Raw genomic sequence first — 53,255 nt, 5'->3', positions numbered from 1 at the left:
CGTGGATTCGCTAATAAGGCTGCACTTGAAAAATACAAACCAAGTATTGAAGGCAGTCTTGCACAGGATATGGAAACCAAGAAGGTTTGGTTATGGGATGGTGCTAAGTGGAATGATACAGGGGCAAGTGATAAGGATTTAGCTATTGCTCATTCTGATGCTGAGATTGCTAAAACGAATACTGCATTAGCAAATGTCAAAGATGAGGTCTCACAAAAAGCAGATGTTTTATTTGATTTCCACACCAAGTCTATTCTGAATGAAAAAACGGTATGGAGTGGTATTGATGAAGTTGGAAACGTATTAGTCGCAATTGATAAGTACGGAAATGTTGTTCCAAACTTTTTATATGATTTTCATACTGAAATAGAAAAACCTAGCTACATACTCGTTGATTTTGACTTCAATATTTTGCAAAAGACAGGGAATGAAAAGGACGAAAATGAAGTCTATATCGATTTCTATACTGTGAAAGATGACTCAATTTTTTTAACAGTAGATCTGAATTTCAATATTTTAAACAGTAATTCAGTTCCTAAAAAAGACGATGAAAGTACAAATCAGATTGATTTTTCTAAACTACAACTCAGCCAAGTTTATCCCAATGATATAACACACGGAGATGTATATCGTAATTTTGACAGTGTCAAAGTTCAAAATAATTATGCTGATGCAATATATCACGCATCCGTTTGGTCACTATTACCCGATCATCAAAGTGTATATAGACTATATGATGGGTTAGTTGCTAAATCATCATCAAAATTAAAATCAGAAGTTTTAGGTGTAGATAGTGATGGAAACGAAATACGAGCATATATCTATACACCTAAAGCACTTCAGTATGGTTCCGACACTCCAGAGGTAAGTTGGGGTAAAGAACTGACCTCACCGCCTAAAATTTTGATTACAACTGGCGTACATGGCAATGAAAAGGATGCAATTCTTCAATTTTATTTGATCATGAAACGAGTTATAGAGACTACATTTGAAGATGAAGACATTGCACTTATTGCACAAACGCAATTAATTATTGTGCCTGTCGTGAACCCTTCAGGTGTAAATTTAAATACACGATATAATGCTAGAAAAATAGATTTAAATCGAAACTCTCCTACAGATTGGTCAAAAAGCGATACCGCTGCTGGCCCTAGACCTTTAAGTGAACCAGAGTCAGTCATCGTTTCGGCACTCCCAGAGCGATTTCCCGATTGTGATTACTATATTGATTTTCATAACTTCAATATTGCAGGTAGTCGTCTTGCATGGTTTGCAACAGCAAAAGAAGAGACATTACCGCTGATTAGAAAAGTGAGCTTGCATATCAATACGGTTATGCGAAGAGACTATATTTTTCCTGCAAGTTGGCCTGTACGTTTATCGATTAATGCAGGAGGAACTTTCGCAAGGCATTGGCAACTTGGCTTAGATAAGCAAGGATTTTTACTTGAAACACCAAGAGAGGAAGTGGGGTCGAATCCTTTCTCTATTTATAAAGTTAGACAACACGGTATCAACGTTATTAAACACGCATTACATGAAATCATTAATTTCAAAATGCTGAATCCAACAATTTAAATTTAATTGGGACAAACACATGAAAATTATCAATCGCTTAACAAGTGCTAATGTTGGTCAGACATCATTAGGCCGTTACAATAGAACTGAAGTAGGTGCTGCAATTGCTCATATTCCACGCTTTGAGGCTTATTATGATGCGGAATATTACATTGCTGGTGCCAAAGAAATATTAAATATGGCTAAAGGTACAATGACAGTATTACCTAACGCCTTTACATCTGTGACAAATGAGCAAGGGCAAAAAGCTGTTGAACGTATATATGTTAATTTAAACAATTCGGTTACGCATTTAGGCGATTTCGATATAGACGTGAATGGATTTTCATTCTTTGTTGTATTGGATCACTACAATGATCAAGATTTAAATACAATACGAGATTTTAGATTAGTACGTAAAGTTTTACAGGATGATTTACCATCATTCCATGCATTATTGAGTAATGTGGGGGCTACAGCTAGATTGAGAAGAACTTCAGATCGAGAAGCTAATTCAGTTTTGACAGCGGCCGTTGACCCTGTTAATAAACCTTCTATCATAGTATTTTCGTACTCGAATGGAGTGGGTTCCATCAATGTTAATGGAAAAGTTACGAGAGGAGCATTCCCTCAGCCAACAAGTGGCTTAAAAGCTGAAGAGTGGGATTGGTTTAGAAATATGAACGGTAAGGCTTATGCATGGGGTGGTTTAAATATAGATTTAGCTCTACCAGAAAACAGTGGTTATTTAGAACAACTGATAACTTTTTATAAAAATAAATACAGCATCGCATAACGTTCAACAACCTCACACCCCGACATTGTTCGGGGTTTTTTATTATGCAGTAACAGATAATGTTGTAATATAAAAATATATTTAAGTGATAAATGCGCTCATTAACTCGAATCGCAGATAAGAAATAGACTTGAAAAATATGAAGATTAGAGCCATCAGTTGAGTTGCTACACATGACTCTACTCTTATTGAAACAGAATGGAATTGAGGGATAAATGATTTATGAAAAAGGTCTATCGTAGTTGTATTGAGAGAGAACTCTAGTTTTTTATTATAAAAATAAACTAAAATTAAACTCTAAAAAATTAAAAATAAGTTATTATTGGTCATTAAAATTTTGTATTTTATTAATTTAATTTTACCATCATAGTATATTCTTAGGATGAATAATGAAAATTTTTTCAGATAGCTTTTGTAATGAGTATTTATTTTTACAGGCATTAAATAATTTTAGGTTTGAAATGCCATATCAAAATTTAGATGAAATTTTTTCTACTAAAAATAATATAAAAATTGAAAAATTTGATGAAAACACATGGAAGATAGAGAATTCAGTATTATATAGAAATAATATTTCAGGACTAATGTATTCTAGTTCATATGTAAAAGACAGAGGAACTATATCTAATCTATTAAATACTAATAGAAAAATATATAATTTAAGTCAGAAAGTTGATGCTATTTGTTATGCTGAGGAATTGCTTAAAAAAGGTAATATAACAGTTAGTCCAGATGACATTACATCAATTTTTTCATTTAAGAATATTTCAGATATAAGTCAGTTTGAAAAAGCATGGAATAAATTAAGCAAATTTAATAAAATATCTGTTGAGGAAACAGCTTCTGAAGATATTCTAAAACTATTTATTATTAAAGGTAAACTTGCGGCTATCTATGGTGTACTACCAGCTTTTATAATTGGTGATGGATTATTATCAATAAATGAGTTAATTGAAAAACAAAATAAAGAAAGAATGAAAAATATTCTATATAAAAATTATAAAATTAAAAATACTAATAATAAAATATCACAGAATCATATTCCAGAAAAAGGTGAAATTATAAAATTAAAAGAAACTACTAAAATATCAAATGGTGCCATTTTGGTTGATTTAACTAATTTTCTGAAAAAAAACTTTAGTGGATTAACTGATACATTTGATAATTATCTAAAAGACATAGATTTTTTAATGCTAACTTGTGTAAGCGATGATTTTAATCAAGGATGGAATTATAAGGGCTTTAAGGTTCGAGAAATTTATCAAAATAAAGCTGATTTTTCAGAATATTTAGCATGTGCTACGGATTTGGTGCAAATAAAGAATCAATTATCTTTTTTTAAGGATAATGAAAATAAAAAAAATAAAAAAAATATTCTAAGTAAAAGTAATATTTTTAATAATTCTAATTTAAGATCTGCTTTGCAAACAGATATTATTAAAGAAGCAGCATACCGAAAAGGTTTAAGAATTTCGCACATTGAGCCTACGGTAATTTCATTAGAACATGAAGAATCAAATACCCAAGTTGTTTTTAATTCAGGTATGACAAGCAAAACTAAAACGTTCATTAGAGAATTCACAAATGATAAATTTAAGTCAAAATCTTTATTAGAAAATTATAATATTAATACACCAAAGGGATTTAAAATATCAATTGATTTTATGGAAGAAGCATGGGAAAAAGCAAAAACGTTTAATTCACCAGTTGTGGTAAAACCATTAGATGGATCAGGAGGGGCTGGTGTCTCAACATATATCTCAACTTTAGATGATTTTAAAGTTGCCTGGAATATTTGTCGAGAAGAGAAAGCAAAAATTGTGCTAGTTGAAGAGTGTGTATCTGGAAATGATTATCGAATAGTTGTGGTAGATAATAAAGTATGTGCTGTTACACAGAGAATTGCAGCCTATATTGTAGGTGATGGAGTTAATAGCATCAGTCAATTAATAGAGTTAAAAGCTGAACACCGAAAGCAAAATCCATTTTTTTCACGTAAAATCTTTAGACCAAATGCGATAATGATTCATTATTTATTACAAAGAGGATTGCATTTAGATTCAATACCTAAGGTTAATGAAAAAATTCAACTGCTAGATGCTGTTAATATTGGGTCGGGTGGTGAAAGTATTGATCAGACTGATAATATTCATCCTGATTGGATTAATATTGCGGTAAATGCTAGAAAAGCTGTGCTTGGACCATATCATGTTGGTTTGGACTTAATGGCCGAGGATATTAGTAAATCACCTCATAAACAAAAATGGTCAATTATTGAAGTAAACACTAATCCTGATTTAGGATTGCAAATTTTTCCAGAAAAGGGATTTCCAAGAGATATAGGAATGTCTTTACTTGATAATATATTTGGCAGTATTAATCCTAATATTAAGACTTACAGCTATAGTGTTTATGGAAAAGTCCAAGGAGTTGGATATAGAAAATGGTTGAAAAAAATTTGTGATTTACGTTCAGTGACTGGTAATGTGCAGAACTCAATAAATAATGTTCATAGAGTGGATATTATAATAAAAGGTCCAGAAGAAACATTAAAAAATGTTATTGAGCAGTGTTATAAAGGTTCACAAAATGCCATTGTAAAAAAAATATGCTTTAGTCAAGAGAATATGAATACAGAATTTAAGGAATTTACGATTCTTAATTAGCTTTAGTATTTAAAAAACTACTGTTTATGTGATTAAATAAACTAGCACACCCCGACATTGTTCGGGGTTTTTTATTGCCTAAAACCAGGAGGAAACATGGATAACCATGAGAAAACGATTCTTACATTAATCATTATCGGAGGGCTGATCGGTATGAGTAAGCTTCTCGTTTCATCTGAAAAAATAACATTTCGAGTTTTAATTGGTCGAACTATTCTAGGATCAGCATCTTCATTAATCGCTGGTCTGGTATTACTTCAAATCCCTGATATTTCACCTCTTGCCTTAATTGGCATCGCCAGTGCATTAGGGATTTTAGGTTCAACCTTTATCGAAGAGTATTTAAAGAAAAATGCTAAAAAGTGGGGTGGGTAACTATGCAAAAAATATTTGATTATCTTCGTAAAATATCAGGTGGCAAGCTCACTCAACAACAAGTGAATGCCACAGATAAACTTATTTCATTCGATCAAAACGCTGTAAATGACATGCTCGGTATCAAAGATCAAATGACTGTTGGTGATTTCGGTATCAATTTGATTTGTGGCTTTGAAGGTAAAAGACTAACCGCCTATGACGATGGTGTGGGAGTCTGGACGATTGGCTTTGGTACCACGGTTTACCCGAATGGCCAGAAAGTTAGAAAAGGGGATAGCTGTACAGAAGATCAAGCCAAACAGTACATGCAGAATGATTTAAAGAAATTTGAACGCACTGTAAATGAAGTGGTCACTGTATCACTCAATCAAAACCAATTCGATGCGCTTGTTTCACTGACTTATAACATTGGATCGGGAGCTTTTGAGAAATCGACCTTACTTAAAAAACTGAATACTGGTGACTATCAAGGTGCAGCGAATCAATTTGATGTGTGGGTCAATGCAGGAGGCAAGCGATTACAAGGCTTAGTGAATCGTCGCGCTAAAGAGAAGGAGTTATTTTTAAAATGAAAATAGCTCTTCAGCAATTTATAGATAAGTTTTACCAAATCATCATTTTAGTTTTGTTAGCCATAATTTTAATTCTTTCAATTTTCAGTGGTACACAGACTTGGCGAGTACAAAGTCTAAAGACGAATTACTCATTACTGAATGCTCAATACAAAACCGAAGTTGCTGAAGCTAAAGCCTTAACCGAACAAGCTAAAGCTGAAGCAAGAACTAAAGAAAAGCAATGGTCAGATAAACTTTTAGAAGCAGAGAGAAATCATAATGCGAAAATGCAAGAAATCATTATTGATGTTAATCGTGCTAAGTCCGCTATTAATGGCATGTCAAAGCAAATCGATAAAGCCACAAGTCGTATGTCCACAGCCTCCAAAGAAACCATTATTGAGTACGCCACTACCAACAGTGACATACTCAAAGAGTGTATCGAACAATATCAATACATGGCAGAACAAGCTGATAAACACGCAGCTGATGCACGGCGATTGAGTGATGCATGGCCTGAATAATTCTAATAAAACCTTAATTTATGTTATAATCTGAATAGCTCAATAAAAGTTACGCCTTAATTTATTGAGCTATTTTTTACGCCATATTTACGCCTAGAATTAATTTGTTTTTATTAATGTTTTGAATAATAACAATTTTTAAAAATAATTAAACCAATCTTGCAACGGTTGAGTAAAGGGCACAGTATTTTCTTGTGCACGCTTTACAAACTGTTCTCCCATTACTTCAGTTCTAACTTTTAATCCATTTTCATAATCTTGTTGTGACATTGTATTTCTCTAAATAAAGTAGTGATTCTTAACCTAAAGAATAAAATGTTGAAATCTATAGATCAATAGTCGTAAAAAAGCCTTCTTATAAGAAGGCTTTTTTATTGGTATAAGAATGATTATGCTTCAATGGTTTGAACAGTAATTTTCTTTGCAGGATCTGCTTTACGACGAACTTGCGGTACTGGTTCACCATAATATTGACGATCTGCAAAATAACTTGAACGCACCATAGGAGCAGACCAAATATTTCGGAAACCAAGCTGACGACCATGTTCAGCATAACGTTCAAATTCTTCTGGTGTTACAAAACGATCAATAGGTGCATGCTGCTTAGATGGCTGCAAATATTGACCAATGGTAACATAATCAACATCATGCGCTCTTAGATCATTCAATAATGAAATGACTTCTTCTTCAGTTTCACCAATGCCGACCATGAGACCACATTTAGTTGGAACATCTGGACAATATTCTTTAAACATTTTGAGAAGATTTAAAGAGTGTTGATAATCTGAGCCTGGACGCATAGCTTTATATAGGCGAGGTACAGTTTCAATATTATGGTTGAATACATCAGGTGGGCATTCAGTCATAATACGAAGAGCGATATCCATACGTCCACGGAAATCTGGTACTAAAATCTCTAATAGCGTTTTCGGGCTAAGTTCACGTGCTTCTTTGATGCAATCTACAAAGTGCTGAGCACCACCATCTGCCAAATCATCACGGTCAACTGAGGTAATGACTGCATATTTCAAACCTAAATTTGAAATTGTTTCTGCCATATGGCGCGGTTCATCAGGATCTAGAGCATTCGGTCGACCATGTGCAACATCACAGAAAGGACAACGGCGTGTACAGATGTCACCCATAATCATAAATGTTGCAGTACCACCACCAAAGCACTCTGGTAAATTTGGACAAGCAGCTTCTTCGCAAACGGTGTGAAGTTTTTGCGCGCGTAGAGTTGTTTTAATACGTTGTACTTCTTCCGGCGCAGACATCTTCACGCGAATCCAGTCTGGTTTGCGTGGTGTTTCAACCGTAGGAATAACTTTTACAGGAATACGTGCAACTTTTTCAGCGCCACGAAGTTTAATGCCCTGTTCAGGTTTACGGTTTTCTAACATATTTAATAATTCCACTGTTTTGGAGGGGAGTTCATTCGTGCATTATTAGATATTATAACTGAGAACAAGAAAAATTGTGAAAATAACGGTATTCATATAAAAAATGTGATTATCACAGAATATATACTAGGTAAATACAGCAAACCCAGATAAATTCAGTCATAATATGCTGAAAATAAGTTGAAAAGATAGGTTAAGGAGCGTTGAATGCCACGTAAAAAAGAGGTCCTTGGAGGAGCTTTCGTAAAGTATGATGCGGTTGTTCTAGGTTCAGGCCCAGCGGGTGAAGGCGCAGCAATGAAACTTGCTAAATCTGGTAAGCGAGTTGCAATTGTAGATATACGTGAACAGCTTGGTGGAAATTGTACGCATGTCGGAACAATTCCAAGTAAAGCATTACGTCAGACGGTCTCTAGCGTTATTCGTTATCAACGTGATCCAATGTTTCAAAAAGTAGGTGAGTGGAAACATTTCACGATGAAACAAGTATTACGTAATGCACATAAAGTGATTCAACAGCAGGTTGAAACACATTCACGTTTTTATGATCGTAATAAAATTGATATTTACCATGGGCGTGCTTATATTCAAGATAAAAATACAATTCTTGTATTTAGTCCTGAAGGGATAAAAGAAACGCTTATTTTTACACAATTAGTGATTGCAACGGGGTCACGTCCATACCGTCCGACAGGACTTGATTTTAATCATCCTCGTGTATTTGATTCAGATAAAATTTTAGATTTAGATTTCTCTATCCGTAAAATTATTATTTATGGTGCAGGAGTTATTGGTTGTGAATATGCATCGATCTTTATTGGTTTAGACCATAAAGTTGATTTAATTAATACTCAACCGAAGTTATTAAGTTATTTAGATGATGAAATTTCAGATGCTTTGTCGTATCACTTACGTGAGCAAGGGGTTTTAATTCGTCATAATGAACAAATTGATCATTTAGAGACTTTTGATGATCATGTTGTTTTATATTTACAAAGTGGCAAGAAAATTAAAGCAGATGCTATTTTGTGGTGTAATGGCCGTTCAGGGAATACCGATGGCTTGGGTCTTGAGAATGTTGGATTAAAGCCGAATAATCGTGGACAATTGGCAGTCAATGATCAATATCAAACTGACGTTGAAAATATTTATGCGGCAGGTGATGTTATTGGTTGGCCATCGCTGGCATCTGCTGCGTATGACCAAGGGCGCTGTGCAGGTGCGAATATGAGTGGCGAAGAAAATGTTGCGCCAGTCACTGATATCCCAACAGGTATTTATACCATTCCAGAAATTTCTTCGATTGGCAAAACTGAACAACAGTTAACTGAAGAAAAAATTCCATATGAAGTTGGACAGTCATCTTTTCGTTATTTGGCAAGAGCACAAATTACGGGTGATACTGTGGGTGAATTAAAAATATTATTTCATAGAGAAACACTTGAGATTTTAGGTGTTCATTGTTTTGGTAATAATGCATCTGAAATTATTCATATTGGTCAAGCTGTTATGAATAGTCCAAATAATACGATCAAGTATTTTGTTGAGACCACCTTTAATTATCCAACAATGGCTGAAGCATACCGTGTTGCAACTTTAAATGGGATGAATCGTTTGTTCTAACGGGTTCATAGCCATGATAAAAAGCTGAGTTATTTAACTCAGCTTTTTATTTTTTAAGAATAATTTTTTACCAATTAAAAAATTAATAAAATAATCATTACTTTTAAGCATGAAATAAATATAAAAATGGTAATTTATATTGGAAAAAATATATGGATTTTTAATAAACTGTATCTTTATTAAATGGTGGTGTTAATTTTTTGTTAATTAGTTGGGATGTGTTTATTATTATTTTATTGATTTGAATTGTTTTTTTATTATTAGGTTAAAACAAGAGTTAACATTTATTTCATATGTTTAGAATTATATTGAATTGCTGGTTTTTTATATTTTATTTAATAGATAGTATTCATTATTTTTTATAATACTATTAATTATACTCTATTCAACATAAAGATAGAGAATTTTTATGTTGAATATTTTTTAATTTAATTTTAAACGGTTTATTGATATGAAAATAATATACAGAATCATCATGATTCCATTATTTACCATATTATTTTTAGTCGGTTGTAAAAATGATGACACACGCGACTTAAAGGCTGCGCCACCAAAAAATCAACCGCTGCAAAAAGATATGGTCTTAAATAGTATTAGCATGAGGAAACATTTAGAAAACATCCAAACAATTGCGATGAGTAATCAGAATAATCGTGCAGTTGGAACAAAAGGTGCACAAGAAACTGCAGAATATATTTTACAGCTTGCGAATAAAGCAGGTTTTAAAACAACAACAATGACATTTAATAATGAAGAACTTCAGGAAGGTAAAAACATTCTTGTTGATATTCCTGGAAAATTAAATAACGCTGTTATTTTAGTCGGTGCTCATTATGATTCAGTACCAGATGGCCCTGGTATTAATGACAATGCAAGTGGCGTTTCTGTTTTACTGGAATTTATGAATCAACTGAGTTTATTAAAAGAACCTCCAAAATATACCATACGATTAGCATTTTGGGATTCTGAAGAGACAGGTGCGGTGGGTTCTAAAAATTATGTATCTAAGCTTAATACAGCACAATTACAAGAAATCAAAACATATATTAATTTAGATATGGTTGGAACAGGATCACCGACTGCAACAGTAATTGATGCAGATAAAACGTCGCAAACAGCATTAGCCACCAAACTTAGAAATGAAAAGAAGTCAGAGGAGGAAATAGCAGAGGAAATTCAAAAAGTTCTGGCAATTCCATCTTTACCTGAAGATTTGCAATATGAAGTTGTGATGAAGACATTTTATCAATCTAAAAAACAACCTTTTTATGAAGATTTGACCCTTATACCCTCGACAGATACAAGAGCATTTGCAGGAAAAGTACCTGTGGCAGCCATTGAAATGCTGAATGAAAATAATGGAACTGATCGATTTGCACCTTGTTACCATCGGATTTGCGACACAATTGATTTAATTGATTCGCGAACTTTAGAACTATCTGGACAAGCACTTATACATTTAATTCAGACCATTGAAAAAAAATAAAGTGATGAGATTGGTAAGTAATAAAAGTGCATTTATTTAGTAAATAAGTTGTCTTTTAAATTTGATTTAAGAACGGTTTCAGTGAGATTTTTATGAAAAAACTATATCGCATGATACTCATTCCAACCATTGTTATATTCATTCTCACTGGTTGTAAAGATAAAAAGTTATTACCTTCTCCCAATATCCCCCATAACTAAAATAGAGCCCAAATCAGCTTTAGCTTTTAATCGACAAAGAGAGCTGAATATGATGAATCATTTAAAAGAAATTCCTACGCATATTGGAGATGCCGCACTGAAATCAAGTTTAAAAGCATTTTTTTCAAAGAGAAAAATCTAAATGGTGGATACATTGCCATGATTAAAAATACTGATAGCGGAGCGTTTATCAGTGATGTCTCTGTTGTTGGGTTTAGGTTGGTTAATAATACGTTGAATCTTGCAGGTCAAAGTGAGTTAGCAATCTGTTATCAAAGATCCTGCGACGCAATAGAGTTGATCGATCCTCGTTCATTAACATTTGCTGGTCATGCGATTGTACATCTAATCAAACATATAGAATTTCAATAAACATTTAAAAGTAAATTTAGTTTTTGTTAGGTGGGTGAATTTGGAGATTAAATGAATTCACTTTCTATTTTATTGATGAAATATCAAACGGTTCATTAAGGATAAATATGAAACTTATATATCAATATACTGCAATTTCATTCATCATTGCATTCGCTTTAGTCGGTTGTAATGATGAAAACAAAAATGAGAAGAAAGGATCAGTTCCACAACCCCAAGTACAGCTACAGCAGAAAGAAATCATTATTAATGAGCATAATATGGTACAGCATTTAAGCGAGTTTCAATCGATTGCAATGCAAAATGGTGGAAATCGTGCTGTAGGAAGTGCAGGTGGTCAAGCGAGTGCCAAATATATTATTGACCAAGCCAATAAAGTTGGTTTTCGTTATCAGGCAACTGAATTCAAAACTGAAGAAAATCAAACTGGAAAAAATATTGTGGTGGAAATTCCAGGTAAATTGAATGGTTCAGTCGTGCTGATTGGAGCACATTATGACTCTGTGAAGAAAGGACCAGGCATCAATGATAATGCTAGCGGTGTTTCCGTTCTTTTAGAATTAATGACACAATTTAGTCAGAAAAAAATACAGCCAAATCATACTATTCGATTGGCATTTTGGGATGCTGAAGAAACTGGACTAGAAGGTGCGAAGGCATATGTGAGTAAGTTGAGCGAAGCTCAACTTAAACAAATTAATACTTATATTAATGTGGATATGATCGGTGCAAGAAATCCAATTGCGATGCTTCCAAAAGTTGATAAAGCAGCAATGTTAAAAGAAGAAGAGGAAAAATTACGTAATTCCGCACGTCAGGGTAATCAGATGACTGAGGATGAAATTCAGGCTTTTCTTGATAAAATACGAGAAATTCCAATACATCCAAATGATCTTGCTATAAATAAAAGTCTGGAAGCGTTTTTGAAAAGCCAAAAACTGATGGTGGAAAAAACTCTTGTGGTCAATACCAGAACAGATATGGCCGCATTTGCAGGAAAAGTACCAGTAACTGGATTTGTTTTCCGTAGTAGTACTCCTGGAGAAGAGGAATTTATACCTTGCTACCATAAACTATGTGATACAAGAGAGTTGATTGATCCTAAATCGTTGGGCATTTCAGGCAAAGCAGTTGTTCATCTGTTAAAGAATCTTAAAACATTATCATAATATTGAGGGATTCCTGAGAAGAATGTATTTCTTTTAAAATTATTTATTAAAGTACTTATGATGGTTGAGTTCTTCATAAGTCTTTAATTTTTTATCATAAAAAAGCAGTTTTAAAAGAATTTTTTATTGGGTTTATAAGGATAAATCTGTTTTTCCATCTAGCCGATTTTTTTAATTCACAGTAGAATACGCACTCTCTTCAAAGTCACATTGTGGCATGGTTTTAAGACCATCCCGTGGAGCCAAAATCAGCATGTTTATCGTGGCCGGTGCACCTGCACATTCTTCTTTTAAGAAAACTCAACTATTAACACGCTTATCGTCCATTAGTTCAGTTCAATCTATAGAAAGCCAATGGGTCTATCTGTTTAATCAAGCGCTTAACGAGCAGCAGCAACAATCTGCTTTACAGCTTTTAAATGATGGACAGTCTTACGAGCTGCGCCAAGCTGCAAGTGATGAAGTTCAGATTTTAGTCACCCCCCGAATAGGAACAATATCACCGTGGTCATCGAAAGCCACAGATATTTTTGCTAACTGTAATACACCGGTTCAACATCTAGAACGCGGTGTTTTGTTCACTTTAAAGGGTGTAAAAAATATCTCTCATGAAGTGAAGCTTGCACTTCACGATCGGATGACAGAAAGTGTTTTCAATCATTTTGATGAAGCATCTGTTTTATTTACTGAAACCGATCCAAAACCTTTAAATAGCATTGATATCTTAGGTCAAGGTAAAGATGCGTTAGTGAAGGCAAACTCTGAGTTTGGTTTTGCATTGTCTGAACAAGAAATTGATTATTTGACTGAAGCATTTATTAAGCTTGGTCGTAATCCTCACGATATTGAGTTGATGATGTTTGCACAGGCAAACTCTGAACACTGTCGTCATAAGATTTTTGGTTCTGAATGGACGATTGATGGGGAAGTTCAACCTTTATCATTGTTCCAAATGATTAAAAATACCTATAAAGAATCTCCTACAGATGTGTTATCAGCATATAAAGATAATGCTTCAGTGATTGTCGGTTTTGATACACAGCGTTTTTATCCAAAGAAAGATGCAGAAACTGGGCATTATATTTATAAATATAAGAGTCAAGCTGCTCATATCTTGATGAAAGTAGAAACGCATAACCATCCAACAGCAATTGCACCATTTGCAGGTGCAGCAACAGGTTCTGGTGGTGAAATTCGTGATGAAGGCGCGACAGGTCGTGGTGGTAAACCAAAAGCAGGTTTAACAGGCTTTACCGTGTCTAACTTAAATATTCCAGGGTTTGAACAGCCTTGGGAAGAAAATTATGGTAAACCATCTCGTATGGCTTCACCACTTCAAATTATGATTGAAGGGCCATTGGGTGGGGCAGCATTTAACAACGAATTTGGTCGTCCTGCATTAAATGGTTATTTCCGTACATTTGAACAAAATGTTAATGGTGATGTTAAAGGTTTTCATAAGCCGATTATGATTGCGGGCGGTTATGGAAATATTCGTCCAGATCATGTTGAAAAAGATGCGATTCAACCAGGGGATCTACTCATCGTTCTGGGTGGACCTGCCATGCTCATCGGTTTAGGTGGTGGCGCTGCTTCATCTGTTGATAGTGGTACGATGGGGGAAAATCTTGATTTTGCTTCTGTACAGCGTGAAAATCCAGAAATGGAACGTCGTTGCCAAGAAGTTATTGATACTTGCTGGCGCATGGAAGATTATAACCCGATTGTCTCTGTGCATGATGTTGGTGCAGGTGGTGTTTCTAATGCGATGCCTGAACTTGTAAATGATCATGAACTTGGTGCAATCCTTGATCTTCGTAAAATTCCATCTTTAGAGCCTGGCATGTCTCCAATGGAGATTTGGTCAAACGAAGCACAAGAACGCTATGTTTTAGCGATTCGTCCAAGTTCATTAGAATTATTTGAATCGATTTGTGCACGTGAACGTTGTCCATTTGCAGTACTCGGTGAAGCAACAGAAGCACGTCATTTAACGGTTGAAGACCCATTATTTGAGAACAAAGCTGTAGATATGCCAATGCAGGTGATGCTTGGCGGTACACCACGCATGAGCCGTTCATATGAAAGTATTGAGCGTCAAGGTGATGATTTTACAGCTGAAAAAGTAACTGATTTAACGGATGCAATTTATCGTGTACTTAAAAATCCAACAGTTGCTTCTAAATCATTCTTAATTACTATTGGTGACCGTTCAATTACGGGGATGGTTGCACGTGATCAGTTTGTAGGCCCTTGGCAAGTTCCTGTGGCTGACGCTGCTGTAACAACAACAAGTTTACAAGGCTTTACTGGTGAAGCAATGGCAATGGGGGAACGTCCACCCGTTGCATTGTTAAATCCTGCGGCGTCTGCTCGCTTATCTGTTGCAGAATCTATTTCAAATATTATGTCTGCCAAAATTGACCAAATCAGTGACATTAAATTGTCTGCAAACTGGATGGCAGCGGCAGGTCAAAAAGGGGAAGATCAAGCCCTATTTGAAGGTGTAAAAGCCATTGGAATGGAAATGTGTCCTGCACTAGGTATTGCAATACCTGTAGGTAAGGATTCATTGTCTATGCGCACTACATGGAATGATGAAGGCGTCGATAAATCGGTAACGTCTCCTATGTCGGGTGTAATTACCGCATTTGCACCAGTAACTGATGTGCGTAAAACGTTAACACCTGAATTGAAAAATGAAGAATCAGTACTTGTACGGATTGATTTATCTAAAGGTCAGTTCCGTTTAGGTGGTTCAATCTTAGCGCAAGTTTATAAAGCCATTGGTTCTGTAACACCTGATGTTGATAGTTTTGATGACTTTAAAGCATTCTTTGCATTGGTTCAAAACTGGAATGAACGTGGTTTGATTCAAGCTTATCATGACATTGGGGATGGTGGTTTGTTGGCAACCGTTGCCGAAATGATGTTTGCTTCGCGTTTAGGTGTTGCTTTAGAAGATCAATCTGTGGCGGCATTATTTGCTGAAGAAATTGGTGCAGTCTTGCAAATTAGTCAAGTGGACTGGGCGATACTTGAAACTGAAGTTGCTGCATCTTGCTTAAAAGATACAATTTCTGTTGTTGGAACTGTAAATGATACAGATCAACTTACCATCAATGGTTTAGTGTTTGAGCGTGCAGATTTACAAGTTGCTTGGACTGAAGTTTCACATCAAATCCAACGTTTACGAGATAATGTAGAAACAGCTGATCAAGAGTTTTCATTAATTACGAATCAAACACATACTGGATTAATTGCTCAGCCAACTTTTGATTTGAATGAGCCAATTGAAGCACCGTATATTAATGAGCGTCGTCCAAATATGGTTATTTTACGTGAGCAAGGCGTAAATGGTCATGTTGAAATGGCAGCAGCATTTGATAAAGTCGGTTTCAATACTGTTGATGTTCACATGAGTGATTTATTGGCAGGTCGTGTGATTTTAGATGACTTTGAAGGTTTAGTTGCATGCGGTGGCTTCTCTTATGGAGATGTTCTTGGAGCAGGTGGTGGCTGGGCAAAGTCAGTGTTGTTTAACCCAAAATTACGTGATCAGTTTGAGAAATTCTTTAATCGTCAAGAAACATTCTCTTTAGGGATTTGTAATGGTTGCCAAATGTTGTCGCAATTAGCACCATTAATTCCTGGTGCAGAACATTGGCCACGTTTCCATCGTAATACATCTGAAGTATTTGAAGCGCGTAGTGTCAATGTACGTGTTGAAAAAACCAACTCAGTTTTATTAGAGGCAATGGAAGGATCAATTCTTCCTATTGCTGTAGCACATGGGGAAGGACGTGTTGTTGCAAGCACAGAGAGTCTTTCGGCTTTAAATGCAGAACATCAAGTAATAATGCGTTATGTGGATAGCTTAGGTCATCCAACACAGCACTATCCATTAAATCCGAATGGTTCACCAGAAGCGATTTCAGGTGTAACATCGAAAGATGGTCGTGCAACCATTATGATGCCGCATCCTGAACGTAATTTCCGTGCTGTTCAGCATTCTTGGAAACCTGAAGATTGGACGGAAGATGGGGCATGGTTACGTATGTTCCGTAATGCACGTAAGTTTATCGGTTAATTACTCTTGAATCTAAAAAGCCCTTTAAAAGGGCTTTTTTATTGCCTTGTTCTTTGGTTTGATTTCACCTTTAACAAAGTTAAAATAATGAGTTAATTTAGAAGATTGAAGTACATTATCGCTTGATCCATACATTTGAATTTTCAATAATGCCATTCAATGCAACCAGCTAAACATATTAAATTCATTCTTATATAGGAATGGGTGAAATTCTTGAAATATTGATCTGTGGTGAAAGTAGGATAAATATTTATTTTTAGATAATATATTTTAGTGTTTCACAATAAAATAGACGTGTTTATACGATTTTGCTCTTTAAAATAATGAAAGAAGAGTCGGACTATTGATATACGTTAATATTGTGAGCAAATAATTAAAAAGAAGTGAGTAGGACAATGTTAAAGCTGATTTATTATGTTCCAGAGTCTCATCTTGAAATCACCAAAAGTGCGATTTTTGCAGCTGGTGCTGGAGGAATGGGTCATTATGAAAATTGTGCATGGCAAGTTTTAGGGCTTGGACAATTTAAACCTGTCAAAGATGCCAATCCATTTCTAGGTGAATTAAATGTTTTAGCGCAGATTTCTGAATGGAGAGTTGAGACGATTGTTGCAGAACATCATGTCAAAAGCGTGATTCAAGCGCTCAAAAGTAGCCATCCTTATGAGGAGCCTGCATTTGAGCTCTTCCAGATGATTGAAATCAATTAATGCATTTACTTCTTTCGATGTTCAATTTGATGAATTTGAACCTTAAACTTCTTACTTATCATTTTATATAAGGGACCAATACTACTCATCACACCAATCATTCTGACCACATGAAAAGCAGTAACGAGAGGAACACCGAGTTGTAAGACTTTTGCTGTTAGTGTCATTTCTGCGACTCCACCAGGAGATAATCCTAAAAGAAGCGTTGGAAGCGGAATTTGTGTAAAGAAAACTAAAACATAGGCGGTTAGTAATGCTAAGCCAATGGTCAATAAATTACTTAACGCGACCACTGTTAAAAATTGTGGTGCTGATTTAAAGAAGTAAGCATTAAATTTGTTGCCTAATGACCAGCCCAGTAAAATTTGACCTAAATGTAAGATTGAAGGTGGGATTGCTGAAAGGTGAATACTATTTGCTGTTAACAAAACTGCAACCAGTAGAGGCCCAAAAACCCACGGATTTGGGAGTTTTAGTTTCTTAAAAATAAAACAACCAAGAAAACAAAGGAGTATTAATCCAGTAAAATTAAGCCAATTAATTTCTACAGCTTTTGTAATGATGGAGGTATCTAGACCATGCCATCCCATAAATTTATACAAAAATGGAATAAGAATCACCACAAGGAGTACACGAAGTGTATGTGCAGATGCTACTTTATCTAACTGTGCTGAATAATGTTCGGCTAAATGAGTCATTTCACTTGCACCACCAATGGCAGATGCAAACCATGCTGTTTTAAAATCAACCTGTCCCCATTTAAGCAAAATAGAGGCAGAAAGTGCACCAGCAAGTAAAGAAAAAACGAAGCCTAATAATAAAATTTGCCAATGCTCAAAAACTAGACTAATCATCGGTGGACTAAAATAAAGACCAAGAGATAAGCCAATAATGAGTAAGCCTAATTGGCGTGCGGATTGGTGACATTCAATTGGGGCGCGATTGATTTTTAAAATTGCAGTAATTAAGAGAGGGCCTAATAACCACGGTAATGGGAGTTGTAATTTTTGTGCTAAAAGAGCACCACACAAAGCAAAGCAGAAGCTATAGAAATATTTAAAATATATCACTGTATTATTTAAATCTCTAAAGGATGCTCTCTATAGCATTTAGATTGTATAGAGAGCATATCTATTATGTAGGGGTTGATGTTTGACGATTACGGAAATAACGAAATAGTGGGAGCACAATCATTAAACCTGCTAAAAGCCACAGCACTTTGGTAATCGGACCATCAAATAATATCGCAATGTTACCATGAGAAATAGACAATGCGCGTCTTAGACTTGATTCCATTAACTCTCCAAGTACATAACCTAAAATTAATGCAGATAACGGAAAGTTCAATTTTCTTAAAATATAGCCAAATATACCCAGAACGACCATGAGTACTAAGTCAAAAACAGTGCTATGAATTGCATATACACCCACAAAGCTAACCGCAGCAATGGCAGGAATAAGAATAAAGTTAGGGATGGTTAAGAGTTTTGCAAAAAAACCAACCAATGGAATGTTCATGAAGAGTAAGACTACATTCCCAATAAATAAAGAGGCAATAAGTCCCCAAACAATATCAGGTTGTTCAGTAAATAATTGAGGACCTGGGGTAATGTTATATAGGGTTAATGCACCTAACATGACGGCCGTCGTTCCTGAGCCAGGAACACCTAAAGTCAACATCGGAACAAATGAACCGCAGGCTGATGCATTATTAGCTGCTTCAGGTGCTGCAATACCACGTAAATCGCCCTCACCAAATTGACCATTTTTTCCTGCAAGTTTTCGTTCACTGGTATAGGCCATTGCACTGGCAATGGTTGCACCTGCACCAGGAAGAATGCCAACGATAAAACCCAGTAAAGAGGAGCGTAAAGTTGAACCTAAGGTAAACATGTATTCTTTAAAATTAAATAAACTCCGTTTTCCTTGTTCGAGTGCCTTTTGTCCCGCTGTAGTTTGTTCCAGCATAATCAATATTTCGCTAATGCTAAAGAAACCAATGACAATGGTGGTAAATTGTATTCCATCACTTAAATTGACAGATCCAAAAGTAAACCGATATACGCCTGTAACAGCATCTACACCAATGGTAGCAATAAATAAACCAATTAAAGCAGAAACACCAGTTTTGACAGGTTGGTCACTGATCAGTCCACTTAGACATGTAAGCGCAAATACCATCAACACAAAATATTCTGCTGGGCCAAATACAATTGCCCACTTTGCCAGTAAAGGAGCAAAAAATACAATTCCAAGTGTTGCAATTAAGCTGCCTGTAAAAGAACTGACAGCAGATAATGAAAGGGCAATCCCCGCTTTACCTTGTTTTGCGAGTGGGTAACCATCGAGTGTTGACATAATGGCAGCAGCATCACCAGGTACATTAATTAAAATGGCGGAGATTCGACCACCATATTCACATCCCAGATAAACCGCGGCGAGTAAAATAAGCGCACTTTCAGGTGGCAATCCCATAGCAAAGGCAAAGGGTAAAAGTAATGCAACACCATTAATTGGACCTAAACCAGGCAACAGACCAACAATGGTACCAATAAATGCACCAATGACAGCCAGTAAAAGATTTTCTGGTAATAAGGCAATTTGAAAACCGTGTAAAAGATATCCATATATATCCATTATTATTATCCTTTATTGATTTAATAATCCAAGAGGAAGGGGTACATCTAAAAGATAATCAAATAAGAAATAGCAAAGTATGCCCAGCAATATGCCGCTGATGGTTGAGGCTTTAACACTGCCACCAAATAATATTCCAACAAAACATGCCATCAGGGCAGTGGCAATAGGAAATCCTAAATATTCAAAACCAATGGCGTAAAGGAAGAAAAATAGCAGTGTAAGTCCTACTTTTTTTAAAATTAAAGGGCTAAACCCTAAATGAATTTTTTCGGCAAGAAATTGAGGGCGAAGTACTAAATATAAACAGGAAGCAGCGATGAGACTTAGTAATAAAATTGGATATGGGCGAGGTCCTAAAGGATCATAAGCAATCGGAGCAACCAATGACCATGCAATGTATAAGAGAAAAAGACTGGCAATCACGAGACAACCAGAAAAAATCCGTTCAATTAACATAAAATTTCCTTATTTAAGTGTTACTTATGATACTTTTTTTAGAATGTAATTATTTTGAGACCAAATCATATTCTTTAGATAATTCTCTGAATTGATTGGTTTGTTTATACACATATTGGGTCAGTTCTTCACCTGTCATGGATAATGGGAGTAAGTCATATTGCTTACGAATTGCTTCGAACTTTTGATCTTTTGCCATAGTATCAAATGCAGACTTCCACCAACTAAATGCTTCATCGCTGACTTTAGGTCCCATGTAATAACCACGAACGACGGGCCAATCAATGTCATAACCTTGTTCTTTAGCCGTTGGAATTTTAGCTAAATCTCCTGGGAGTCTTTCTTTAGAAAATACCGCTAAGACTCTCAGTTTTCCTGCTTTGACATGCGGTACAATCTCTGCAATCCCGCCACTGACTACTTGAATATGATTGCCTAAAACAGCGGTAACTGCTTCACCACCACCTTCGAGAGCAATATAAGTCATTTTTTTAGGATCAACACCGACAGTCTTTGCTAACATGGCTGTTTGTAGCCAATCTTGTCCGCCAACGCTGCCTCCAGCACCAAAGCTAACTGCTTGAGGATCTTTTTTTAAGGCAGCGACTAAGTCACTTAAGTTTTGGTAAGGGGAATCCTCTTTTACAGCAACCATGCCATAATCAGTGCCAATAACAGAAAGCCAACGGACATCTTTTTCATTGTATTGTCCAAACTTTCCTTGAGCGATATTGAGTAAAGAACCTGTTGAAAAAGCAATAATTGCATCATTATTAGCAGGATCATTGGCAACAATTTTATTATAAGCAACCGCACCGACACCACCAGGCATATAGGTAACTCGCATCGGGGCTTTTAATATATTGGTGGACTTTAAACCATTTTGAGCAAGTTTACAGGTTAAATCAAACCCACCACCAGGTTTTGCAGGGGCAATACATTCAGGTCTTTTCGGTTCTCCATTTGCTAAGTTATTTTTATTACAAGCAGTTAATCCAATACTTAAAGTAAGAATAGAACTCGAAATTATGAATGATTTTAACATTAGAATGTTTCTCCATTAACTATTATAATTTTGTATAACTATTATGATCCATTTTAATATTTAATATTATTTAAACCCATGATAGTTTTTAAATACTAGCATCATTATTTATAATGAATATTTGGAGATTTGTTTTAATTGTTGTTATTTTATTTGGCGAATTTATATATTTGTTATTAATTTTTTTGTGATTTTATTTTAATTTTTATTAAAATAAAAGATAATATATTTTATAAAATATTGGATTTATATTTTTTTATTTTAGGGTTTTATAATATTGTAGGGAATTATTGAAATAATAAAAGAAACTAAGATTCAAGATTTTATTTAAATAGTGATTTTGTAATTTAAATATTTAATGGATAATAATTCATTGAAAAATTACCCATTAGATGGAAAGTTACTTAAACTTTTTTAATAAAAAAATCACGATTAAATCGATATTGAGGAAAGAAAACGCCATCTTTCGCTCGCTCACCTGCAGCAATGACCATAATAGGATGCTCTTGATGATTCAGACGAAGTAATTTTCGAACTAAAGGCTCATCAAAGCCTTCCATCATGCAGCTATCAAAACCATATGCACGTAAAGCTAAAACAAGATTTTCACAGGCTAAAGCAGTAGATTTAGTTGCCCATAATTTTGTATCAGCAGGATTGAATGTGCTAACAGGGAGTTGTTTGTCAAGTGTACGGACAACGGTAAAGGCCACTTTTTTGAAGTGACCTAATGCATTGAAATAACCTGTTTTGTAATTATATGGAATGATTTGATAGTATTTTTTTACCATCTTAGGTGCAGTTTCGAAAGGAAATTCTGAGATATTCAGTTTTGCCATTGTATCAATGCGATCTGTTCGTGCAACGCAGACAATAAGTTCAGATGCGGTTCTTGCAGCAAGTTGCCCTAAACAAGCTTTAATTAATTGCTTCTTTTTAGCAGGATTTTGAACGACATAAAATGTCCAAGGTTGTAAGTTTGACGAGTTTGGAGCCAATAAAGCAAGATCTAAACATGCATCTAGAACATCATTTGGAATGGTTTTATCTGTGAATTTTCTCACAGAGCGACGGCTTTCAATCACCTTGCGAAAATTATCAATATCAATGTGTTCTGGTGCAGGTTCGAGATAGCGTTTTTTTTCTGATGGATCTGTATTTGATTGTGACATACGTAATAATCATCGTAAATGTACCTAGAGTATTCCTCTAGGTACGGGTTAATTTAATTAAATTGTGAAAAATCGGGTTTACGTTTTTGCATAAAGGCAGCAACAGCTTCCATCATTTCAGGAGAACCAACACGTTGCATAAAAATTTCAGCTTCATGATCAATCCATTTCACAATATCTTGAACATTGTGTTTCATTAAAGCTTTGGATTGTTTTAGTGAGGCTAAAGGAAGTGCTGAAAGTTGTATTGCTTTGTGCTGTGCATAGGCATAAACATCATCTTCAATACGATTGATAATATTTGCTGCAAATGCAGTTTCTGCATTAAATTTATCTGCTGTTAATAATAATTCAGCAGCTTTATGATAGCCAGCCTGTTCAACTAAGAGTTTACTTGCTGCACCTTCGGGAGAAAGTCCTAAGCTTACAAATGGAATTTGGAAAAGAGCAGTGCGATCACAATAGGCAAGATCACAATGTAATAATAAAGTCACGCCAATTCCAATTGCTACTCCACGAACAGCGGCAATTAGTGGTTTTGAAAATCGAGCAGCAGCTTTAAGTAAGATAAATGGAGGACCTTGTGTTGCAGGAGTTTGTTCTTTTTGAGCAGCATACTTCATGAAGTCTTGCATATCATTGCCAGCAGTAAAGTCAGTATCTGTACCTCGTAAAATAACAACTCTGACATTTGAATCTAAATCTGCTTCATCTAAGGCTTGTGCAATTTTTAAGTAAAGTTCACCATAGATTGCATTCTTGGCTTGCGGGCGATTTATGGCTAATGTCAAAACGCCGTGTTCTAAATTTACATTTAAATGTTCATGTGGATGTTGAATACAACTCAGGCTCATCGTACTATCCTTGCTTTAAAATTTAGTTTAATTTTATAACTCATTATGTCTTAAATCACATCCTGTGACACAACTCATGAGTTCATAAAAAATTTGAATATGCTATGAAATATACATTTGATTATCTGGTTTTTATTGGTCGTTTTCAGCCTTTTCATTTGGCACATATGCAAACCATTAAAATCGCCTTGGAACAAAGCCATTATGTCATCCTCGCTTTGGGGTCAGCGCAAAATGAACGGAATATCAAAAATCCGTTTTTAGCTGTTGAACGCCAAGACATGATTTTATCTAATTTCACACCAGAAGAGCAAAAGCGTATTAAGTTTGTCCACGTAATTGATGTGTATGATGATAAAAAATGGCAGAAGCTGGTTAAATCTTTAGTCAATGAAATTGTTCAACCTGAAAAAAGGGTGGGTTTAATTGGGCATTTTAAAGATGATTCATCCTATTATTTAAAGTTCTTTCCTGAATGGGAAATGGTTGAATTAGAAAGTTTACAAGGGGCAATGTCTGCAACGCCAGTTCGTGAAGCATATTATCGTGGGGATATTCAAGAAGCAGCTTTCCCGCAAGGTACTATTAATTTTTTAACACAATTTCAAAAAACAAAAATTTATCAACAACTGCAAAACAAGTACATTTTAGAGGATAAAACAAATCTCAATTGAGGTTGATTGGATGAAGTGTCATATGACAGTAAAAATTGAGTTAAACCCCTATCTGGATAAAATTTGAACTTTATAAGAGCATCATCAATAGCGTTATACTGTGTTTAAAACAGTTTGTGCATTTTGAATAATGGTATTGGTCAAACATTGTAGGGGGATGGGTTGTTGTTTCCAATGATGCCAATAAAGCTGAACATCTGTTTGAGCACTTGGAATTAACTCTATAAGTGTTCCTTGGATTAATTGCTTCTGTACTTGTATAACAGGAGCCATACCAAACCCTAAGCCGAGCTCTATCGCTTCTATAAAGGCAGTGGATGAGGGAATAAAATGATAGGGATATTGCTGCATATTTAAACCAAATAAAGACAAGGTTGTATCTTCGTGTAATTGATCTTTGGGATTAAATATAATTGCGGGTGCTTGTCGTAAAGCATCTCTAGAAATGCCATGTGAAAACCATTGTTTTTTGAATGCAGGTGTGGCGACCATTTTATAAGTCATTGCACCTAAGGGATGGGCTATACATCCTTTAATGGTTTTTTCTTCGGCAGAAATACACGCATTGACCAAGCCATTTTCTAATAACTGATGCGTTTGAGATTGATCATCGATCATGACATTTAACGTTATTTTTTCTTTAATTAAAGTTTGCTGAATGATGGGTAATAGCCATGTTGCTAAAGAGTCAGCATTGCTGGCAATGCTGAATTGATGAAAGATAAAAGCAGAATTTTGACCTTGTAATTGTTGGAGTAAATTATGTTCCATCAAGCGCTGATGTTGTAAATATTCAAGTAAGATTTTCCCAGCTTGAGTCACCTTACATGGACGTTCTCTTAATATTAAAATTTGACCAAGGCTTTTTTCTAATGCTTGAACTCTGAGTGTAACTGCTGAAGCTGTAATATTTAACTTTGAAGCTGCTTGTTCAAAGCTGCCATATTTTGCAACTGCAAGAAAAGCCTCAGATGATTTATGTATTAACATCTATAACCTTAAAAAAAATTAGCTATATTGATATTTTTTTAATCATACTTAATTTAACTTAAATTGCTAGATAATATTTTTATCTCAAATATGTAGTCTTCATAATGTGGTATAGCTTAGGTCAAGGTTTTTTGGTGGGATTAAGCCTTATTCTTGCAATTGGTGCGCAAAATGCATTTGTATTAAAACAAGGTTTGAAAAGGCAACATGTATTTTGGATTTGCTTGATTTGTGCAATTTCTGATTCTATTTTAATTGCTGCTGGGATATATGGGTTTTCACAATTGGTTCTAACCCATATGCATTGGGTAAATTGGGCAAAGTATTTAGGTGCACTTTTCTTATTTTTTTATGGTGCACAACATTTTTACCAAGCATTTAAAGCGAAAAATAGTTTGTTAAGCAGTAACATTGAAGAAACGAAGTTATTCAAAATGCTCAGTATTTGCTTGATGTTGACATGGTTAAATCCACATGTATATTTAGATACAGTGGTGCTGATGGGTGCTATCTCAACAAATTTTAATGATTTAAAATTTTATTTCGCACTCGGTGCGATCATTGCTTCTTGGATATTCTTTTTTAGTTTAGGTTACGGTGCTCGTTTCTTCGAACCACTTTTTAAAGATTATCGCGCATGGAAAATTTTAGATTTTATTATTGGTCTCATTATGTGGGGTATTGCATTTAGTTTAGTGGCATAGTGCGTCTTTATTGAACTTTCTTTACATGGCGTAGAAAGAAAGTATGCCATGTAAAGAAAGTGGATATTAAACTCAGCACCTGAGTTGGAATTTAAAAGACTAAAACAAATATTCACATTCTATAAAGAATAATATATTGATTTTAAATGTAATAAGCTCTTTTTAAGCTTGCAGTGCTTTTAAATCTTCTAGCACTTGCTCCGCATGACCCGCCGCTTTAACTTTACGATATTCTTTGATGAGTTTACCGTGATGAAAAATAAAGGTAGAGCGTTCAATGCCCATTACTTTTTTTCCATACATATTCTTTTCTTTAATAACATCAAAAAGTTGACAAAGAACTTCTTCTTTATCACTAATTAAATTAATAGTTAAACTCTGTTTTTCAGTAAAATTTTGATGTGCTTTTACAGAATCTCGTGATACACCTAAAATTGTGGTATTGAGTGCATCAAACTGATCTTTTAAGCAAGAAAAGCTAACGGCTTGAGTTGTACAACCTGGAGTAGAGTCTTTAGGGTAGAAATAGATAATTAACCATGGAGTAGAAACTTCGGTTAAATTAATTTCACCTGTTGTAGTTGCAAAGTTTTGATGCGGCAACGTAATTTGAGAAGGCATAGTTATACAATCCTTTTGAAATATTACTTGAAGCGTAATTTTGAAAATCAAAATTATGAAAGAGTATATCGAGATGTAGAAAGTTAGGGATAAAAAAAGCCACATTCAAGTGGCTTTTTTTATAAAAAATTATTTTGCTTGTAAGCTCAGTAATTTTTTCTGTAGGTCGGCACCTAGGCATGCTTTGATTTTCGGTTCTTCGGATTTTTGTAAACGAGTTAAAATTTCATTTACTTTATTTTGATTTTTAGCATTGGTTGCACTTTGCAGTTCCCATTTTTGACTTTCAGTCATACGACCGCGAGAGTCAACATTACAAGAACATAATTTAGTGACTTCAGCTTTAGTGAGTTTATTTAAAGCACCAGCTTTTGTGTAGTCATCTACACAAACATTCACTAATCCTTGTTTGATATTTGTACTTTGAAAAGCAGCATCAAGTTTTTTAGCTTGATCATCTGTTGCAGCAAAGCTCGTTACAGAAGTAAAAGATGCAAAGGCAATGATTGCAGAAAGTAAAATTTTAGATTTCATAAAGCTTTTGTGTCCTATTTATTAGGAATATAGCGAGTTGGGTCCGCAACACCTGCCTCAACAAAACCTTGTTTGCGTAAACGGCAGCTATCACATTTACCACATGCTCGTCCTTCTTGGTCAGCTTGGTAGCATGACACAGTTTGACTATAGTCTACGTTATGTTCTATGCCTAAGCGAATAATATTTGCTTTGGATAAATGTAACAGAGGTGTTTCAAACTTAAGTGGTTTTCCTTCCACACCGACTTTGGTTGCCAAACGAGCCATATTGGCAAAGGCTTCAATAAATTCTGGACGACAATCTGGATAACCCGAATAATCGACAGCATTGATACCAATCACAATTGCTTCTGCACCAAATACTTCAGCAGCTGCTAAAGCATAAGATAGAAAAATAGTATTACGTGCAGGAACATAGGTAATAGGAATACCTTCTTGTTCATGGTCTGGAATATCAATATTGTGATCAGTTAAAGCAGAGCCGCCTAAATTACCCAAATCAATATTGATGATACGATGTTCAACACCTGAGCGTTCTGCTAAAGCTTTTGCAGCATCTAATTCTGTAGATGAGCGTTGACCATACTTAAAACTTATTGCAATACAATCATATTTCGCTTGAGCCCATGCCAAGCAAGTAGTTGAGTCTAAACCACCAGATAATAAAACTACGGCACGAGCACGCATCTTTAATTCTCCAAAAATATTATCATTAACGACCAGTTTCATCGTTCCATAACAACTTATGCAATTGTAATTGGAAACGAACAGGGAGATGGTCTTCTAAAATCCATTGTGCTAAGTCACGAGCGAGTTGTGGTAACCGAACAGCACCTTTTTCAACAGCAAAAGCAGGTGAAAACCATACTGTACTGACTTTTTGATCAAGCTGAAATTGTGCAACTTGCTGTTTTGACCATTCGTAATCTTCTCGATTACAAATGACGAATTTAATTTGATCATGTGAGGTTAAATGATCTAAATTGCTGAGTAGATTTCGGTGGGCTTCACCTGAAGTTGGTGTCTTTAAGTCTAAAACTTTTGATATTCGGCAATCTACTTTTGAAACATCTAATGCACCGCTGGTTTCCAATGATACTTCACAGCCAAGATCAGCCAAGTGTTTCATTAAAGGTAATGCATTGGGCTGTGCTAAAGGTTCACCACCTGTAACGCAAACATAAGGTGTATTAAAAGCGAGCGTTGTTTGGATAATTTTTTCTAGCGATTGACGCTCACCACCTTCAAAGGAATAAGTCGTATCGCAATAAGTACAGCGTAATGGACAGCCTGTTAAGCGAATAAATACAGTCGGTAAGCCAGCTGCATTTGCTTCACCTTGTAGTGAATAGAATATCTCCGTGATGCGTAACCCCGCAGATGGATCTGAAACTGGAATAGCAGAAGAACGAAGGGAAGTCATAACACGATGTACCACAGAATAAAATACAACAAATTGAAAAGTAAAAATCTCTACGATCATGGTTGATCGTAGAGATTTAGTGAATATTTAAAGATTAGTCTTCGCGTAATAAATCATTCAAGCTAGTTTTTGCACGTGTTTTTGCATCAACTTTTTTAACAATGATTGCAGCATAAAGACTATATGTCCCACATTTAGACGGTAAACTACCAGAAACTACAACTGAACCCGCTGGAACACGGCCATAATGAATTTCACCAGTTTCACGGTCAAAAATTTTGGTTGATTGACCAATGAATACGCCCATTGAAATGACAGAACCTTCTTCAACAATGACACCTTCAACGATTTCTGAACGTGCACCAATGAAGCAGTTGTCTTCAATAATGGTAGGATTCGCTTGAAGTGGTTCTAATACACCACCAATTCCAACGCCACCTGATAAGTGAACATTTTTACCAATTTGTGCACATGAGCCTACAGTTGCCCATGTATCAACCATTGTTCCCTCATCAACATAAGCACCGATATTGACATAAGAAGGCATTAAAACAACATTTTTAGCTTGGAATGAACCTTTACGTGCCACAGCAGGAGGGACAACTCGAACACCAGCGTCTTTAAACTGAGCATCTGTCCAATCTTTAAATTTAGTATCTACTTTATCATAGAAACGAAGATCGCCAGATTCAATTGCTTTGTTATCATTTAACTTAAATGATAACAATACAGCTTTTTTAAGCCATTGATGAACAACCCATTCACCATTAATTTTCTCTGCTACACGTAGAGTTCCATTATCTAGTCCAGCAATAACTTGTTCAACTGCTTGGCGAATTTCGACAGAACATGTTTCTGCGGTAAAATTTGCGCGATCTTCAAATGCTTGCTCAATAAGAGTAGAAAGCTGAGTCATGATCTTCCTTCCTAAAAAATTTTGAAGATTTTACACTATATGACACAAAAATAGCTGAAAAAAGGTAGGAGTATTGGATTAATTTGTTAATACTTCTTAAATAGGTAAAAGCATGATTATTTAAGCATTAATTATAATAAATTATGAATATATTCTAAATGGTATTTATTCTAAATTAAGATTAATTTATAATTAAAAATGTGATATATATTATGTGGATATACATACTTGTAACTAAAAGCTACAAAAAGTATCACTTCTCTTCATAGATATCTTTTATATTAAATATATATAGAACAACATCGATTTATAAATTTTGAGGAAATTTGAATGAAAGCAATAAAAGTAATGCTCGTAACTTCTGCACTTGCTGCAATGGCATCAACAGCAATGGCTGGTGTAATTAATGATGGCTCTTCAGAAGCTTCTTTTATTCCGACAGGTGTACGAGCTGAAGTAGGCACTACAGGTTACGGTGGTGCAATTCAATGGACTGCTAATCCATATGTTGGAATTGCTTTAGGTTATAATGGCGGGAAAATTTCATGGTCAGACGATCTGAAAATTGATGGTTCAACTTACGATTTAGAAACTCGAAGTAAAACAACTTATTTAAATGCTGAAATACATCCTTGGGGTGCTAGCGATAATAAATGGGCACAAGCGGCGTATATTGCAGCTGGTGTGGCTTACTTAGATAATAAATATGATATTGATCGTGAAGTACATTCAGGTCGTGATTTCTCTGTTAATAACAAAAGTTTTAAAGCTGATGGTAAAGTCACAATTGATGGTAAGTTAAATTACAATAATTCATTTGCACCATATGTGGGTATAGGTTATGCACCTAAATTCAATAAAAATTGGGGTATATTTGGAGAAATTGGTGCTTATTATACGCGTAATCCAAGTGTGACATTAACAGCGACAGGTACTGTTGTTGGCGGTACAGTGGTTAATGAGGAATTTCATCAAGCAGTACGTAATGAAGCATATAACATTGCAAATAAAACAAAATATGAGTGGTTACCAGTAGGTAAGGTTGGTGTAAATCTTTACTGGTAAGCAAGTCATCTAGTGATTAAAAGACCATCTTTAGATGGTCTTTTTTTATATGGTTACTATATTTTTTGAAATTAGCAAGTGTTGTTCATAGATCATTCAATAGAGCCTGTAGTGTTTATTTATACTTATCATAAACGATTCAAATTTTATCAAACGTATAAGGTTTAGTAATACATTTTATTCAATAGCGTTGTATCGACTATATTTTATAACTAAAAAATTATTAAGAAAATCTAAATAATATCTTGATTGTTCCACTTTAGTTGGTATTATTCTTAAAACTTGTGATTTATATTAATCTTTATAAGATAAATGATAATTATATTATTGTATGGGTTGAGATAAAAGATACTTTTGATTTTTGGAGAAAAGAATGAAAACCATGAAGTCACTTCTAGCTGCTACAGTTTTAACATCACTAGCAACTGGTGCAATCGCTGCGACAGACGATAATGGAACTTCAGATGATGTTATTCCTACAGGCATAAGGGTTGAGGGGGGGATCACTGGCTATGGTGGTGCGATTCAATGGAAAGTAAATCCATATGTAGGAGTATCTTTAGGATATAACGGTGGAAATATTTCAGGTAGTGATGACCTTAATGTAAAAGGTTCTCGTTATGATCAAGATGTGAAAAATGAAGTTATTTATTTAAACACAGAAATTCATCCATGGGGTGGAAGTAAAAATAATTGGTCTGAAGCATTTTATATTGCTGCTGGTGTTGCATCTATTGATAGTAAACGTGAGCTTGAGCGTAGTGTTGAGGCAGGACAAAGCTTTTCAGTAGACCGTATAAGTTTTACGGCTATTAGTGGTGTAAAAGTGGAGGGTAAATTAGATTATAAAAAGACCCTTGCCCCTTATGTTGGTCTAGGTTACTCGCCAAAACTTGGTAAAAATTGGGGCGTATTTGCAGAGGGTGGTGCTTATTATTCGAGAAATCCAACAGTTCGGCTAAAGGCATCTGGTCAAGTGGCTGATGGTCGTCAAGCAGAATTTCAACAAGCAGTTCGTAATGAAGCTCAATATCTTGCAGGGAAAAAGAAGTATGCATGGACTCCAGTGGCTAAAGTTGGTATAACCATTTTTTGGTAATATATAATTCAGATACGCGTTTAGATATAAAAAAGGCTATCAATTTGATAGCCTTTTTAATTAATCTTCAGGGTACGCCATTTTCTTTAAGGCTTTGATATCTGTCTTTGGTGAGCATAATGAAATAAACTCATACCCATAACCACGAAGCAAATGACCTTTTCTTACAGCAATCCATGTTGTGTTTATGCCAAAAATATCCGTTTGAATTTGTTTTAGACGATAATCACGTTCTGGATCATAAGCAACATTGTTGACGATACCAACCCCCATACCTAATTCAACATAAGTTTTAATGACATCGGCATCAAGTGCTGACATCACAATATCAACATCAAAACCTGCATCTTCAAATGCGGTATCTATTTTAGAACGACCTGTGAAACCACCATGATAGGTAATGATAGGGTGCTCTGCTAAATCTGCAATACCAATACTTGATTTTGAAGCAAGTGGGTGATTTTGTGGCGTAATAATACTATGTTGCCAATTATAATAAGGAACACTGGCAAGATTATCTTCAGTGGTTAGAGATTCAGTGGCAATACCAATGTCAGCTTCGCCTTGTAAAAGCATTTCTGAAATTTCAACTGGACTTGCTTGTTGTAAGATTAAATGTACCTTAGGAAACTCTTTTTTAAATAAATTGACAATAGGAGGCAATACATAACGTGCTTGTGTATGTGTTGTAGCTACGGTCAGAGTACCTTCATCGACACGGTTAAAATCATCGGCTAGTCGTTTGATATTGTCAGCATCTACCAACATTCGTTCTACGATTCCAAGTAATGATAGACCTGGTTCGGTTAAACCCAGTAAACGTTTACCTTTACGAATAAATAGCTGAACACCTAACTCATCTTCTAAATCTTTGATATGTTTACTCACACCAGATTGAGACGTGTAAAGTGCAGCTGAAGCTTCGGTAAGATTAAAGTTCTGTCTAACTGTTTCTCGAATAATTCGTAGTTGTTGGAAATTCATACCTGTGTTCCTTAAAGGATGGAGCTTTCGCTCCATTTAAAAGCCTTATGCGACTTGATTTTTGAATAAATGCAAGTTTATTGCACTTAACCAAACTGTTTGGTTGGGACGGAATTGATGCAATTTAGATTCTTCGGGAGTTAAAGAAACTTCAATTAAATTACCTTGACGATCATTTAATTCAGCAATGACTTTTCCTGCAATCCAAAGTTCACGTAAAAATGTAGCTTGGATTGTATTCTGCTGTGGCTGAGAAAGGATGCGTAATTCATTTGGTCGAACAAATGCAATGACGTCACCTTGCGGCATATTTTGTGTATTTGTTAATTGAATATTATCTTCACCTATTTGAATAATACCATTTTTATTGATACCTTCAAAACGATTTGCTTGACCTAAAAAGTCAAAGACAAATGGTGTGGCTGGCTTTTCATATACTTCACGTGGAGAGCCAATTTGTTCTACATCTCCTTTATTCATGACAATAATTTGATCTGCAACTTCTAATGCTTCCTCTTGATCGTGTGTCACAAAAATAGAGGTAATATGTAGCTCGTCATGTAATGCTCTAAGCCAGCGTCTGAGCTCTTTACGAACTTTTGCATCTAATGCACCAAAAGGTTCATCAAGAAGCAAAACTCGTGGTTCTACTGCTAAGGCGCGTGCAAGAGCAATACGTTGTCGTTGACCACCAGAAAGTTGTGCAGGGTAACGATCTGCTAAAAAGCCGAGTTGTACCAAGTCAAGTAGACGAGTGACTCGTTTTTTAATTTCGGCTTCTGAAGGTCGTGTTGAACGTGGGCGAACTCGTAAACCAAAAGCGATATTGTCATATACGGTCATATGACGAAATAAAGCATAGTGTTGGAAGACAAAACCAACTTCTCGTTCACGTACATGAACATTGGTAGAATCTTGTCCTTCAAGAATGATCTGTCCACTATCTGCAGATTCTAAACCTGCGATAATGCGTAAAAGTGTTGTTTTACCACAGCCAGAAGGGCCAAGTAAGGCAACCAATTGACCATCTGGAAAATCTAAAGAGATGTTTTTAAGTGCATGAAATGCACCAAAGTTTTTTTCAATATTTTTTACTTGAATACTCATGATGTCATTCCTTAAGAAACTGTTGAATCTTCGTTACGTTTGTCTTGCTTTTCTTGGCGTGCTTCAACCCATGTTTTTAAAATAAGGGTAATAATTGCAAGAAAAGCCAAGAGTGAAGAGACTGCAAACGCTGCACTAAAGGTATATTCGTTATAGAGAATTTCTACATAGAGTGGAAGTGTATTGGTTTCTCCACGAATATGACCTGATACAACAGATACTGCACCAAACTCACCCATTGCACGTGCATTACAAAGAATGACGCCGTAAATTAAACCCCATTTAATATTTGGGAGTGTTACTTTCCAAAAGGTTTGCCAACCAGAGGCGCCAAGTACAATAGCCGCTTCTTCCTCTTCTGTGCCTTGAGCTTCCATAAGTGGAATAAGTTCACGTGCGACAAATGGAACAGTAATAAAAATTGTTGCAATGACAATTGCAGGAACAGCATATAAGATCTTGATATCATGATCTTGTAACCAATCACCGAACCAACCTTGAGTACCAAAAATAAGTACTAGCATTAAACCAGCAATCACTGGTGATACTGAAAATGGCATATCAATAATGGTGGTTAAAATTGATTTACCACGGAAATTGAATTTTGCAACAGACCATGCAGCTGCAACACCAAAAACGACATTCAGTGGAACAGCAATTGCGGCTGTGAGCAAAGTTAGCTTAACCGCAGATAATGTGTCTGGTTGTATTAGAGCATTAAAATAAACACTCATCCCTTGTTTAAATGCTTCTACAAAAACCAGCACTAAAGGTAAAACTAAGCAACTTAAAAAGAAAATTAACGCGATGATGAGCAGTAAGTTACGAACCCATCTAGGTTCTCGAGTTGCATCACGAGATTGAAGTCTTTCAGCTAAAGCATTGCTATTTGTATTCATCGAGCAGATCTCCCTGTACGACGGCTTGCCCAAGCTTGCAGCAAGTTAATCAAAAACAAGATTGCAAATGAAATGACCAACATCACAACAGCAATCGTTGTTGCACCTGCATAATCATATTCTTCTAAACGAGAAATAATCATTAAAGGTGCGATTTCCGTTTTAAAAGGTTGGTTACCTGCAATGAAAATGACGGAACCATATTCACCTACACCGCGAGCAAATGACAGCGCAAATCCTGTGAGTAATGCAGGCAGTAAAATAGGTAAAATAATTTTAGTGACAATTTGGAATCGATTTGCACCTAATGCAGAAGCAGCTTCTTCTAATTCAGTTTCCAAATCACTTAGCACGGGTTGAACGGTACGTACAACAAACGGGAGTCCAACAAAAATTAATGCAAGTGTAATACCTAATGGGGTATACGCAATTTTAATACCCAAAGGTTCTAAATATTGACCAACCCAGCCAGTAGAGGCATAAAGTGATGTAAGTGCAATACCTGCAACAGCAGTAGGTAGTGCGAAAGGTAAATCAACGAGGGCATCTACAATACGCTTACCTGGAAAGGTATAACGCACAAGGCACCATGCCAATAATAAACCAAAAACTACATTTACCAATGCAGCAATAATTGCGACTGTAAAACTTAGCCTTAAAGACGCTATAATACGTTCAGATGAAATAATTTCCAGTAAACCATCCCAGCCAATACCTAGCGATTTAATAAATACAGCAGATAGTGGAATAAGAACAATTAAGGATAAATACGCTAGGGTAAAGCCTAGAGACAGACCAAATCCAGGCAGCACTCGGGATCGCTGCGACATGACTACTCCTCAAAGAGAGAATACTGGTTAATGTAACCAGCGAAAATGAAATTTAAAACAAGCATAATTTGCAGGGCTCAAAAAGCAAATTTAAATAAATACTTGTTGTCATCAGAATTATTGATATGTTGCATATTCTTTTCTGAAATTAAAAAATTATAAATTTCAGGGAAAGGCCCAAAGCCCGAAGCAACATTAATATGACCGACTTGACCTAAGTTTACTGGTGCTAAACGCCAAGATTTTGCAAGTTCTATGGCATCTACAAAACTGAGCCAAGGGTCATTTTCACTGATGAGTAAAGTGGTCGGAACTCGAATTTGAAGCTGATGAAAATAATCGTGATAATTATTGTGTTCGTCAATCGCAAAACCAGACTCACTAAATCGTACTGGATTTGCAGGTGCAACGAGAACTAAGTTGTTTATTTTACGATTAAGTTCAGGATGTTGTGCTAATGCGGCAACCGTTGTTAAACAACCAAAACTATGTGCAACTACCTGAATATTATCATTATTGGTCGCTAAAATTGTATTTATAAATTCGGTTATCCAAATTTGTAATACCGGAAGATTCCAATTTTTTTGTTGGACACGGGAGCAGGATGTAAGTTGTTTTTGTAACCAAGACTGCCAGTGAGCATCCTCACTACCGCCTACACCGGGAACAATTACAGTATGTGTCATCATGCTGCTCCTATGTTGATTTGTTAAAATTATTTAGCGCTATTTGCTGCAACGATTTTGTCAAAAACACCACCATTTTCGAAGTGCAGTTTTTGAACTTTTGCCCAACCACCAAATTCTTGATCAATTGTAACGAGCTTTAAAGGTTTAAAATTATTTTTATATTTTGCCAGTACTGCTTCATTACGTGGACGATAGAAGTTACGTGCAGCAATTTCTTGACCGAGTGGAGAATACAAGAAGTTTAAGTAACCTTTAGCAAGATAAAGATTTCCTTTTTTCTCTGCATTTTTTTCTACTACAGCAACAGGCGGTTCTGCTAAAATTGAAATTGAAGGCGTAATAATTTCAAATTTACCAGGTTGTTCACGCACAGCTAAATGCGCCTCGTTTTCCCAAGCTAAAAGAACATCACCAATACCGCGCTCAGCAAATGTCGTTGTTGCTCCACGTGCACCTGAATCTAAAACTTTAGTGTTTTTATAAATTTTACGTACAAATTCTTGTGCAGATGCATCAGTGCCATTTGGTAAATTCTTTGCATACGCCCAAGCTGCTAAATAGTTCCAACGTGCGCCACCTGATGTTTTTGGATTTGGTGTAATAATTTCAATGCCTGGTTTCACCAGATCATTCCAATCTTTAATACCTTTAGGATTATCTTTACGCACTAAAAACACAATCGTAGACGTATATGGTGTAGAGTTATCAGGTAATTTCTTTTGCCAATCTGTTGGAAGTAATTTAGTTTTTTCTGCAATTGCATCAATGTCAGCTGCTAAAGCAAGAGTCACGACATCTGCATCTAAGCCATCAATGACGGCACGTGCTTGTTTACCTGAACCACCATGAGATTGTTTAAAGTCAATTTTTTGACCTGTACGACTTTGCCAATAAAGTCCAAAATTTTTGTTTACATCGTCATATAATTCACGCGTTGGATCATAAGAGACATTTAAAAAGCTTTTTGCTGTGGCAGTAAAGGAAGTTGCTGAAATAATTGCTGCAAGGATCCCAAGTTTTAATTTTGAACTTTTCATGCTTATTCCAATTATTAAATACGTTATAAGATGGAGCAAGGATAACGCTAGATGCTTTTTCAAAAAAATAATAAAAAATGAATTTTATATGAATAAAAAAGAATAAGAGAAATGAATATTAAAATTTAAATAGACTGAATACAATATTGCGAATGGTTGAGGAAATTTTGTTATGCAATGTTTTAGAAATGCACAAAAAGTAAGTGATATTTCATTGTTTGATCGTGCATTTCATTATGGTGATGGTTGTTTCACTACGGCACGCATACGCCACGGAAAAATTGAATTAATACATTTACATATTGCACGACTAACATTGGCATGTGAGCGTTTATTTTTGCAGATAAATTTGGTATTTATTGAGGAAACTTTAAAGCAACTCAATGCACATCACTTAGCAGAAGGCACGTTAAAAATTTTGATTAGTCGTGGTGAGGGGCAACGTGGTTACAGTTTGCCAAAACAGAATGCTGATTTATGGGTTTTTTATTATCCTCAACAGGTGAAGACATTTCAGCCTGATTTTATCGAATGTGGTGTATTAGAGCAACGTATTGGTATATCTATGCCAAATTTAGTAGGATTAAAAAGTTTAAATCGACTTGAACAAGTATTGCTTAAACAGGAAGCCGATCAAAAAGGATGGGTAGAAGCATTAAGCTGTGATGTTCATGATTCTATTGTTGAAGGGATTAGTAGTAATTGTTTTTTTCAAATAAATGATACATGGATTACCCCTGAACTTCGCTATAATGGTGTACATGGCGTGATGCGTGCGGAAATTTTAGCGAGAATGCAACGCTATCAAATAAATTGCGAACAAAGATTGGTGAATGTGGATGAAATACCAAAAATTCAAAGTTTATTTTTTTGTAATGCATTAAACTCTATGCGAGTCGTAACTCAGCTAGATCAGCGAAGTTTAGATTCACATGCATGTCTTCGTCTTTTTAATCATCTTCAATTGAATCAGATTTTTTAATATGTCTACGCCCAAAGCCAAGTCAAAAGTCAAAAAGAAAGCCAATAAGACAACTCATCGATTTTCAATCAGAATCTATCTATTGATACTCACAACTTTAGTGATTGTTATGATGGGGGGATTGTGGTCGAGTTTATTTAAAAGTTACCCTGTTGAGGGGAAAAAGCAAATGTTAGCCATTAATCATGGTGATACCTATTCAGCTTTTATTGAGCGACTGAGCAAAGAAGATAAAGCTCATTTTCCTTTTATTTTAAAGTTATACCAACGATTTTTTATTCACGACACCCTGAAAGCAGGGGTGTATGAAATTCCCCAAGGAACCAGTATACGTCAAGTTTTAGACATGATTTCAAATGCAGATAATGCACAATTAAATCGTATTTTGGTGATTGAAGGTACGACATTTAAAGATTTAATCAATAATTTAAGAAAAGATGATTTAGTAACACATGAGCTGAGTGATCTATCAAATGATGAATTGCTCAAAGCTTTAGATATTCCATTTACACATCCTGAAGGTCTATTTGAACCTAATACCTATTTCTTTGCAAAAGGTGAGTCGGATAAAAAGATTTTACAAGATCTATATCATCGTCAAATGAAAACTTTAGATCAGGCTTGGGAAAATAGAGCGCCAAATTTACCGTATAAAAATAAATATGAAGCGTTAATTATGGCATCAATTATAGAAAAAGAAACCAGTGTAAAAGCTGAGCTTGAGCAAGTATCAGGTGTTTTTGTAAGACGTTTAAATATGGGAATGCGTTTACAAACAGATCCAACGGTCATTTATGGAATGGGGGATAAGTATCAAGGTAAGATTACGCGTCAAGACTTAAGAACACCGACCGATTATAATACCTATACTATTTCAGGTTTACCGCCAAGCCCAATTGCGTTGCCAAGTAAACGAGCGATTGAGGCTGCCATGCATCCAGATCAATCGGCTAATATTTACTTTGTCGCAACAGGAAATGGTGGGCATAAATTTAGTACAAATTTGCAGGATCATAACCGTGCAGTTCAAGAATATTTGCAAGTATTAAGATCAAAAAAGGAGTAAGCATGTTTATTAGCTTTGAAGGTACTGAAGGAGTTGGTAAAACGACGCTTATTCAACGTATTTATGCTTATTTAGAGCAACAAAATCATCAAATTGTATTAACACGTGAACCAGGTGGAACTGTGATGGCGGAACAAATTCGTTCATTACTCTTATCTGTAAACCACCAAGAACAAATGAGCCATGATACTGAGTTATTGCTCATGTATGCTGCACGTGCACAACATTTGGCACAAGTCATTGAGCCTGCATTAAGACAAGGTCAAACGGTTTTATGTGATCGTTTTACAGATGCAAGTTTTGCATATCAATGTGCTGGGCGTGGTTTAAACCCAGAAAAGCTCGCTTTATTAAATGAAAGCTTTGTATCTCGAATGCCACATTTAACGTTTTGGTTAGATGCACCCATTGAAATTGGAATGAATCGTGCGCGTGAGCGAGGCGCTTTAGATCGTTTTGAGCAAGAAAAGTTGAGTTTTTTTGAAAAAGTTCGTTTAGGTTATGAAACACTTTGGCAAAAACATCCTGAACGAATCAAGCGTCTAGATGCAACTCAAATACCAGATCAGGTTTTTTCTGAAGCACTTCAATATTTGAATTTTAATTAATAAAGACTATATAAAAATAAAACTCGCCATATCAGATTGATATAATTTAATGGCGAGTTGTTTAAATTTTAAGGATGGATTGATTCCTTTTTAACTTGAAAATTTGGTGGTATGAGCACGGTTCGCTCTAATGTTTGATTTTGATCTGGATAATCTAAGGTGAAATGTAAACCACGTGATTCTTTGCGTTGTAAAGCACATTGCACAATCATTTCAGAAACCATGACCAAGTTTCGTAATTCAATAAGATTTTTACTGACTTTGTAATCTTGATAATATTCATTAATTTCATTTTTGAGCATTTCAATGCGGTGCAAAGCGCGCTCTAAACGTTTAGTTGTTCGAACAATGCCCACGTAATTCCACATGGTTTGCCGAAGTTCATCCCAATTTTGCAAAATGACTACGTCTTCATCTGGATGGGTGACTTGGCTATCATCCCATGAAGGTATTAAAGGAAGTAAAGTATGTTCCTTAAATTGCATTTGAATGTGTTTGGCTGCGGACATACCATATACAAAGCATTCTAAAAGAGAATTACTTGCCATACGGTTGGCACCATGTAAGCCTGTATAAGCGGTTTCACCAATGGCATATAAACCGAGGAGGTCTGTTTGACTATGTTGATCAACCATGACCCCACCACAGGTATAATGTGCGGCAGGTACAACAGGAATCATATCTTGGGTAATATCAATCCCAAAAGTTAATAAATGTTCATAAAGTGTTGGAAAGTGTTCTTGAATAAAATCTGCAGATTGATGCGTGATATCTAACCAAACATATCGAATCCCTAAGCGTTTAATTTCAAAATCAATGGCACGTGCAACGACATCACGTGGTGCAAGTTCAGCACGTTCATCAAAACGTAGCATGAATCTTTCACCATCTGGTAAGCGTAAATACGCACCTTCGCCACGCATCGCTTCTGTAATTAAAAAAGATCGTGCTTGAGGATGGTACAAACATGTTGGGTGGAATTGATTGAATTCCATATTGGCGACACGACATCCCGCACGAAAAGCCATTGCAATTCCATCACCAGTTGCAATATCAGGATTTGAGCTATGAAGATACGCTCTCATTGCACCACCACAAGCGAGTGCAGTAAAAGGGGCTAAAAAGGTATGTACTGTTTCGGTTGCTTCATTGAAAGCATAAAGTCCAATAGCACGCTTTGGACCATCAATTTTTAATTTATCAGACGTAATGAGATCTATTGCGATGTAATGCTCAAATATTTCAATATTTTGATGTTCACGCGCGCGTTCAATGAGTTTGGTTGAAATGGCTTTTCCAGTCGCATCTGCGGCATGGATAATCCGTCGATGTGAATGACCACCTTCACGTGTTAAATGTAATTGTTCTTTTTCATCTAAAGTAAATTGCACACCTTGACTCAGTAAAAAGTCGATCGATGCTTGCCCACCTTCAACAGTATGTTTAACGGCATTCAATTCGCATAAATGCGAACCTGCAATCATCGTATCATTAATATGATTTTCAATTGAATCTGTCTTGTCGAGTACCGCAGCAACGCCACCTTGAGCATAATATGTACTTGCATCATTTAAATGTGATTTTGCTAAGATTGCGATTTTAAAGTGATTTGGTAAAGAGAGTGCGAGTGTTAAACCTGCACCACCACTACCAACAATAATGACATCAAACTCATGAGAAATAGTTGAATTGGACATGTCTATGGTGGGATTGAAAAATGTTTATTAATAACACCGCTTTTTTTAGCAAAAGGCAAGAAATTTTCAATTAAAATGAATAAAAATAATGAAGATTAAGTAACGAACAGTATATTAAATGCTTGTTTTATAAAAAACTGAGAACATATTATTACGTAAGATATATACTATTTATGATAAATATCGATCTGTTTAAATTAAAAAAATTGAGTGAATTCAGTATATGAGTAATGAATATTTGAAAAAAGGTGCATATACGGCATTTTTTACAATCGCATCGGTTCAAACCTTTGCAGCAACGCCTGTAGATTTCTCAGATTTGGTTGAAAAAGTCAGCCCAGCAGTTGTCAGTGTAAATGTAGTAAAAAAATTATCAGAGGAAGAGCTACTTCAACAACAGATTCCAGAAATTTTGAAACGTTTTTTTGGTAATCAAGTGGTGATCCCTCAAAAACAAGTACCACAAGAAAAAACAGGATATGGCAGTGCATTTTTCATTGGAAAGGATGGTTATTTATTAACGAATCATCATGTCATTGAAAATGCATCTAAAGTGACGATTATGCTGAATGATCGCCGTGAACTCGATGCAACAGTCGTTGGAAGTGATGCACGCACGGATGTCGCTTTACTTAAAGTTGACGGGAAAAATTTCCCAGAATTACGCACAGGAAATGTAGATAATTTAAAAGTAGGGGAGCCAGTACTGGCTATCGGTTCACCATTTGGATTTGATTATTCTGCATCTGCGGGAATTGTAAGTGCAAAAATGCGTAATATGCATGGTGAAGCAACCGTTCCATTTATTCAAACTGATGCAGCATTAAATCCTGGAAATTCAGGTGGTCCTTTATTTAACCAAAAAGGTGAAGTGGTTGGGGTGAACTCACGTATCTTTAGTGGTACTGGTGGGTATATGGGATTATCATTTTCTATTCCAATTGATGTTGCCATGGATGTTGCGGATCAATTGAAAAAGAATGGTAAAGTGACACGTGCATATTTAGGGGTAAGTCTACAAGAAATAGATCGAACTTTGGCGGAAGCTTATAAATTGCCAAAACCAGAGGGTTCACTTATCACTCAAGTAACCCAAGGTTCTCCAGCTGATAAAGCGGGATTAAAATCTGGTGATGTGATTTTAAAATTAAATGGAGTGCCTATTTTAAGTACAGTTGAGTTATTTGCTTCGTTAAATCGTGCTGTACCAGGTCAAACCTTAAATTTTGAAATTTTAAGAGATGATAAACGTCAGAATAAATCAGCAACATTAACCACAGCTCCAGACGATACTCCTGCGAATAGCCCTAATACCGCTAAACCAAATGCTGGGCCAGTACTTGGCGTTTCTATTCGTAATTTAGCACCGACTGAGATGGAACGCTTAGATACGAAGGGTGGCGTATTAATCCAAGATGTACGCGCTGGTGGTATTGCAGCAACTGCTGGAATTATGCCTGGTGATGTGATTATTCAAATCAATAACTCAGAAATTAAAGACTCAGAACAGTTAATTAAAGTTGTTTCTGAGTTGAAAAAAGGCTCTGTAGCACGAGTAACATTGATTCGACAAGGCGCTCGTGGAATTGTTGGAATGAGAATTTCTTAATATTTTTAATATATTGTCAATTTAGAAGCCGCTCATTGTAGCGGTTTTAATCATGTACTGATAGGTATTATCAACATAGTATACACAAGACTGATGAAGAGTCATTGTAAAAGAGAGTGAAAATGACAGATATATTTGATCTGGAAATTCAAGTTGAAGCGAAACATATTGATGTTTTAGGTCATGTAAATAATGTGGTCTATGTACAGTGGATGCAAGATATTGCATCTGCACATGTCGAATATTTAGGTTTGGGTGTGCAGGAATATCTTAAATTAAAGCATGCAATGGTGGCTGTAGAACATCATGTACAATATCGAAAAGCTGCATTAGACGGTGAATCCGTTATTTTAAGAACATGGTTAGATGATATCAATGCTTTATACTTATCTCGCCAATATGCCTTCTATCGTCCCGAAGATAAATCTATTTTGTTTTTAGCAAATACAAAATGGACATGTATAGAAATTGCATCAGGACGTCCTAAACGGATGTCACCAAGTTTTACTCAAGCTTATCAGCCAATTTCTACCAATATTAATCCTTTTGATTTTGAAAAATACCATATTGACGAAAAGTAGATTAATTTATAACAAGTGGCGTTTTATTGATTTTTCAGCTATTGCTGAAAGTTGCGCATAATCATGAATACTTTGAAAGTCGATTTGCTATAGATCATACTCTTCTTAAAATATGAATACATACGACAAGCATAATTACATCGAAGATCAAGCTAAAGCTTGTAAATTATTTTGCATAAGTTCGACTTTTATAATTGATCATTAAAATGAATCGCAAGCCAATTCAATGCTAAAGACCACTTTTGAATTGGCATGGTTCTTTTTGGCTAAATCAGGAGAAGAGAAGATCTTGCTACGTTGGGATTACATAAGCTTTTTAAAGTTTATCTTTTTCATTATTTAAATGTACAGTAGGGCTCGTTTTTTTTGAATCCCCACAAACCATGCTAGAAAACACACCATCACGATAAATTAATGCGTGCAAGAGAGCAGCCGAGATGTGACCTAAAATAATAGCAAATAGCAACCAAGCAAAAATACCATGTGCTGTCCGTAACAAAGCATAAAGTGTAGTGTTATATGGAGCAATAGATGGGAGGCTTAAGTCTGGTGTCAAATTTATAGGCCACCCTCCAGCAGATAGGGTTGCCCAGCCAAGTAACGGCAAAATAATCATTAAGAGATAAAGCAACCAGTGTGAGATATGTGCAATTATTTTTTGAAGCCGTGGAATAGTTGCTGGTAATGAAGGGGCAGGGTAGTAGATTCGATTTATCAGTCTTAATATTGCTAATACTAAAATTGCCATGCCTAAGGGCCGATGAATATCTATTAACCAAGGTCGCCAAGTTAATGATGTAGTCATTCCAACCCCAATAAATAACATTATTAAAATAGCGAATGCCATAAACCAATGTAATATACGAGCAGTTAAATTAAAATGATGTATTGTATTATCAGATATTTTTTTCATTATAAAATTTCCTATTTACCAATAGCATCTTTTGCTTTGCCAAAACCAATTTCACGTAAACGAGCATTATAAGAGTGCGAGTAGATACCAGCTCTTGCTGCTAAAACAGGATCATTTGATAACTTAATACCAGACGGAACTAATGTTGGATCAAAATTAATATCACGACAATCGCCATTTTCTTGATCAGTTACGTGTTTTACTTCCAACACCCCTGCAATAATTTCTTCACGATTTTCAGGCCAAGGTTGAGATGGATCATCAATGGGATCTTCTGGTTTTGCAAGTTGTATAACTAAGTCCCAATAAAGAGGGCTTTTATCCAATTTTTTCTTAATATCTTTAAACAAGAAGTCATGATCAGCCTGTGCATGCTGTTCTTTTGTCAAATTAATAAATTTTGAATGGGGTCGCATAGACCAACGGAATGGTTGTTTTTCTCCATTTGAATTTACCAATATAAAAGCGTTAATACTATAGTATTCAGAACTACTAAAACTACTCGGTAAGGGCATTTTATCCTGCTGTTCAACTGCTTTACGTGCTTCTGGATAATCTTTAAAAAATTTAGCAACCCTTACTGGATCAGGTTTTCCAGTTTTAGGATCTACTTTAAAAGCAGCGATTAGTTCTAAAAAACCTTCTGGTGTTCGAGTAGCAAAATAGGGAAAATTATTTAATTTCATTCGCCACTGGGATTGGTCATCTGGTCTAATTAGTAATGCTATACTAACTGTTTGAGTAGAATTATCTGCAGCATGAGGGTTAGGACTACCTATGGAAAATCTCCCAATTACAGGCATATTAGAATTAGAAAAAACTTGAGCTGTAGAAAATTTTTCTATGTTTCCATTGCTATGATAAACTCCATCAAAACAAATACCTTTGCCATGTGCGCGTCGATATCCTGGGTCAAACTCTTTTATTGAATTTCCAAGAAAAGTTTTTGTCGTTATACGCTCGCCAATTAAACCTGCAAACCATAAAAATGTTAATGCTAATATCCCAATTATTGAAACAATAATACTTAATGAGATTAATCTTTTCTTATAACTCAAATCACTTTCCGTTTTTAGCGTTATTTATGTTAAATGTATCACATTTAACTTTAATATTGTTAATTTTTTGCGTTGTTTTATATGCGGATAAAACTCCCCCTACTTTAAGTCGGCTATTTAAAGCATTTTTAAGGTTGATGCTTTTCATAGCCGAGATGATTTAAACGTTCTGTATTGAGTGCAGTTTCAATCTATACCTTCACCTTCGGGGATATCCTTGGGTAAATTAAACAAACCTGACTGGATTAAAGTATCTTCAACTTGATGAACAATTCTGGAAGCTGTTAGCTCTGATACACCATAACTTGTAGTAAAATGAAATAAGGTTCGATATTCTCGCCAATAGCTTAAACAGAGTAAAACCTGATCTTCAAATCACAGTTTGGGTGGTCTGCATTTAGAAGGAATTTCCATCTTCATTTGTTCAACCATTAGAGAAAATGTTGAACGAGGGATGCCTATGTAACGCTTAAACTGAGAATCAGAAAGCTTTATTGAATCGTGATATTTCATACACAGATTATGTGTGAGAATCTAAAATTCAGGATAAAAAACAAGCAAAAAGATGAAAACTTTTTGATTTATGAAAGAGACTTAATGTAGTAAGACAAAATTAAGTTGGAATATGATATTTATATTCCAACCTGATAATGTGAATAATAAGATGGTTGATTAAAAGTTATTAGTATTTAAAATTAACATTAAAACGAATCATTCGAGGATCTCCCCAATTCACAAGCTGTGCATTTGGTGTGGTTCCTATGAGGTATTCTCGGTCAAATAAATTTTTGATACTTAAATTTGCTCCCCAATGTTTCGCTTCATATCCTGCATTGACATCAAATAAAACATAAGTTGGTAATTCAACATAATCTGTACTGCGCTGCGCTGTACGTGAGCCTTGATATCTCATTCCAGCACCAATATACCAACCGAGTTTATCTGTATTAAAGAAGTATTGTGATGACAATGAGGCTGAACTTTTAGGAATATGATTGATCCGATTTCCAATATCAGCAGTGGTCAAACTTTCTTTAATTTTTGCTGTTGGGATATAACTATAAGTTGCTGATAAATCCCATTGTGACGTTAATGCGGCAGCAACTTCTGCTTCAAAACCTTTGGTTTGCTGTTCGCCAATTTGTATGGAGAATAGTCCTGAGGCATCTGTTTCAGTTACATTTTTTCGAGTTAAATCGTAATATGCGATATAGCCTTGCAATTGTTGATTTAAAGCTTGGAATTTTACACCGACTTCCGTTTGTTTCCCTGTTTCAGGCTTCAATAGTTCCCCATTTTGCCCTGCATCAGTGACAGGCATAAAAGATGTAGAATAGCTAATATAAGGTGCAAACATATCATTAATGCGATACATCACTGAGCCATTACCCGTAAAAGCACGATCTGAATTTTTAATTTTGGTTTGTTTTAAGGTATTATCAACTTTTATTTGAGTCCAATCTTGACGGCCAGATAAACCAATAATCCAATGATCTTGAATTTTAATTGTATTCTTTACATATAAACCAGCATATTGGCTATAGGTAATTTCGTTGGTTGGCGCACCTAATTTCTTAATGATGATATTGCCATAACTTGGCTGGTTTACATTAAAGTCATTAATCGTATCATTACGACGATAATAATCACTTCGTTCATGCATTAAGTCTAAACCAGTCATGAAATCATATTGAATGGAACCAAAGTTGAAATTACGCTGTATATTATTATCGAGCGCGTAATTGATATCCTGTTTATCTTGATTGTTAATTGAACGTTTTATAATAGGCAATGTACTTCTGCCAGAAGCTAGAATCGGGCTACCTTTTGCATCTGTTTTGGTTACAGCAAAATTTTGTTTAAAAATCCAATTATTATCAAAATAATGGGCATAATTTGCTCCTAAACGATAGACATCTATTTCATAGCCATGATCTGGATCACCAAAAAATAATTGATGTGAATAATTCCTATATTGACCATTGCTATAAGGAATACCTTGTTGGCGCACATATTTTCGATGCTGATAACTTGCGATAACTGATAAATCATCCGCCTCTCCTAAATCGAAATTATAGGAAGGAGCAATATAATAATTTTTAAAGTAGACTTTATCAGTTGGGTCATCCTGATCAGATATTCGTCCTACAAGTCTAAATGCACCTTTTTCAGTTTGATTCGGTGCATAATTTAAATCAAAGGTTCCTTCTTTTAAACCATAACTGCCGTAGCTTAACGTTCCTTTATATGCTGTTTCGGCTTGTGGGCGTTTGGTTGTTAAATTTACTAATCCACCTGGCAGACTCAAACCAAAGCCTACCGATGTAGGACCTTTTACGACTTCAATAGACTTAAGCCCAGATATGTCTTCAGAGCGTAAGACGTTATTTGAGGTTTGTATTCTCAAGCCATCGATATATGTTTGAGCACTAGAAATTTGCCCACGAATAATAAAATCATCCCAACCACGTCGACCATATTGCCCTGCTGAAACACCTGCAACACCATCTAAAGCTTCTGCTAAAGTTTTGGCTTGTTTTTGTTCTAATTGTTGGCTTGTCAGTACACTAATGGCTTGAGCAGTTTCAAATAACGGCGTATTTGTTCGTAATACGGCTTGAGCAGTGATTGCAGCATACTGTGTATTATCATGAGCAGCTTTTACAGTAATTGTTGGAAGGGTAGAAGACGGTATTTCTTCTATTACATTAGATTCAGCATAAACTGTAGATGCTAGGCAAGCAGAAACAGAAAATGCTAAGTAAGCGCGTTTAAATTGCACAGGAGAATACCAAGGGAGAAATAATTCTGAATTATAATCATTTGCATTTAAAAGTATAGTGAAAGATGAAGTTTCATTGAATTGAAATTCATTCACTGTTTGTCTGATTTATTGAATGATGTCGTGCTTAATAATCGGCTCTAAATAGAGTTTTAGATGATCTAAAGTACAGTTGATGAATAATCATATGCTCAGGATTTAGCACTAAAAATAGAAATAAATATGAACAAAGACAGCACACAATGTATGTGCTGAAAAGATAAAATTTGAAAGTATAAATTTTTATAATAAGTGAATTTACTTTCGATTCAAGTGAGTAAAAAGTGTGCTCTCTGCCAATATTTATAGCCATTCATGCTTATACCTAGTGAAGTTCAACAAATGGTTTAAATTTCTTTAAATAAACTCTAAAAATGATCATTAAATATAAACATAGTTTTATAACTGTATAGTTTTTTTTACTTTTCAATACTTGTTGATTTTTCATTTATACTCTAAATATTAAGAATTAAAACCATATTAAATAATGAGTTGAAACAAGGATGTAAAAATGAATATTTTTTTAACACTGTTACCAATTGGTTTAGCCATAGTCATGATTGGTCTAGGCTTAGAATTAACAATCAATGATTTTAAACGCGTGAGAAAGCATCCTAAAGCGATTATCACCGCGTTATTTTGTCAGTTAGTATTATTGGTTAGCTTGGCCTTTATTATATGTAAATTATTTTCTTTACCACCGTTATTGTCGGTTGGTGTGATGCTTCTGGCAGCATCTCCAGGTGGACCAACTGCAAATATTTTCAGTTATTTGTATAAAGGCGATATTGCACTTAATGTGACCCTTACAGCAATAAACTCTATAATCGCAGCATTTACCTTACCATTAATTTTAAATCTTTCGTTGAGTTATTTCTTGAATGATACCCAACAAGTCGGGCTTCAATTTAGTAAAATCATACAGGTTTTTATTATTATTTTAGTGCCTGTTATTATTGGCATGTTGATTCGAGCGTATTTGCCGAAATTTGCCCATAAAATTGAAAAATTTGTTAAATATTTTGCTGTAGCATTTCTTGTAACGATTATTGTGGGGGCAATATATAGTCAAAAAGATCAAATTTTAGAATATATTTTGCAAATTGGGACTGTGACTGCACTCTTCTGTTTTTTAAGTTTAACTCTTGGATATTTCATACCAAAACTTGTGGGTGTGAGTAGTTTTCAGGCACGTGCATGTTCATTTGAAATAGGGATTCATAATAGTACTTTAGCCATTACGATTGCATTAACTGTTTTAGCTAATCCTACAATTGCAATACCTGCTGTTGTATATTCATTATTTATGTACATTTTTGCAATTATTTTTGGCACGATCGTCATGAGAGAAAAACGCTGAATGTCAGCGCTTAAGTTCTATTTATTTGCTGGAAGGCATTTATATTATTAAATGCCTTCACGCGGATTTTAATTCGTTCAAGTGTGATAATCATTTTGATAGCTATGCAATGCATTATGTTTTTATGGGTATAGGCTTTAGGCAATTTATTAAGATATTAATAGATAAGCATTTTTATTTCATATTGATAGCGTGAATATGGAGCGATGCATTGTGGAAAATCCATCATAATCTTATAAAATATTGATGTAACAATAGTCTGAGACGGATTTTTAGCAAGGTGAGTAAAATTCGAAAGAAAACTGATTATAGTCTTCAGAATTTTGTAAAGAGAAAAACTTTATTCCATGATTCTATCTATCTAAATTTTGATTTCATTAATCATGGTGATCAAAAATTATGGTGATATTTCAGTGTTTTTTATATTAATACATTGGATAATCTATACGGAAATTATGGGAAATGGCCATTGGGAAGAGTTGATGCCATCAGGATATAAAAAGTCATTTACGCTTTGATTTAGCCTATAAAAGTCTAGGTCTTTTAGAACCTTATATTCATTATAAAATTGTTCAATATCGCGATCATCTACAAGGTTGATAGCGTGTTGATATTTATAAATGTCATCTATTAAAGTGTTCCTTAAATTCACAATCCGCTTGAACTACCTTCATCATTAGACCGTCAAAATTATGTAAGAATTCTTAGAGGCAAAGGATGAGTTCTATCGAACTTAATATTGGAATGCCGAAATTTTCTAATTAATTTAATGGATTGAAATAGCCATGACGAGTTTTTCTGATATTGAGTCAAAGTCACAGCAAAAAGTAAGTAAAGAGGTAAAAAAATCCTTGGTTGCCAGTGGAGTTGGCAATTTATTAGAGTGGTATGACTGGACAATTTATGCTGTAGCATCTGTATATATTGCGACTGCATTGTTTGATAAATCAAATCCAACATCAGCTTTGTTGAGTACACTGGCTGTTTTTGCTGTAGGTTTTGTATCTAGACCAATTGGTGGGTTTGTATTTGGTCCATTAGCCAATAAGTATGGTCGTAAAAATATTATGTTAGTGACGATGGTTATGATGGCACTAGCGAGTTTAATGATTGCATTTATTCCTTCATTTGAGCAGATTGGTGCTTGGGCTTCAGGACTATTACTGATTGCGAGATTAATACAAGGTTTTGCTCATGGTGGAGAAACTGCGACCTCTTATGCATATATTGCAGAAATAGCACCGCCTAAAAGACGTGGTCTATGGTCAAGTATGTCATTTTTTGCAGTTGGAACAGGTTCACTGCTCGCAACGCTTTTTGTCGTTTTGTTAAACCAAATTTATACAGAGGCACAAATGTATGAATGGGCATGGCGAATCCCATTTGCTATAGGTGGTGGTCTGGCATTCTTTGCTATCTATTTGCGCCGTAATATGATTGAAACACATATTGAAGGACAAGCTACAGCAGATGTAGAAGAGGTGATATGGCCTTTACCAAAGATCATTAAGTCAGGGATGAAATTATTTTTCTATGAAGCAGGTTCTACGCTGACATTTTATACCTGGGTTACATGTGCGGCAATTTATGCAATTAGCATACAAAATATGCCAGCAAAAGATGCATTTATGATGAGTTGTATTGCACAGGTAATTTATTTAATTTGTCTTCCTTTTCAAGGATTATTATCTGATTTTATTGGTAGAAATGCTAACTCGTTAATTACTTATATTGGATCTTCACTGTTACTTTTCCCATTATGGAGTTTAATTAGTTCTGAACCGTGGACATTACTCGTGGCACAAAGTATTGGTCTCTTTACGATGGGTTTTTTGATGTCCTGTAAACCTGCTGCAATGTCAGAACAAATTCCAACTAAATATAGAACAAACTTTCTAGGCTTTTTTATGTCATTGGCAATTGCCATATTTGGTGGAACAGCATCATTTATGAATACATGGTTATATTCAATTGATAAAGGGTGGATTTTTAATATTTATCTCATAATTGTCTCGATATGTGCATGTATTGCGGTACTTACTTGGAAGAATAATAAAGGGATTGATCTAGATAAGATTAAATAATAATTAGCCATCCCAAAAAGCCATGTCTTTGTGGCTTTTAACATCACATCCGAGATCAAGAAAAGTATGAATCAATTACAATTTATGGGTCGAAATATTTTAATTACAGGCGCTGCTCATGGAATAGGTGCAGCAATTGCAGAACATTTTGCTCAGTTGGGAGCTACAGTCGCATTGGTGGATAATCATCAGCAATATTTAAGTGAAATACATTTAAAACTTGCAAGAAAAGGGTATAAGGTTCGTTCTTTTGTGACCGATATTTCAGATTATGAGTCCTGTCAGGCAGCTTATATCTATTTTTCAAATGAGCTTGGTTTTATGGACACGCTCATTAATAATGCAGGAATTTCACCTAAGCATCAAGGTAAAGCTTATAAAATATGGGAACTACCTGTAGAAGAATGGCAACAGGTCATCAATGTTAATTTAAATGGTAGCTTTTATTTTAGTCATTTACTTGTTCCTGAAATGATTAAAAATCGGTTTGGTAAAATTATTAATACATCTTCTGTTGCAGCAAATGCATATTTATCGGTGGTAGCATGCCATTACAGCACAAGTAAATCGGCAATTATCGGATTAACGCGGCATTTAGCTGGAGAGTTAGGTCAATATAACATCCATGTTAATGCTATAGCTCCTGGACGTATTGAAACACCAATGGTCTTTGAGGCTGGTGAGCACTTTAACCAATCTGTTATAGACGAGACACCATTAGGTCGACTTGGTGCAACATCTGAAGTTGAAAAAGTTGTGGAATTTCTTGCTTCAGATCAGAGCAGCTTTGTCACGGGGCAGGTGATTGATGTCGCTGGTGGTTGGTTAATGCGATAAGATTAAAGGGAGAAATAATCTCCCTTTAACATTTTAGTTTTCATACTTCAAATGATGAGTATAAAGAATTGCTTTTTTAAGGGCATCTGCAGTGATTACGGGTATAAAATTTTTACTATAAGAATTATCTAATGTATTGCTCACAATCGTATCGAGTTGACCATGAGATAATACATCCTTAAAACCAAGGTCATCTAAAGTTGTAGGTAATCCGATTGATCGTAAAAATAAGATAAGTTCTAGAAGAAAGCATTGTTCCCTTTTTTCTAGGATTGCTTGAACAATCGTTCCATATGCAACCAGTTCGCCATGTAATTTTGTAGATAATTCTGGGATAGACGTGAGACCACGAATTAATGCATGTGCTAAA

At 35.2% G+C, this 53,255-nt stretch carries 47 protein-coding genes and 2 pseudogenes (1 of these 49 cut by a window edge); 23 read left to right on the top strand and 26 right to left on the bottom strand.

All coding sequences use genetic code 11. The annotated features are described in order from the left end of the window. The 6 genes from B9T31_RS08425 to B9T31_RS08400 form a co-directional block, all read left to right on the top strand. Window positions 1-1,578: M14 family metallopeptidase (locus B9T31_RS08425; RefSeq protein ID WP_171264715.1), on the top strand; the 1,578-nt coding region annotated here is incomplete at its 5' end. Between the two features lie 19 nt (window positions 1,579-1,597). Then, entirely contained in the window at window positions 1,598-2,353 is a 756-nt protein-coding gene (locus tag B9T31_RS08420) for a hypothetical protein (protein ID WP_086181505.1), read from the top strand. Between the two features lie 389 nt (window positions 2,354-2,742). Continuing rightward, a complete protein-coding gene (locus B9T31_RS08415; protein ID WP_086181504.1) occupies window positions 2,743-5,019 on the top strand; it encodes an acylphosphatase in 2,277 nt (758 codons plus the stop codon). Between the two features lie 96 nt (window positions 5,020-5,115). After that, window positions 5,116-5,394 (top strand): holin, encoded by a 279-nt coding sequence (locus tag B9T31_RS08410; RefSeq protein WP_086181503.1) that lies wholly within the window; start codon window positions 5,116-5,118, stop codon window positions 5,392-5,394. A 2-nt stretch (window positions 5,395-5,396) separates the two neighbouring features. Next, entirely contained in the window at window positions 5,397-5,969 is a 573-nt protein-coding gene (locus B9T31_RS08405; protein ID WP_086181502.1) for a lysozyme, read from the top strand. Then, window positions 5,966-6,475, top strand: a complete 510-nt coding sequence (locus B9T31_RS08400; protein ID WP_086181501.1) for a hypothetical protein — start codon at window positions 5,966-5,968, stop codon at window positions 6,473-6,475. Before B9T31_RS08405 ends, B9T31_RS08400 begins: the two co-directional genes overlap by 4 nt. Window positions 6,476-6,622: 147 nt before the next feature. Here the strand turns inward: B9T31_RS08400 and B9T31_RS08395 are convergent. Then, window positions 6,623-6,745, bottom strand: a pseudogene (locus B9T31_RS08395) (4-carboxymuconolactone decarboxylase); the annotation flags it as partial. A 119-nt stretch (window positions 6,746-6,864) separates the two neighbouring features. Then, the gene (gene lipA, locus B9T31_RS08390) at window positions 6,865-7,878 is read right to left on the bottom strand and encodes a lipoyl synthase (protein ID WP_086181500.1); all 1,014 of its coding nucleotides are present in this window, start codon (window positions 7,876-7,878) and stop codon (window positions 6,865-6,867) included. Between the two features lie 207 nt (window positions 7,879-8,085). Between lipA and sthA the strand changes: the two genes are divergently transcribed. The 5 genes from sthA to B9T31_RS08360 all read left to right on the top strand — a co-directional run bounded on the left by sthA (window position 8,086) and on the right by B9T31_RS08360 (window position 17,528). Continuing rightward, entirely contained in the window at window positions 8,086-9,501 is a 1,416-nt protein-coding gene (gene sthA, locus B9T31_RS08385; protein WP_086181499.1) for a Si-specific NAD(P)(+) transhydrogenase, read from the top strand. Between the two features lie 475 nt (window positions 9,502-9,976). After that, window positions 9,977-10,987 (top strand): M20/M25/M40 family metallo-hydrolase, encoded by a 1,011-nt coding sequence (locus B9T31_RS08380; protein WP_171264713.1) that lies wholly within the window; start codon window positions 9,977-9,979, stop codon window positions 10,985-10,987. Window positions 10,988-11,666: 679 nt separating this feature from the next. Continuing rightward, window positions 11,667-12,728 carry a M20/M25/M40 family metallo-hydrolase gene (locus B9T31_RS08370; RefSeq protein WP_086181496.1) on the top strand — a complete coding sequence of 354 codons (1,062 nt, stop codon included), beginning with the start codon at window positions 11,667-11,669 and terminating at the stop codon, window positions 12,726-12,728. A 253-nt stretch (window positions 12,729-12,981) separates the two neighbouring features. Continuing rightward, window positions 12,982-16,818 (top strand): phosphoribosylformylglycinamidine synthase, encoded by a 3,837-nt coding sequence (purL, locus tag B9T31_RS08365; protein WP_086181495.1) that lies wholly within the window; start codon window positions 12,982-12,984, stop codon window positions 16,816-16,818. A gap of 395 nt (window positions 16,819-17,213) precedes the next feature. Then, window positions 17,214-17,528: an NGG1p interacting factor NIF3 gene (locus tag B9T31_RS08360; protein ID WP_086181494.1), complete on the top strand. Its 315-nt coding sequence runs from the start codon at window positions 17,214-17,216 to the stop codon at window positions 17,526-17,528. A 5-nt stretch (window positions 17,529-17,533) separates the two neighbouring features. Here B9T31_RS08360 and B9T31_RS08355 read toward each other — a convergent pair whose 3' ends face one another. The 6 genes from B9T31_RS08355 to B9T31_RS08330 all read right to left on the bottom strand — a co-directional run bounded on the left by B9T31_RS08355 (window position 17,534) and on the right by B9T31_RS08330 (window position 23,695). Then, the gene (locus B9T31_RS08355; protein WP_086181493.1) at window positions 17,534-18,598 is read right to left on the bottom strand and encodes an AbrB family transcriptional regulator; all 1,065 of its coding nucleotides are present in this window, start codon (window positions 18,596-18,598) and stop codon (window positions 17,534-17,536) included. Window positions 18,599-18,662: 64 nt separating this feature from the next. Continuing rightward, window positions 18,663-20,165, bottom strand: a complete 1,503-nt coding sequence (locus B9T31_RS08350) for a tripartite tricarboxylate transporter permease (RefSeq protein ID WP_086181492.1) — start codon at window positions 20,163-20,165, stop codon at window positions 18,663-18,665. Window positions 20,166-20,177: 12 nt separating this feature from the next. Further along, a complete protein-coding gene (locus B9T31_RS08345) occupies window positions 20,178-20,624 on the bottom strand; it encodes a tripartite tricarboxylate transporter TctB family protein (RefSeq protein ID WP_086181491.1) in 447 nt (148 codons plus the stop codon). A gap of 49 nt (window positions 20,625-20,673) precedes the next feature. Next, a complete protein-coding gene (locus tag B9T31_RS08340) occupies window positions 20,674-21,669 on the bottom strand; it encodes a Bug family tripartite tricarboxylate transporter substrate binding protein (protein ID WP_086181490.1) in 996 nt (331 codons plus the stop codon). A 404-nt stretch (window positions 21,670-22,073) separates the two neighbouring features. After that, a complete protein-coding gene (locus tag B9T31_RS08335; protein ID WP_086181489.1) occupies window positions 22,074-22,841 on the bottom strand; it encodes a nitroreductase family protein in 768 nt (255 codons plus the stop codon). Window positions 22,842-22,894: 53 nt separating this feature from the next. Further along, window positions 22,895-23,695: an enoyl-CoA hydratase-related protein gene (locus B9T31_RS08330; RefSeq protein ID WP_086181488.1), complete on the bottom strand. Its 801-nt coding sequence runs from the start codon at window positions 23,693-23,695 to the stop codon at window positions 22,895-22,897. A gap of 104 nt (window positions 23,696-23,799) precedes the next feature. Between B9T31_RS08330 and B9T31_RS08325 the strand changes: the two genes are divergently transcribed. Next, entirely contained in the window at window positions 23,800-24,369 is a 570-nt protein-coding gene (locus B9T31_RS08325) for a nicotinate-nicotinamide nucleotide adenylyltransferase (protein WP_086181487.1), read from the top strand. Between the two features lie 93 nt (window positions 24,370-24,462). On the opposite strand, the gene B9T31_RS08320 is transcribed toward B9T31_RS08325, so the two are convergent. After that, window positions 24,463-25,359, bottom strand: coding sequence for a LysR family transcriptional regulator ArgP (locus tag B9T31_RS08320; RefSeq protein ID WP_086181486.1), 897 nt, complete (start codon window positions 25,357-25,359; stop codon window positions 24,463-24,465). A 104-nt stretch (window positions 25,360-25,463) separates the two neighbouring features. Here B9T31_RS08320 and B9T31_RS08315 point away from each other — a divergent pair, with 104 nt between their 5' ends. After that, complete coding sequence (locus tag B9T31_RS08315) at window positions 25,464-26,063, top strand: LysE/ArgO family amino acid transporter (protein WP_086181485.1); 600 nt, start codon at window positions 25,464-25,466, stop codon at window positions 26,061-26,063. 162 nt (window positions 26,064-26,225) lie between these two features. On the opposite strand, the gene B9T31_RS08310 is transcribed toward B9T31_RS08315, so the two are convergent. The 5 genes from B9T31_RS08310 to dapD all read right to left on the bottom strand — a co-directional run bounded on the left by B9T31_RS08310 (window position 26,226) and on the right by dapD (window position 29,559). Continuing rightward, entirely contained in the window at window positions 26,226-26,684 is a 459-nt protein-coding gene (locus B9T31_RS08310) for a peroxiredoxin (protein WP_086181484.1), read from the bottom strand. 129 nt (window positions 26,685-26,813) lie between these two features. Then, the gene (locus B9T31_RS08305) at window positions 26,814-27,218 is read right to left on the bottom strand and encodes a hypothetical protein (RefSeq protein ID WP_086181483.1); all 405 of its coding nucleotides are present in this window, start codon (window positions 27,216-27,218) and stop codon (window positions 26,814-26,816) included. Between the two features lie 14 nt (window positions 27,219-27,232). Continuing rightward, window positions 27,233-27,907 carry a 7-cyano-7-deazaguanine synthase QueC gene (gene queC / locus B9T31_RS08300; RefSeq protein WP_086181519.1) on the bottom strand — a complete coding sequence of 225 codons (675 nt, stop codon included), beginning with the start codon at window positions 27,905-27,907 and terminating at the stop codon, window positions 27,233-27,235. Between the two features lie 25 nt (window positions 27,908-27,932). Beyond that, window positions 27,933-28,643 carry a 7-carboxy-7-deazaguanine synthase QueE gene (gene queE, locus B9T31_RS08295; protein ID WP_086181518.1) on the bottom strand — a complete coding sequence of 237 codons (711 nt, stop codon included), beginning with the start codon at window positions 28,641-28,643 and terminating at the stop codon, window positions 27,933-27,935. 94 nt (window positions 28,644-28,737) lie between these two features. Continuing rightward, on the bottom strand, window positions 28,738-29,559 hold the full coding sequence (dapD, locus tag B9T31_RS08290) for a 2,3,4,5-tetrahydropyridine-2,6-dicarboxylate N-succinyltransferase (RefSeq protein WP_086181482.1): 822 nt from the start codon (window positions 29,557-29,559) through the stop codon (window positions 28,738-28,740). Between the two features lie 330 nt (window positions 29,560-29,889). On the opposite strand from dapD, the gene carO reads away from it, so the two are divergent. Beyond that, window positions 29,890-30,624 carry an ornithine uptake porin CarO gene (carO, locus tag B9T31_RS08285; RefSeq protein ID WP_086181481.1) on the top strand — a complete coding sequence of 245 codons (735 nt, stop codon included), beginning with the start codon at window positions 29,890-29,892 and terminating at the stop codon, window positions 30,622-30,624. Between the two features lie 373 nt (window positions 30,625-30,997). Then, entirely contained in the window at window positions 30,998-31,723 is a 726-nt protein-coding gene (locus B9T31_RS08280) for a hypothetical protein (RefSeq protein WP_086181480.1), read from the top strand. 60 nt (window positions 31,724-31,783) lie between these two features. Here B9T31_RS08280 and B9T31_RS08275 read toward each other — a convergent pair whose 3' ends face one another. The 6 genes from B9T31_RS08275 to B9T31_RS08250 form a co-directional block, all read right to left on the bottom strand. Further along, window positions 31,784-32,707 carry a CysB family HTH-type transcriptional regulator gene (locus B9T31_RS08275; protein WP_086181479.1) on the bottom strand — a complete coding sequence of 308 codons (924 nt, stop codon included), beginning with the start codon at window positions 32,705-32,707 and terminating at the stop codon, window positions 31,784-31,786. Window positions 32,708-32,752: 45 nt separating this feature from the next. Then, window positions 32,753-33,814 carry a sulfate/molybdate ABC transporter ATP-binding protein gene (locus tag B9T31_RS08270; RefSeq protein WP_086181478.1) on the bottom strand — a complete coding sequence of 354 codons (1,062 nt, stop codon included), beginning with the start codon at window positions 33,812-33,814 and terminating at the stop codon, window positions 32,753-32,755. Between the two features lie 11 nt (window positions 33,815-33,825). Further along, the gene (gene cysW, locus B9T31_RS08265) at window positions 33,826-34,713 is read right to left on the bottom strand and encodes a sulfate ABC transporter permease subunit CysW (RefSeq protein ID WP_086181477.1); all 888 of its coding nucleotides are present in this window, start codon (window positions 34,711-34,713) and stop codon (window positions 33,826-33,828) included. Then, on the bottom strand, window positions 34,710-35,543 hold the full coding sequence (cysT, locus tag B9T31_RS08260; protein WP_086181476.1) for a sulfate ABC transporter permease subunit CysT: 834 nt from the start codon (window positions 35,541-35,543) through the stop codon (window positions 34,710-34,712). Before cysT ends, cysW begins: the two co-directional genes overlap by 4 nt. A 77-nt stretch (window positions 35,544-35,620) precedes the next feature. Then, entirely contained in the window at window positions 35,621-36,229 is a 609-nt protein-coding gene (locus tag B9T31_RS08255; protein WP_086181475.1) for an alpha/beta hydrolase, read from the bottom strand. A gap of 29 nt (window positions 36,230-36,258) precedes the next feature. After that, a complete protein-coding gene (locus B9T31_RS08250; protein WP_086181474.1) occupies window positions 36,259-37,269 on the bottom strand; it encodes a sulfate ABC transporter substrate-binding protein in 1,011 nt (336 codons plus the stop codon). Between the two features lie 172 nt (window positions 37,270-37,441). Here B9T31_RS08250 and pabC point away from each other — a divergent pair, with 172 nt between their 5' ends. The 3 genes from pabC to tmk are packed head-to-tail and all read left to right on the top strand — an operon-like array spanning window position 37,442 to window position 39,925. Further along, window positions 37,442-38,251, top strand: a complete 810-nt coding sequence (gene pabC / locus B9T31_RS08245) for an aminodeoxychorismate lyase (RefSeq protein ID WP_086181473.1) — start codon at window positions 37,442-37,444, stop codon at window positions 38,249-38,251. Between the two features lies 1 nt (window position 38,252). Continuing rightward, complete coding sequence (gene mltG / locus B9T31_RS08240; protein WP_086181472.1) at window positions 38,253-39,317, top strand: endolytic transglycosylase MltG; 1,065 nt, start codon at window positions 38,253-38,255, stop codon at window positions 39,315-39,317. 2 nt (window positions 39,318-39,319) lie between these two features. Then, window positions 39,320-39,925: a dTMP kinase gene (gene tmk, locus B9T31_RS08235; protein WP_086181471.1), complete on the top strand. Its 606-nt coding sequence runs from the start codon at window positions 39,320-39,322 to the stop codon at window positions 39,923-39,925. 68 nt (window positions 39,926-39,993) lie between these two features. On the opposite strand, the gene nadB is transcribed toward tmk, so the two are convergent. Continuing rightward, on the bottom strand, window positions 39,994-41,622 hold the full coding sequence (nadB, locus tag B9T31_RS08230) for an L-aspartate oxidase (protein ID WP_086181470.1): 1,629 nt from the start codon (window positions 41,620-41,622) through the stop codon (window positions 39,994-39,996). A gap of 223 nt (window positions 41,623-41,845) precedes the next feature. Here nadB and B9T31_RS08225 point away from each other — a divergent pair, with 223 nt between their 5' ends. Next, entirely contained in the window at window positions 41,846-43,231 is a 1,386-nt protein-coding gene (locus tag B9T31_RS08225) for a Do family serine endopeptidase (protein WP_086181469.1), read from the top strand. A 122-nt stretch (window positions 43,232-43,353) separates the two neighbouring features. After that, a complete protein-coding gene (locus B9T31_RS08220) occupies window positions 43,354-43,812 on the top strand; it encodes an acyl-CoA thioesterase (protein WP_086181468.1) in 459 nt (152 codons plus the stop codon). Window positions 43,813-44,128: 316 nt separating this feature from the next. Here B9T31_RS08220 and B9T31_RS08215 read toward each other — a convergent pair whose 3' ends face one another. The 4 genes and pseudogenes from B9T31_RS08215 to B9T31_RS08200 all read right to left on the bottom strand — a co-directional run bounded on the left by B9T31_RS08215 (window position 44,129) and on the right by B9T31_RS08200 (window position 48,565). Then, window positions 44,129-44,725 carry a cytochrome b gene (locus tag B9T31_RS08215; protein ID WP_086181467.1) on the bottom strand — a complete coding sequence of 199 codons (597 nt, stop codon included), beginning with the start codon at window positions 44,723-44,725 and terminating at the stop codon, window positions 44,129-44,131. A gap of 11 nt (window positions 44,726-44,736) precedes the next feature. Further along, window positions 44,737-45,783, bottom strand: a complete 1,047-nt coding sequence (locus B9T31_RS08210) for a catalase family peroxidase (RefSeq protein ID WP_086181466.1) — start codon at window positions 45,781-45,783, stop codon at window positions 44,737-44,739. Window positions 45,784-45,969: 186 nt separating this feature from the next. After that, window positions 45,970-46,146, bottom strand: a pseudogene (locus B9T31_RS18235) (helix-turn-helix domain-containing protein); the annotation flags it as partial. A gap of 319 nt (window positions 46,147-46,465) precedes the next feature. Continuing rightward, the gene (locus tag B9T31_RS08200; protein ID WP_086181517.1) at window positions 46,466-48,565 is read right to left on the bottom strand and encodes a TonB-dependent siderophore receptor; all 2,100 of its coding nucleotides are present in this window, start codon (window positions 48,563-48,565) and stop codon (window positions 46,466-46,468) included. A 550-nt stretch (window positions 48,566-49,115) separates the two neighbouring features. On the opposite strand from B9T31_RS08200, the gene B9T31_RS08195 reads away from it, so the two are divergent. The 3 genes from B9T31_RS08195 (at window position 49,116) to B9T31_RS08185 (ending at window position 52,885) form a co-directional block, all read left to right on the top strand. Then, complete coding sequence (locus B9T31_RS08195; RefSeq protein ID WP_086181465.1) at window positions 49,116-49,964, top strand: bile acid:sodium symporter family protein; 849 nt, start codon at window positions 49,116-49,118, stop codon at window positions 49,962-49,964. Between the two features lie 785 nt (window positions 49,965-50,749). Next, window positions 50,750-52,048: an MFS transporter gene (locus B9T31_RS08190; RefSeq protein WP_086181464.1), complete on the top strand. Its 1,299-nt coding sequence runs from the start codon at window positions 50,750-50,752 to the stop codon at window positions 52,046-52,048. Between the two features lie 66 nt (window positions 52,049-52,114). Further along, window positions 52,115-52,885, top strand: coding sequence for an SDR family oxidoreductase (locus B9T31_RS08185; protein WP_086181463.1), 771 nt, complete (start codon window positions 52,115-52,117; stop codon window positions 52,883-52,885). Window positions 52,886-52,918: 33 nt separating this feature from the next. On the opposite strand, the gene B9T31_RS08180 is transcribed toward B9T31_RS08185, so the two are convergent. Further along, a protein-coding gene (locus B9T31_RS08180) for a glycerol dehydrogenase (RefSeq protein WP_086181462.1) crosses the window boundary here: on the bottom strand, window positions 52,919-53,255 show its 3' end. It continues 755 nt past the right edge of the window; 337 of the gene's 1,092 nt are visible here — the last part of the coding sequence; its start codon lies off the right edge, out of view — the gene reads right to left on this strand; its stop codon occupies window positions 52,919-52,921.

The organism is Acinetobacter sp. ANC 4558, assembly GCF_002135375.1.
In the GTDB taxonomy this organism is placed as follows: Bacteria; Pseudomonadota; Gammaproteobacteria; order Pseudomonadales; family Moraxellaceae; genus Acinetobacter.
This window is presented reverse-complemented; position numbering and strand designations above follow the sequence as displayed.

Coding starts and splice junctions, on each gene's coding strand:
- sthA (WP_086181499.1), top strand. CDS start 8,086: ATGCCACGTAAAAAAGAGGTCCTTGGAGGAGCTTTCGTAAAGTATGAT.
- B9T31_RS08225 (WP_086181469.1), top strand. CDS start 41,846: ATGAGTAATGAATATTTGAAAAAAGGTGCATATACGGCATTTTTTACA.
- lipA (WP_086181500.1), bottom strand. CDS start 7,878: ATGTTAGAAAACCGTAAACCTGAACAGGGCATTAAACTTCGTGGCGCT.
- B9T31_RS08220 (WP_086181468.1), top strand. CDS start 43,354: ATGACAGATATATTTGATCTGGAAATTCAAGTTGAAGCGAAACATATT.
- mltG (WP_086181472.1), top strand. CDS start 38,253: ATGTCTACGCCCAAAGCCAAGTCAAAAGTCAAAAAGAAAGCCAATAAG.
- B9T31_RS08410 (WP_086181503.1), top strand. CDS start 5,116: ATGGATAACCATGAGAAAACGATTCTTACATTAATCATTATCGGAGGG.
- B9T31_RS08335 (WP_086181489.1), bottom strand. CDS start 22,841: ATGTCACAATCAAATACAGATCCATCAGAAAAAAAACGCTATCTCGAA.
- B9T31_RS08420 (WP_086181505.1), top strand. CDS start 1,598: ATGAAAATTATCAATCGCTTAACAAGTGCTAATGTTGGTCAGACATCA.
- B9T31_RS08380 (WP_171264713.1), top strand. CDS start 9,977: ATGATTCCATTATTTACCATATTATTTTTAGTCGGTTGTAAAAATGAT.
- B9T31_RS08350 (WP_086181492.1), bottom strand. CDS start 20,165: ATGGATATATATGGATATCTTTTACACGGTTTTCAAATTGCCTTATTA.
- pabC (WP_086181473.1), top strand. CDS start 37,442: ATGCAATGTTTTAGAAATGCACAAAAAGTAAGTGATATTTCATTGTTT.
- B9T31_RS08195 (WP_086181465.1), top strand. CDS start 49,116: ATGAATATTTTTTTAACACTGTTACCAATTGGTTTAGCCATAGTCATG.
- B9T31_RS08330 (WP_086181488.1), bottom strand. CDS start 23,695: ATGAGCCTGAGTTGTATTCAACATCCACATGAACATTTAAATGTAAAT.
- purL (WP_086181495.1), top strand. CDS start 12,982: ATGTTTATCGTGGCCGGTGCACCTGCACATTCTTCTTTTAAGAAAACT.
- B9T31_RS08345 (WP_086181491.1), bottom strand. CDS start 20,624: ATGTTAATTGAACGGATTTTTTCTGGTTGTCTCGTGATTGCCAGTCTT.
- queE (WP_086181518.1), bottom strand. CDS start 28,643: ATGACTTCCCTTCGTTCTTCTGCTATTCCAGTTTCAGATCCATCTGCG.
- dapD (WP_086181482.1), bottom strand. CDS start 29,559: ATGACTCAGCTTTCTACTCTTATTGAGCAAGCATTTGAAGATCGCGCA.
- B9T31_RS08405 (WP_086181502.1), top strand. CDS start 5,397: ATGCAAAAAATATTTGATTATCTTCGTAAAATATCAGGTGGCAAGCTC.
- B9T31_RS08280 (WP_086181480.1), top strand. CDS start 30,998: ATGAAAACCATGAAGTCACTTCTAGCTGCTACAGTTTTAACATCACTA.
- B9T31_RS08185 (WP_086181463.1), top strand. CDS start 52,115: ATGAATCAATTACAATTTATGGGTCGAAATATTTTAATTACAGGCGCT.
- nadB (WP_086181470.1), bottom strand. CDS start 41,622: ATGTCCAATTCAACTATTTCTCATGAGTTTGATGTCATTATTGTTGGT.
- B9T31_RS08325 (WP_086181487.1), top strand. CDS start 23,800: ATGAAATATACATTTGATTATCTGGTTTTTATTGGTCGTTTTCAGCCT.
- carO (WP_086181481.1), top strand. CDS start 29,890: ATGAAAGCAATAAAAGTAATGCTCGTAACTTCTGCACTTGCTGCAATG.
- B9T31_RS08315 (WP_086181485.1), top strand. CDS start 25,464: ATGTGGTATAGCTTAGGTCAAGGTTTTTTGGTGGGATTAAGCCTTATT.
- B9T31_RS08190 (WP_086181464.1), top strand. CDS start 50,750: ATGACGAGTTTTTCTGATATTGAGTCAAAGTCACAGCAAAAAGTAAGT.
- B9T31_RS08250 (WP_086181474.1), bottom strand. CDS start 37,269: ATGAAAAGTTCAAAATTAAAACTTGGGATCCTTGCAGCAATTATTTCA.
- cysW (WP_086181477.1), bottom strand. CDS start 34,713: ATGAATACAAATAGCAATGCTTTAGCTGAAAGACTTCAATCTCGTGAT.
- B9T31_RS08215 (WP_086181467.1), bottom strand. CDS start 44,725: ATGAAAAAAATATCTGATAATACAATACATCATTTTAATTTAACTGCT.
- B9T31_RS08310 (WP_086181484.1), bottom strand. CDS start 26,684: ATGCCTTCTCAAATTACGTTGCCGCATCAAAACTTTGCAACTACAACA.
- B9T31_RS08340 (WP_086181490.1), bottom strand. CDS start 21,669: ATGTTAAAATCATTCATAATTTCGAGTTCTATTCTTACTTTAAGTATT.
- B9T31_RS08415 (WP_086181504.1), top strand. CDS start 2,743: ATGAAAATTTTTTCAGATAGCTTTTGTAATGAGTATTTATTTTTACAG.
- queC (WP_086181519.1), bottom strand. CDS start 27,907: ATGCGTGCTCGTGCCGTAGTTTTATTATCTGGTGGTTTAGACTCAACT.
- B9T31_RS08400 (WP_086181501.1), top strand. CDS start 5,966: ATGAAAATAGCTCTTCAGCAATTTATAGATAAGTTTTACCAAATCATC.
- cysT (WP_086181476.1), bottom strand. CDS start 35,543: ATGTCGCAGCGATCCCGAGTGCTGCCTGGATTTGGTCTGTCTCTAGGC.
- B9T31_RS08275 (WP_086181479.1), bottom strand. CDS start 32,707: ATGAATTTCCAACAACTACGAATTATTCGAGAAACAGTTAGACAGAAC.
- B9T31_RS08320 (WP_086181486.1), bottom strand. CDS start 25,359: ATGTTAATACATAAATCATCTGAGGCTTTTCTTGCAGTTGCAAAATAT.
- tmk (WP_086181471.1), top strand. CDS start 39,320: ATGTTTATTAGCTTTGAAGGTACTGAAGGAGTTGGTAAAACGACGCTT.
- B9T31_RS08270 (WP_086181478.1), bottom strand. CDS start 33,814: ATGAGTATTCAAGTAAAAAATATTGAAAAAAACTTTGGTGCATTTCAT.
- B9T31_RS08370 (WP_086181496.1), top strand. CDS start 11,667: ATGAAACTTATATATCAATATACTGCAATTTCATTCATCATTGCATTC.
- B9T31_RS08305 (WP_086181483.1), bottom strand. CDS start 27,218: ATGAAATCTAAAATTTTACTTTCTGCAATCATTGCCTTTGCATCTTTT.
- B9T31_RS08360 (WP_086181494.1), top strand. CDS start 17,214: ATGTTAAAGCTGATTTATTATGTTCCAGAGTCTCATCTTGAAATCACC.
- B9T31_RS08255 (WP_086181475.1), bottom strand. CDS start 36,229: ATGACACATACTGTAATTGTTCCCGGTGTAGGCGGTAGTGAGGATGCT.